Here is a 55,259-nt window from a genome sequence, read left to right as displayed (position 1 = left end):
CGGCCCACGGAGCGTCGTGGCTGCGGATCGCTGTCAGGATCTCGCGGTGCTGCTGCATGCTGATCTGCAACCGGTTGGGGGAGTAGCCCACGAAGGTCCGGACCACGACGGGAACCTGGATCAGGCCCCGGATCATGCCGGGGAGCAGCGAGTTGTCGGACGCCTCGTGGACAAGGGCGTGGAAACGGTCGTTGAGGGCCGCCACGGCCTGGATGTCGGCGCCGTGCGGGGTCGCTGCGGTGTCCATGTCGTCGCAGAGGGCGGCCATGGCGGCACGTTGCTCATCGGTGGCGTGGTGTGCCGCGAGCGCGGCCGCGTGCCCCTCCAGCAGGGCGCGGACCGAGAACAGCTCGTCCAGTTGGGCCCGGGACCACCGCCGCACGTAGGCGCCCCGGTTGGGGAAGACGTCGATCAGCCCCTCGGAGTGCAGCCGGCGGATCGCCTCGCGGACAGGGGTGCGGCTCACCGCGAGACTGGTGGCCAGCTCGACCTCGGCAAGTTGGGCGCCCGGTGCGTAGGTGCCGTCCAGGATGCCCTGGCGCAGTGCGGCGTATGCGTGTTCGACCGCGTTCACTGCTGCGTCGTCGCCTTCGGGGTCGGGAATGGGTCCGTGCGGGCCAGTAGCGCCGGGGTCCGCCTGCCGAGCGTACGTTCGACGAGCGCGGTGGCCCGCAGCAGGGCGGGGATGTCCATGCCGGTGCGGTGGCCGTCGCGGTGCAGCGCCCAGGCCAGGTCCTCGGTGGCGATGTTGCCGGTGGCCCGGGGCGCGAACGGGCAGCCGCCGATGCCGCCGCTGCTCGCGTCGAGCGCGACGGCGCCGGCGGCGAGGGCGGCGTAGGCGTTGGCGTAGCCGCTGTTGCGGGTGTTGTGGAAGTGGCACCGGACGGGCAACGAGGTCACCTCCCGGACCGCGCGGACCAGTGTGGACACGCGTCCGGGCGTGGCCACGCCGATGGTGTCGGCCAGGCACACCTCGTCGGCGTCGACGGCGTGTGCGCGGGCGGCGAGATCGAGCACCCGGCCCGGATCCACCTCGCCCTCGAAGGGGCAGCCGAAGGCGGCGCCGATGGTGAGCGTCACCCGGATGCCGGCGTCCTTGGCCCGGCCGGCGAGGCGGCCCGCGGTAGCCATCGCGCCGGCGGTGCCGGTGCCCTGGTTACGTGCGGAGAACGTGTCGGAGGCGACGACCACCAGGTTGACCTCGTCGACGCCGGCGGCGTGGGCTCGGCGCAGTCCGTGCTCGTTGAGGACCAGGGCGCTGGTCGTGACGTCGGGCAGGTGCAGGCCCGCGAGGACGGCCTCGGCGTCGGCGAGTTGGGGGACCCGGTCGGGACGGACGAAGCTCGTGACCTCGATGCGTCGGGCGCCGGCGGCGGCCAGCAGACGGACGAACTCGATCTTCAGGTCGGTGGACACCACGACCGCCTCGTTCTGCAGTCCGTCGCGCGGGCCGACCTCGACGATCTCGACGACCATCAGATGACCCCGGTCGCCCGGAGCTCGGCGGCCCGGTCGGCGGTGAGGCCGAGCAGCTTGCCGAACACCTCGTCGTTGTGCTCACCCAGGGCCGGACCGGGGTGGCGGACGGCGCCGGGGCTGTGGCTCAGGCGGGGCGCGACGTTCTGCATGGGGACGTCGCCCAGGCCCGGTGCGGCCATGCGGACGATCGCCTCACGCGCCAGGAAGTGCGGGTCGGTGAGCATGTCCTCGGCGGTGTAGATGCGGCCGGCCGGCACACCGTGGGCGCTCAGGCGCTCGAGCAGCTCGTCGGCGGGCAGGGTGACCGACCATTCCGCGATGATGCCGTCGATCAGCGTCATGTTGCGACCGCGCGCGTCGTGGGCGCGGAAGCGTTCGTCGTCGGCCAGCTCGGCGCGTCCCATCACGTCGGTCAACCGGCGGAACACGCTGTCCTGGTTGGCCGCGATCAGCACGCTCTCGCCGTCTCCGGTCGGGTAGACGTTGCTGGGGGAGATGTTGGGGAGCACAGCGCCCGTGCGTTCGCGCCGGTAGCCGGCGATCACCCATTCGGGCAGCAGTGATTCCATCATGGCCAGGACCGCTTCGTAGATCGCGGTGTCGACGACCTGTCCACGGCCGGTACGGCGGCGATCGTGCAGGGCCACGAGGGTGCCCAGCGCCGCGAAGACGGCGGCGAGGGAGTCGCCGAGAGAGATGCCGGAGCGCGCCGGTGGGCGGTCGGGATCGCCGGTGACGTGCCGGATGCCGCCCATCGCCTCGCCGATCGATCCGAAGCCGGCGCGGCCGGCGTAGGGGCCGGTCTGGCCGTACCCGCTGACGCGGGTGATCACGAGGCGGGGGTTGATCTTCCAGAGCGTCTCGGGGGGCAGGCCCCACCGTTCGAGGGTGCCGGGACGGAAGTTCTCCAGCAGCACGTCGGCCTCGGCGAGCAGCCGCCGGACCAGTTCCTGCCCGTCCGGGCTGCGCAGGTTGATGGTGATCGACTTTTTGTTGCGGGCCACGATCGGCCACCACAGGGACATGCCGTGTGGCTTCTCCCGGCCCCACTGGCGCATCGGGTCACCGGCCCTCGGGTCCTCGATCTTGATGACCTCGGCGCCGAAGTCGCCGAGAAGCTGCCCGCAGAACGGCCCGGCCAGCAACTGCCCCATCTCGACCACGCGCAGATCGGCCAGTGGTAGCTCGGTGTTCGTCGCCATGCGACCTCCAACGTCAGACACTGTATGCAATCTAGGCGGATCGAAGAGATCTGACAACGGTTCAGGGGCGCGATCGTCCGGCCACTCATCGTGACCATCTGCATGCAAGCCGCCACCCGCATCACAACTGAATCCCTGATCAGAAGTGATGCTTGACACTTCAATCGCGAGCGTTCTACGTTTCTTTGCGTACAACGACCGCCGCCGCCGAGACTCTGCGACCGACTCGACTCGGGTTCGACGCCCGCGACACCTCCCCGGGAAGCATCGCCGCTCGTCGCAGATTGCATACACGCTTCCGTCCTGTTGGGCCGTCTCGTCTCCTGAGGAGTGGCACCTTGTTCACCTTTCCGAGAGCGCTCCGCCGCTCCGCAGCCGCGGCCCTGGGCGCCGCCCTCCTACTCGCGGCCACCGCCTGCGGCGACGACTCCTCGTCCGCCGACGGCCCTGGCCCGGTCGACGACGCGTACACCGCGAAGGCCGCCGACCTGGTCGCGAAAGGGACCGGTGGCCTGCTGTACTTCGAAGGCGCCGAGGCCGACATCACCCTCGACAAGATCAAGGAGTATCAGGACTGGTCGGGCCCGACGGAGTCCGCCAAGCCCGTCGCCGGCGCGAAGCTCTCCGTCATCGTCTGCAAGATCGGCACCTCCTGCGAGGAGGTCGGGCGCAAGGCTGCCGCCATCGCCCAGCAGATCGGGTGGAGCGCGGAGGTGATCGACGGCCAGGGCACTCCCGAGGGTTTCCAGAAGGCGTTCGCCACCGCCGCCGCCAGGAAGCCCAGCGCCGTCATCACGGTGGCCATTCCCGAGAACCAGGCCGCCGACGGCATCCGGGAACTGCAGCGGTCGAAGATTCCGGTGGTCGGTGTCTCCGCGATCAAGGAGGGCGGAAGCGTCGGCTTCGACGCCAACGTCTCCAGCAGGGAGACGTTCCAGTCGGTCCTCCAGGTCACCCAGGCGATCGCCGAGAGCAAGGGCGCCGCGAAGGCCGTCTTCCTCTGGGACGTCGGCTACCCGCACCTGGTCGAGGCACTCGACACGAGCAGGAGGGTCTTCGCCGCGTGCACCGGCTGTCAGGTGCTGGAGGTGCGCGAGCGGACACTGGCGCAGGCCGGCGACCCGATCGAGATGCAGAACATCACGACGTCGCTGATCCAGAAGTACGGCAACGACCTCCAGTACATCTTCACGCCCTACGGCAACGGGGTGGAGTCGGTCATCGCCGCGCTCCAGGCGGCCGGTCGTACCGACGTGAAGGTCCTGTCAAAGAACGCGGAGCCGGAACGGCTGGGCAGCGTGGCCAAGGGCGACCAGTTCGCCGACTTCGGCGCGGTCCGTGGATGGAACGCTTACGCGGCGATCGACCAGGTGGTACGGCTGCTCGCCGGCCAGCCCGCGCTGCCCGACGCCGAGCAGGGCATCCCCGCCACCATCTTCCGGCAGTCCAACGCCCCCGGCGACGGCAAGGTGGACTGGAACTCCTACGTCGACTTCGCCGAGCGCTACACCCGGATGTGGAGCGCCGCGAAGTGAACGGCACACCTGTCCTCGAAGCCGTCGGGATCACCAAGTCCTACGGTCGGGTGCGCGCGGTCTCGGACGTGTCGTTCGACGTGCGGCCGGGGGAGATCCTGGGCGTGGTCGGCGACAACGGGGCAGGCAAGTCCACCCTGATGAACGTGGTCAGCGGGGCGGTCACGCCCGATCGTGGGCACCTGCTGGTGGCGGGTCGGCAACTCGCGCCGCACACCATCGCCCAGGCCCGGGCCGCCGGCATCGAGATGATCTACCAGGATCTCGGGCTGAGCGACAACCTCAGCCTGGTGGAGAACGTCTTCCTCGGCCGCGAGTGGACCGGTGGCCCGCCCCTGCTGCCGATCCTGCGCAAGAGGGCCATGCGCGCCCGCACCCGGACGCTGCTGGAGAGCCTCGGCATCGACCTGTACGACATGGACGTGCTTGTCGAAGGGCTCTCCGGCGGTCAACGGCAGATGGTCGCCATCGCGCGGGCGCTCGTCGCCGACCGGGAACCACGGGTGATGGTGATGGACGAGCCGACCGCCGCGCTGGGCACCACCGAGTCGCGGGTGGTCAACGATCTCATCGTGCGGTTGCGCGACCGTGGCTACGCGGTCGTCGTCATCAGTCACCGCATACCCGAACTGCTCGAACTGGCTGACCGGCTGCTGGTGATGAAGGGCGGCCGGGCCGTCCATCACGGTCCGACCCGCGACCTCGACGTGGAGCGGTGCGTGCAGCTCATCGTCCGGGGCACGGACGCTCGGGAACGGAGTGCCCGCTGATGCCCGACACCCTCACCACCCCGCCCGTCCTCGTCCGACAGAACGCCGACCGGTCCCGGCCGAGCACCGCCGAGTGGCTCGTCGGCGCGACCGGCAGGTTCGGCCTCGTCGGGCTGCTCGTCCTGGTGATCGCCACGTTCTCCGCGCTGAGCCCGTCGACCTACTTCACGGTCACCAACTTCCGGCTCGTCCTGGTCAACCAGACCGTGACGGTCATCGTCGCCCTCGCGGCGACGCTGCCGCTGCTCGCGCACTACCTCGACGCCTCGGTCGGGCCGATGCTGGGCCTGGCCCAGGGCCTCGCGGTGTGGTTGATCGCGGTTCGGGACGTGCCGATCTGGCTGGCCGTGGTGGCGGTCCTCGCGGCCGCCGTCGCGGTCGGCGTGCTGAACACGCTGCTGGTGCTGCGTTTCGGCATGACCTCCATCATCGCCACGCTGGCCACCGGCAGCGTGCTCATGGGCCTGCTCTACCTGATCACCGGTGGCCGGGTCATCTTCCAGAACGTGCCGGAGAGCTTCACCGGCATCGCCCGAGGCGACCTCGCCGGGATACCACTGCCGCTGCTGTACCTGCTCGCGATCGTCGTCGTGCTGGAGGTGGTGGTGGTGTGGACGCCGTTCGGGCAGCGGATGTACTCGATGGACGGCAACCTGCGCGGCGCCGCGCGTGCCGGCATCGACGTCAACTCCTACACCCTGCGCGCGTTCGTCGGCGCCGCCGTGCTCGCCGCGCTCGCCGGCCTGCTGCTCGCCTCCCGCATCGGCTCCGGGCAACCGGCGGTCGGCCAGCAGTTCCTGCTGCCCGCCTTCGCCGCCGCGTTCCTCGGCGCTGCCGTCCTGCGCCCGGGCCGGGTGAACATGCTGGGGACGCTCATCGCCGCCTACTTCGTGAGCTTCACGATCGCCGGCCTCCAGCACCTCGGCGCGGCGACGTGGATCGAGAGCGTCTTCAACGGTGTCGCCGTCATCGGCGGTGTGTCCGTCGCCGGCCTGGCGGTGCGGCGCCGCCGTCGGTTGGCCGTCCGGCACGTCGAGCGGCTCGAGGCCGAACATCCTGAACCACCGCACCCCGCCAGCGAGAGGGACCGCCCGTGAAGAACGACTTCTTCATCTTCGACAACGCCATCCACATGTACAAGCTCACCGAGGACAACTACGACGAGACGTACGGCGGTGGCCGCAAGTCCACGAACGCGCTTGTCGAGTACGCCAGGAAGTACTCCCGGTCGGGCTTTCCCTACGACGACATCTCCGACCGTGAACTGTCCGTCGAGGACGCCTACCGGCTGATGTTCGAGGAGTCCGACACCGACATCGCGATGGCGCAGACCGTGCCCAGCCACGGTGGCTGGAAGCTCGGCTTCTCCCCGGCGGAGAACAACTACAAGCTCAAGGAGGCGTATCCGGACCGGGTGCTGTTCTGCGGCGGCGTCGACCCGATCACCCACGGCCGCTACGGCGCGGTGACGGAGGCGATCCGTCAGATCGAGGAGTGGGGCGCGGTCAGTTTCAAGTTCTACCAGGCGCACTCCGGCGGGGTGTCCTGGCGCATCGACGACCCCGACGTGGCGTACCCGATCTGGGAGGCGTGCCTGGAGCACGGCGTGACGAACGTGCAGTTCCACAAGGGGTTGGCGTTCAACACGCAGCACATCATCGACCTGGCCCCCTACGACCTCGAACGCGCCGCCCAGGACTTCCCGGAGATGAACTTCATCGTCCACCACCTCGGTGAGCCATTCATCGACGAGACGATCAACATCGCGTCGCGCTACGAGAACATCCACCTGGCGCTGACGGCCTGGATCAACCAGTACCCGGTCGCCCCGCGGGCCGCGTTGCACGCGATCGGCAAGTGTCTGCTGCACGTCGGCCCGGACCGGCTGCTGTGGGGCTCCGAGGCGTTCGTGTGGCCGAAGGTGCAGGCGTACATCGACCTCTTCGCCGAGATGACGATGCCCGAGGACCTCCAGGACGGCTACGGCTATCCCGAGCTGACCGACGAGGTCAAGGCGAAGATCTTCGGCCTGAACTACGCCGCCATGATGGGCATCGACGTCGCGGCGAAGACCGAGGAACTCTACGGCCCGTCCCCGGCCCCGGCCCCCGCGCCGGCCCGCAAGGCGGTGCGCCGTGGCCGACGCTGACCTGAACCGGGCCGCCGACCGGGCGCTGGAGGGCAAGGTCCGGCAGTTGGTCGAGGCGCACGGCGGCGGCATCACCGTGCAGGTCGACGACGCCGGCGACGCCCGGGTCAGCCTCAAGGGCCGGTGCCGTGCCTGCCCGTCCGCGCCGGTCACCATGGGCGCGCTGGTGCGGCCCACGCTGCTGGCGGTCGAGGGTGTCCGCTCCGTCTCGCGCGAGGGCGGGGTCTCACGCTTCGCGGAGGAGCGGATCGCCCGCATGTTCGGCATCACCGGCCAACCCCTGGACGAGGAGCAGTCATGAGAGGTCGCAGCGGCGGGTCGCCGCGCCGTAGTGGATATCGCCGGCGGGACCCGTTCCTGTCGTACCAGGACGAGCCGACGACACCCAGCCCCGTGGTGCACCGGCCGACGATCTCGCGGGCCGCGGCCGCGGCCGCCGTCGAGGCGGCGATCGCGCGGGCCGAGTCGATCGGCATGCCCGTCACGGTGGCGATCTGTGACGAGAGCGGGGTGCTGAAGGTCTACCAACGCATGGACGCCGCGCCGCTGGTCAGCGTGCAACTGGCCCAGGACAAGGCGTACACCGCGGTCGGGTTCGGGTTGAGCAGCGACGGCTGGTACGACTTCATCAAGGACGACGGCCCGCTCGCCCTGGGCGCACCCGCCGGCGTCGATCGCCTGGTGACCTTCGGCGGGGGATTCCCCATCCGGGTCGACGGCGTCGTCGTGGGCGGGATCGGCGTCAGTGGCGGCCACTACACCCAGGACATGGAGGTCGCCCGGGCCGGGCTGGCGGTGCTCGAATGAGCGGCCCGGAGGTCGACCTCCAGGTGCGCGACGGTGTCGCCGTCATCTCGCTGGACGCCCCGGAGCGCCGCAACGCCCTCACCCTCGCGATGGCGACCGAGCTGGCGCGGACGATCGCCCGCGTCGACGCGGACCCGGAGGTGCGGTCCGCGGTGGTCCGCGGCAGCGGCGGTCACTTCTGCGCGGGCGCCCATCGGGAGCTGCTGCACGACGTGGCCGAGGACCCCGCGGATCCGCGTCGCTACGCCGCCCTGGGCGTCGTCTACGACTCGTTCTTCCGCCTGGGTCGCCTCGGCGTCCCGGTCGTCGCGTCGGTCCGCGGCGCCGCCGTCGGCGCGGGGGTCAACCTGCTGCTCGCCGCGGACGTCCGGGTGGTCGGCGCGAGCACCCGGATCGTCGCCGGATTCGGCGCGATCGGGCTGCATCCCGGCGGTGGTCACCTGCTGCTGGCCGCCGCCGCGCTCGGCCGTTCCGGCGCCGCGGCGATGACCCTGCTCAACCAGGAGTTGGACGGTGACGGATCGGTTCGCGCCGGGTTGGCCCGGGAGTGCGTCGCCGACGACGAGGTCGACGTCCGTGCGTTCGCCCTCGCCGCCGCCGCGCCGGACGACCCGGAGCTGAGCCGGCGGGTGACCGCGTCGTTCCGGCGCTCGGTCGGCCCCACCGTGGTGGAGTGGGAACAGGCGATGGAGGCCGAGCGGGCCTCGCAGATGTGGTCGCTGCGGCGGCGGGCCCAGCGGTGAGCGGCCCGCTGCGCGGCGTGCGCGTGCTCGACCTCACCAGCACCTTCTCCGGGCCGTACTGCACGCTCATGCTCGCCGACCTCGGGGCCGATGTGGTGAAGATCGAGGCGCCCGGCGGTGACATCGCCCGGCAGCTCGGTGCCGCCACCGTGCCGGGCATGGCGGCGGTGTTCCTCAACATGAACCGCGGCAAGCGCTCTGTCGTGCTCGACCTGACGACCCAGCGGGGGCGGGCGGACCTGGCCCGGCTGCTGCCGACCGCCGACGTGCTGGTGCACAACATGCGCCCCGGGGCCGCTCGCCGCCTCCAGGTCTCCTACGAGGACTGCGCGCGCCACCACCCCGGCCTGGTCTACTGCGCGATCCCGGGTTTCAGCGGCGACAGTCCGCACGCCGACCGTCCGGCCTACGACGACGTCATCCAGGGCGCGTCGGGTCTGGCGGCGATGCAGAGCGTCAACCAGGACGAGCCCGGCTACGTCGTCACCCCGGTCGCGGACAAGCTCGCCGGGCTCACCGCCGCCGTCGGGGTCCTCGCCGCGCTGCGGCACCGCGACGCCACCGGCGAGGGCCAGCGCGTCGAGGTTCCGATGTTCGACACCACGTTCGCCTTCGGCCTGCTCGAGCAGTTGGACGGCTGGACGTTCGAGCCGCCCGTGGGCCCGCCGGTCTATCCGCGTACCGCGGCGACCAACCGTCGCCCCTACCGCACCCGGGACGGTCACCTCTGCGTCATGATCTACACGGAACGGCAGTGGCGACGGTTCCTCGACCGCGCCGGTCGCGGCTCGGTGCTGGCCGAGCCACGCTTCGACAGCGTCGGCAGGCGGATCGCCAACGCCGACGCGCTGTACGGCATCGTCGGCGAGATCATGCTCACCCGCACCACCGACGAGTGGCTCGTCGTTCTCGACGAGATCGACGTGCCGTGTGCGCCCCTGGCCCGCTACGAGGACCTGCTGCGCGACGACGACCTGCTCGAGCGTGGCGTGGTCTCGCTCGTCGAGCACCCGACTGTCGGCACGCTGCGCAGCATCGCCGCGCCCCTGCGCTTCTCCGCCACCCCCGCCGTGGCGTACCGCCCCGCTCCGACGCTGGGTGAGCACCAGGCGCAGATCCTGGGGACGCCGTGACGTCAGTGGACCGCGCGGAGATCCGCGCCCAACTGGAGCGGTGGCGGCGCGAGGGACGTTTCACGCCGCGCTGCGACTCCTGGCTGGCGGGGTACGACGAGGACTTCACTCGGCTGCTCGGCGCCCGTGGCTGGATCGGTCTGACCTGGGAGCCGCGCCACGGCGGGCAGGGGCGGGGGTTCGCGGACCGGTTCGTGCTGACCGAGGAACTGCTGCGGGCGGGCGCGCCGGTCGCCGGGCACTGGATCGCCGACCGGCAGATCGGGCCGGCCGTGGCCCGGTGGGGCAGCGAGGAGCTCAAGGCGCACGTGCTGCCCCGCATCGCCGCCGGCGAGGCCCGGTTCTGCCTCGGCATGAGCGAGCCCGATGCCGGCTCCGACCTCGCCGCCGTGCGGACCCGCGCCGAACGTGCTTCCGGCGGGTGGACGCTGACCGGGCAGAAGGTCTGGTCCAGCCACGCCCACCGGGCGACGCACGCCTACGTGTTGGCCCGCACCGGCGGCTCGCCCACCGGCCCGGACCGGCACGAGGGTCTGAGCGAGTTCGTCCTCGACCTCGATCAGCCCGGTGTCACCGTGCGTCCGATCCCCGACCTGCACGGGTCCGGCCACTCCTGCGAGGTCTTCCTCGACGGCGCCGTCGTGCCGGACGCCTGGGTGCTCGGCACGGTCGGCAACGGCTGGGCTCAGGTCACCGACCAGCTCGCGTTCGAGCGGGGCGGCCCGGAGCGGGTGCTGAGCACGTACCCCCTGCTGCGTCTCATGGTCGACGGGGCCGGCGGGTGGCGGCTCGGTGAGTTGGTGGCCCGCCTGACCGCGCTGCGCGCGCTGGGCCGGCGCGTCGCGGCCCGGATGGACGCGGGGGAGGCTCCGGTGTCGGCGGCGGCGACGCTGAAGCTGCTGGGCAACCGGTTCGAGGTCGACGTCATCGAGGCCGCGCGCGGGTTGACCCGGGCCGACATGGGCGCCGAGGACTGGTCGCGGTTCACCGCGATGCGCGCGGGGGCCCAGTTGTCCGCGCCCGGTTTCTCGCTTCGCGGGGGCACCACCGAGGTGCTTGGTGTGCTTGTCGCCCGGGCCGCTCTGGAGGAGGCACGATGACGTCGACCACGGATTCCGTCGCGCGGGCCGCGGTGGCGACGGTACGCGCCGCCGGCGACATGGGCGCGGTCTGGCGGGTCGCGGTGGAGCAGCAGTGGCACCTGCTGGCCGTGGCCGAGGCCGACGGCGGGTACGGGGGATCGCTCACCGACCTCGCCGACGTGGTGCGGGCGCTCGCCGGGGCAGGCTTGTCGACGCCGATCCCGGAGCTGTACGCGGGTGCGACGGGCGGGGCGGTGGGGGTGGCGCTGCCGGTCGGCAACGGGGAGACGCTCGTGCCGTGGGGGCGGTGGTGCGCCGACGTGCTCGTGCTCGACGGCGGCGACACGGTGGTGCCGCTCCGGGGAGCCCGGGAGCGGGAGAACCTCGCGCACGAGCCCGTCGACGAGCTGACCGTGCCCGGCGCGGGTGAGGGCGCCGGCCCGGCGTTGGCACGCTGGCGGGTGCTGCACACCGCGCGGCTGGTCGGGGGAGCCCTCGCGGGCGCGCGACGCACCGCCGCGTACGCCGGGACCCGGGTGCAGTTCGGCCGCCCGATCGCCCGGTTCCAGGCGGTGGCCGCGCTCGTCGCCGAGGCGCATGCGCAGTCGGTGCTCGCGGCCGCCGCGCTGGAGCGGGCGCTCGCCGACGTGGACGACGACGCCTCGGTGCTGAGCGGGCACGCGGTGGCGGCCCGGGCGGCGGGCGCCGTCGCGCGGATCGCCCACCAGGTGCACGGCGCGATCGGGGTGACCCAGGAGCTGGGCCTGGAGCAGCTCACCCGCCGGCTGTGGGCGTGGCGGGACCTGTGGCAGACCGAGTTCGAGATCGAGTGTCTGCTGGCCGCCGGCGTGGCCGGTCGGGGCGAGGACTACTTCTGGAGTGCCGATGCGTGACTCGTTGACCGGCCGGGTGGTTGTCGTGACCGGGGCCGGTTCCGGCATCGGTCTGGAGGTGGTGCGACTGTTCGCCGGGGAGGGCTGCCGCCTGGTCGCCGCCGACCTCGACCCGTCCGCGTGTGAGGGGCTTCCCGGCGTCCACGCGGTCACCGTCGACCTCGGCACGGCCGAGGGGGCGCGGCGGGTCGCCGCCGCCGCGCTCGACCACTTCGGCGGCGTCGACATCCTGGTGAACAACGTGGCCGTGGCGCCGTACCGCGACGCGTTCACCGAGGTCGACGATGCGGCCTGGCAGCACACCTGGGAGGTCAACGTCATGTCGTGCGTCCGGCTGTGCCGGGAGCTGATCCCGATGATGGTCGGGCGGGGCGGCGGCAGCGTGGTGAACATCGGTTCCGAGGCTGCCCGGCACCCCAAGCCGTACCTGGTCGACTATGCGGTGAGCAAGGCCGCGCTGCTGGCCCTGGCCAAGGCGCTGTCGATGGAGTACGGGTCGGCGGGTGTGCGGGTCAACACGGTGGCGCCCGGCCCGACCCGGACCTCCACCATGAACCGCTTCCTGGGCTCACTGGCGCGGCGGCTCGGGGTCGATCCGGAAGCGGCCGCCGAGCACTTCGTCCGCGAGATGCGCGGGCTCGCGCTCGGTCGGATGAACGAGCCCGCCGATGTCGCCGCCGTCGTGCGCTTTCTCGCCGGCTCGGCCGCCCGCCAGGTGACCGGCGCCGAGTACGCCGTCAACGGGGGCTCCACCACGTCGATGTAGCTTCCCGACCACGCCGGGCCGAGGGTCCGACGTGCTGCCGCAGGGCGAGCGTCACCGGGCCGGTTCGGCTCCGGGTCGGTCCGGCGTGCGGTGCTTCCGGGTGCGGCGCCGGTCCGTGGTCGGCGCGTGGTCGATTGACGTCGGATCGTGTCATGCTGCACGGACCCGATCGGAGGACGAGATGGCAACCGGTGAAGCCGTGCAGGTGCGTCCCAGGCGCCGGTCGTTGCGACCGCTGATGTCCGGGGCGACGCTCGTCGCGATCCTCCTCCTGCTGTTCGGTCTGCCGTGGTGGACGTTGACGGTGGCGGCGCGCTGGCCGTCGCCGGTGTCGGCCGCGGGCACGGCGGTGTTCGCGGTCGCGTTGTGCGCGTTCCCCGCCCTGATGTATCTCGGGCACGGCCGCCGGCGGTCGGACGCGGCGGCCCGCGCCGGGGACGTCCTCCTCGGTCTGGTCTGGATCCTGTTCGTCTGGGCGTTGCTCGGCAACGTCGCGCGGCTCGTGATGGCCGCGGTGGGCGTCGCCGACCCGGCCCGGTCCCGGGCCGTGGCGGTCGGCGTCGCGGTGGTCTCGGCCGTGCTGGCGACCTGGGGGTACGCCGAGGCGATGCGCGTGCCCCGGGTCCGGCGGGTCGACGTCACCGTCGACCGGCTCGGCGCCGGTCTCGACGGGGCCCGGGTGGTGCTGCTGACCGACACCCACTACGGCCCGATCGACCGGGCCCGCTGGTCGGCGCGCACCATCGAGGTGGTCAACGGCCTGGACGCCGACATCGTCTGCCACACCGGTGACATCGCCGACGGCACCGTCGAGCAGCGACGGGCGCAGGCCGCGCCGCTCGGCGCCGTGCGGGCCGGGCTGCTGCGGGCGTACGTGACGGGCAACCACGAGTACTACGGCGAGGCGCAGGGCTGGGTCGACCACATGCGCACTCTCGGCTGGGAGCCCCTGCACAACCGGCACCTGGTGGTGGAGCGGGACGGCGCGCGGCTCGTCGTCGCCGGGGTGGACGACGTGACCGCCGCCTCGTCCGGCGTCGCCGGTCACCGGGCCGACCACAGCGCGGCGCTCGACGGCGCCGACCCTCGGCTGCCCGTGCTGCTGCTGGCCCACCAGCCGAAGCAGATCGCCGAGGCGGTGGCGGCCGGCGTCGACCTGCAACTGTCCGGGCACACCCACGGCGGCCAGATGTGGCCGTTCCACTACCTCGTCCGACTCGACCAGCCGGTGGTGCAGGGCCTCAGCCGGCACGGCCGCACGCAGCTCTACACGAGTCGGGGCACCGGTTTCTGGGGCCCACCGTTCCGGATCTTCGCGCCGAGCGAGATCACCCTGCTCACCCTGCGGGCGGGACCACACCGGCCGTCCTGAACCATCGCCTCCGCTCGAATACCCGGTCGTGTCCGGTCGCCGGGTCGGGTAGGACGACGTCGTGACGGTTGTGCGTGCGCGACGTGAGGACCTGGTCGAGGGTGGCCGCTGGCGGGCTACCAGCCGGTCCTGCCACCGGTGCGGTCGGCAGACGCACGACGCATCGGCGGGGGCCAGGCGGAGGACCCGATCGTCCGATGGGCGTACCGGGGGCTGCCGACGCGTTGGTCGCCGAGCGGCGGCGGTTCGCCGACGACCTCGTGGCACCGCAGCTCAGACCAAAACCCAGCCGGGCCTGGACGCTTCCCGGTGGCGTGCCGCAGTGGAATCGGATGGCGGCGCTGACCGATCCCGCCTGGGCGGAGGACCATCGGTGAGATCAGCGGTTCACGCCCACTGACGGATCAGGCTCGCGGTCGACCGAAAACCGGGTTCGACCGCCACGGTCGGCGGGGCAGGATGTCGGGGTGATCTGGGGCAGACGCGACGGCCGGACCCGCGCACCTTCGCCGGTGCGGGAGGAAGGACTGCTTCCGGTGGTGCGGGTCGCGGTCGAGGACGCCGGGGCCGGCGGACGGGACGCGCTGGACCGTCTGGTGGACGTGCTGCTCGAGGTCGACGCCGGTGGCGACGAGGCGGTGGCACGATCGGCGTTGGCGCTGGTGGCCGGCGCGCCGGGGCTGGTGGTCCGGCTCGACGAACACGCGCGGTCGGCACCGTGGTACGGCCGGCACCGGGACCCGGTGTGGCAGCGGGTCGTCGGTCCATTGTCCGTGGGGCCGGTGGCGACGGCGCTGGCGAGCTCGCACGCCGACGGGCGGATCCGGGAGCGGGCGGTCGCGGCGATGATCGCCGGAGCGTACCCGGAGGTCATGCCGTTCCTGGTGGTGCGTGCCGCCGACTGGGTGGCCCCGGTGCGGAACCGGGCGCGGGCCGGCCTCGCGCTGGTGCTCGCCGACGACGCCGACGTGCGCCTGCCCGCCGTCCTGCCGACCGCGCTGCGCCTCGAGGTGCGCGCCCGCGCCGGCTTCGCGCTCGCCCAGGCGCGGGTGGCGGTGCTGGCGGCCACGGAGCAGTCGTGGCGCGCCCTGCTCGCCTCGGCGGGTCGCCGGGAGCGGCGATTCGTCCTCGACACCGTGCTGGCGCGCGGTGGGCTGCGTACCCCGGAGCTGGTGACCCTGGCCGAGTCGGACCCGGACGTGCGGGTGCGGGCGTGGGCGGCGGAGGCGGCGTGCCGCGACGCGGTCTGGACCCGCCGGCACGACGTCCTCCGGCGGTTGGCTCGCTCGAGGCGGGCCGAGGTGCGGGTGGTGGCGTTGACCGGCCTGGTGCGGGCCGGTCAGGACGCCGACGTCGCCGGGCACCTGGATGACGACGCGCCGTTGGTGCGGGCCGTGGCGCGAGACGCGGCCCGCCGCGTCGGCGTGGACGCGCGGGAGCACTACCGCGCCGGCGCCGCATCCACCGAGCCGGCCGTCGGGGCGATCGCCGGACTGGCCGAGACCGGTTCGGCGGCGGACGCCCCGCTGCTGCTGCGGCTGCTCGGCCACGCGCGGCCGACGGTCCGGGCCCAGGCGGTACGGGCTCTGCGGCTGCTGGACGCGGTCGTGGCGGGGGAGGTGGTGGCGTCGGTGCGGGACCCGTCACCGGCGGTGGTCCGGGAGGCGGCGCGTGCGCTGCGCCCGGTCGCCGGCGCGCTGCCGCCGGACCTGCCGTGGGAGCTGCTGCGCGACGGCCGGGTGGAGTTGCGGCGGGCCGGCTACAAACTCCTGCGCGGTCGGGGCGCGGGGGTGGAGTTGCGGGCGGCGCTGATCCTGGCCGCCGACGGTGATCCTCGGCTGGCCGAACGGGGCAGGGCCGACGCGACCCGCCTCGCCAGGGACGCGGCGGGAACGACCTGGCGCCGCGCCCCCCGGCCGGAGTTGCGGGTCACCGAGGCGGAGCGGGTGCACCTGCGCGAGTTGGCGGCCCGGCTGGCGGCGACGCTCGGCGACGAGACCAGCCGGCAGCTCGCCGGCTGGATCTCCGGTGGCGATCAGGTCGGGTGACCGCGCGCCCCTGTGTGCACGCTGACAGCCGCCGGCCCTCGTCAGCACCGGTCATCCGGGATCGCCGGAGCCGATCGGGGTGAGTCCCAGGTCGTCGAGGGTGGCGGCGCCGAGCGCGGCGGGGGCGCCGCCGGCGAGCACCAGCGTTCTCGCCGACTGGTAGCGGCAGCCGGCGGCGTCGAACGCGTCCGCCGCGTCGAGCAGCGCCAGGTGATCGCCGTCGAGCAGAGCTCCGGCGCGTCGCACCAGGGCCTCGGCGACGGGATTGCCGGCCACCACGGCCCGGGCCTCGGCCAGGTGCTCGCGGGCGCTCGGGCTTCCGGCGAGCACCGCGGCCTCGGCGCGTAGCGCGACGTACCAGTGCAGCCAGACCCAGGTGACCGACTTCCACACCGTGCCGGGTTCGGGCGCCATCCGGGCCAGGGCTTCAGACGCCTGTCCCCGGTGCAGCAGGAGCATCGAGTCGAAGACGGCGCCGTAGCCGTAGATCTGTTCCGGTGAGGTGCCGAGCTGATCCAGGACCCCGGTCCAGACGTGTCGCGCCTCCCGGTCGTCGCGAAGCCCGTGGATCATCGCGACGCCGGCCGCCGCGGGCCCGAGCACCGACCGGGCGGGGCGCCCGGCCCGCTGCCAGGCGTCGAGGAACCGTACGCCGCCGGCGAGCACCTCGTCGACGTCGCCGGCGAGCGCGTCGGCGACCAGCAGCCAACTCGTGGCGCGGTGACCGACCTCGGCGAGCAGCGGGTGGTCGGCGATCTGCCGTGCCCACCGGCGGGCGGCCGGCAGGTCTCCCGCGCCGAGGCTGGCCTCGGCGGCGTTACCGAGCGCGTCGAGCAGTTCGTGGGTGCTGGCCGGCGTGGCGGGCAGGGGGGAGAGCAGCGCGACCCGTCGCCGGGCCGTGGCGGCGCTGGCGAACGTCTCGCCGGCCCAGCACCGGGCGCCGGTGAGCGCGTCGAGCGCGGCGGACTCGGCGAGCGGGTCGCCGGTGCGGCGCGCGAGGGCTACCGCCCGTTCGGCGCCCGCGATCGTCTCGGGTACGTCGTTCTCGGGTGGGCCCTGCGCGGCGCCGAACGCGTCGGCGAGCACGCCGGCCTCGGCCAGCGCCACCGCGGCGCGGGCGGCCGGGTCGTCGCCGGCCAGCTTCCGCGCCTCGTCGACGAGCGCGATCGCCTCCCGCTGCGCCGGGAGGTGGGCGAACTTGCTCCAGAACCGGTAGGAGCTGGTGGCGGCGGTCGCCAGGTCGGTGGCGGCGCCGGCGTCGTCGTGCGCCCGGCGGGCGGCCTCGGCGGCCGCCCGGTGCAGGCGGTACATGTCGTCGCCGCGCATCCGGCAGCCGGCCACGGCTGCGGCCTGCCGGAGCATCGACGCCTCGACGGCGGGCTCGTCGGCGAGCGCGGCCGCCTGCTCGTAGCGCAGTTGGGACTCGCCGACCAGGGTACGCACGAAGGTCGCCTCCGCCAGGTGGCGGGCGAGGCGGTGGGCGTCCGCGCGTTGCTCCGGCCGGTCGGACGCCCACGACAGGGCGGCGCGCAGGTCGTCGGCCACCGGGTCGAACCGGGTCCGCCAGTCGGCCCGCACCACGCTCAGGTCGGTGGCCCTGGCCAGGCACCAGCGCAGGTGCCGGGACCGCGAGTCGGTCAGTTCGCCGGCCTCGGCGAGCCGTTCCGTCCCGTACTGGCGGATGGTTTCGGGCACCCGGTACTCGGTGCCGCCGGGAAAGGCGTTCACCGTCAGCAGGCTCTGTTCGGCGAGGCGGGCCAGCCCGTCGGCGACGACGCCCTCCGCCAGCCCGGCGACCCGCGCCGCCGCCGATGCGGTGAACGGGGCCACGAAGACCGACACCCGGCGCAGCAGCGCCTGGTCGTCGCGCTCCAGCAGGGCGTGACTCCAGTCCAGCGTCGCTCGCACCGAGCGGTGCCTGTCGTCGGCACGGGCCCCGCCGGTGAGCATCCGCAGCGGGTGGGACAGGGCGGCGGTGATGCCGTCCAGGCCCAGCGTCGGGTAGCGGGCGGCGGCCAGTTCGATCGACAGCGCCATCCCGTCCAGCCGTTCGCAGATCGCGGCGACCTGGTCGTGCAGTGGGGGATCCAGGGGCCAGGCCACCGCCGCCGCGCGCTGCAGGAACAACGCGACCGCGTCGGGTTCGCCGTCGGCGGCGAGCGACAGCGGCGGCACCGGGTACACCCGCTCGAATGGCACCATCAGCCGGGCCCGGCTGGTCACCAGCACCGTCACGTCGGGGCAGGCGGCCAGCAGCCGTTCGAGGAACAGCGTGACCGCGTCGAGGACGTGTTCGCAGTTGTCGAGCACCAGCAACGCGTGCCGGTCGGCCAGGGCGGCGGTGACCGATCCGGTCATGTCCCGCCCGGGCTGCTCGCCCAGGCCGAGCGCCACGGCGACCGCGGTGGCGACCATGGCGGGGTCGGCGACCGGGACCAGGTCGACGAACCACACGCCGTCGGGGTGTTCGCCGGCGGTCTGCGCGGCCACCGCCAGCGCGAGGCGGGTCTTGCCCACCCCTCCCGGGCCGACCGCGCTCACCTGGCGGTGCGCGCGGATCAGCTCGGTCAGCTCGGCGCGCTCGCGCGCCCGGCCGACGAACGGGGTCAGCGGGGCCGGCAGGACCGGGGCCGGGTGGGCGGCGTTCCGGCCGGTCAGCTCCGGCACCCGCCGGGCGAGCGCCCGGCGGTCCGGGACGTCCAGCTTGCGCAGCAGTGAGGAGACATGCGTCTCGACGGTACGCACCGAGATGAACAGCCGCGCGCCGATCTCCGCGTTGCTGAGATGGTCGCCGACCAGCGCGAGCACCTCGGCTTCGCGGGGTGAGACGTCGACCATCACGCCATTCTGTCGCACGCCTCTCCGGGTGGCGGTTCCGTGGTCGCCTCCGTGGTCGGCACGGATCCGCACCGAGGCGCCGGCGGACATGCTGGGCGCACGAACCGATCGGGCCGGCGGCGACCGGCCGAACCGAAGGAGTGATCATGGTGGGTTCTTCCGGGCACGGGATCGGGACCGTGCTGCACCCGGTGTCGGATCTGGCCAGGGCCAAGGCGGTGTACGCGGCCCTGCTCGGCGTGCCGCCGACGGCCGACTCGCCCTATTACGTCGGCTTCGACACGGGGGGCCAGCACATCGGCCTGGTGCCCGGTGGCGGGCCGCAGGGCCTGACCTCGCCGGTGGCCTACTGGCACGTGCCGGACCTCGACGCGAAGCTCGCCGAGCTGAGCGCCGCCGGCGCCACGGTGGCCGAGGCGGCGCACGACGTCGGCGGCGGTCGCCTCGTCGCCACCGTCACCGATCCCGACGGCAACGTGCTGGGGCTGATCCAGGACCGCTGAACTCGCCATCCGTACCGCTCGAAGGGAAACAATCATGTCTGCCATTGATTCCGTCACGCTCCAGGTGCCGGACCCGGCCACCGCCCGGGACTTCTACACCACCGCCTTCGACCTGGGCGACCGCCTGCGCGTGAGCGGGTCACCGCAGCCGACGACCGGATTCCGGGGATACGCGATGTCGCTCGTGGTGTCGCAGCCGGGGACCGTCGACAACCTGTTCGGCGCGGCCCTCGCCGGCGGGGCGACCACCCTGAAGCCGGCCGGGAAGAGCTTCTGGGGTTACGGCGGGGTGCTGCGCGACCCGTACGGCACGATCTGGAAGATCGCGACGTCGTCGAAGAAGGACACCGGGCCGGCCGGCCGGCACGTCGACGAGGTCGTGCTCCTGCTGGGAGTAGACGACGTGGCCGTCACCAGGCGGTTCTACGTCGACCGTGGCCTGACCGTGGCGAAGAGCTTCGGCCGCCGGTACGTCGAGTTCGCCACCTCGACCATCAAGCTGGCGCTGTACGGCCGTCGCGCCGCGGCCAGGGACGTGGGTGTTCCGCCGGACGGCGACGGGTCGCACCGGCTCGTCGTGGGCAGCGGCGCCGGAACCTTCACCGACCCCGACGGCTTCGAGTGGAGGGCCGGCGGCTGAGGACACACCGGCGTGGTGTTCGCCGTCGGCGTGACGGACGGGGTGGCGGCGGGCGGGCACGTCGGGCACGGTGAACCGGTGGATGCCGCGATCGTTCTGGTGCACAGCCCATCGGTGGGCCCGCTGACGTGGGCGCCTGTGGCGGCGAGGCTGACGGCCTCGGGCGCCGTCATGGTGGTGCCCTCGCTTGTCGGCGTGGCGGACGCCGGACCGCCGTTCTGGCGGTCGGTCGCCGAGACCGTCGGCGGGTCCATCGACGAGTTGCCGCTGGACATGCCCGTCGTCGTGGTCGCGCACAGCAACGCCGGCCTCTTCGTCCCGGTCATCGTCGAGGCCGCCCGGCGTCCGGTGGCCGGCTGCCTGTTCGTCGACGCGGCGTTGCCCGCTCGACGCGGGCCGACGGCCGTGGCGCCGCCGGAACTGCTGGACTTTCTGCGGCCCATGGTGACCGGTGGCAGGCTGCCGCAGTGGACGGCGTGGTGGGACGAGTCGGACGTCGCGCCGATGTTCCCGGATCCGGGGACCCGGCGGGACGTCTCGGCCGAGCAGCCGCGCCTGCCGCTGAGCTACTACGAGGCGGAGGTTCCCGTGCCGGACGGCTGGGACGACACGGCCTGTGGTTACCTGCTGTTCGGCCCGCCGTACGAGGACGTCGCTCAGGAGGCGCGGGACCGCGGCTGGGACGTCGACCAGGTTCCCGGTCTTCACCTGCATCAACTGGTGGATCCGGACGCCGTGGCCGCGCGCATCGCCGCCACTGTCGATCGGTGGTGCCCGCCGGCCGGCTGACAGGTCCGATCCGGCAGGGCTACCGGCCGCTTTCCCACCGTGCGGCCGCCCACACCCGCTCGAACTCCTCACGATCGATCTCCCGGTCCGGCAGCCGCGGATCGAAGAGGTCCACCACCGGCGGGTTCATCAGCCAGTCGTCGGCGTCGGACCTGATCCCGGTGCCGTCCTCGGCCACCTCCACCTGCCGGATGCGGCGGCCGTCCGGCCCGACCTCCATCAGGTACGTCACCGGCTCGTCGTCGCCCACCTGTCGCAGGAACAGCACCTGCCTGTCGGCGAGCGCGCCGAAACCGGGCAGCGCGCGCTGCTCGACGCGGGTGGCGCGCAGGTCGTCCAGGCCGGCGGGAAGAGTCGCCGCACCGATGTCCACCTCGTCGAGGCCCCAACCCTCGGCGCGCGCGACAGCGGCGGGGTCGTCGACGACCTCGACCTCGGCGAAGGTTTCCCGCACCTCCCGGACCGAACCGGCGCGGATCCACCACCACAGGCCGCCCATGCCGTAGTCGTGAAGGACGAGATAGCGCTGCGTCGACATCGCCCCAGCATGCCTGGTAGGCGTGCCGCGTCGCCGGCCGGCTCAGCGTTCGCGGTGCGGACGCCGGGCGCGAAGGAACGCCGAGGCCATCGTGCGCCGCGTAGGCGTGCCGGCCGCGACCAGGGCGGTCATGTACGCGTCGAGCCGCTCGCGTTCGTCGACGGTCAGGGCGGCGGCGACCGCTTCGCCGTACGTGGGGACCAGCGGGTTGGGTGCCGCCCGCTTGAGGGTCTCCCAGTCCCCGACGGGGCCGGCGGGCACGTCGATCTGGGCGCGGTAGTCCAGCTCCACCGCCTCGAAGCCGGCGGTCACCGCCCAGTCGAGGAGGTCACGTTCGTCGAAGTCCGTCATCGGTCGGGTGGCCTCCCCGGTGGTGCCGCGGTAGACGTCGCCGACCTTGGCGATCAGGTCGTTCACCGGCGAGTCGCCGGTGCCGAACAGGTCGTCGGGGCGCAGCCGCGCCGCGAAGCCGTTGACGGGCTCGAACAGGGAGATCCGCCCGCCCGGGCGCAGGACCCGGAAGAACTCCGCGAAGGCGTCGGCCTTGCGCTCGGAATAGATGAGCACCGACCGGGTGGTCACGACGTCGACGGAGGCGTCGGCGATTCCGGCGAGATCATCGGCCGGCGCGACCACGAATCGGCACCGCCCGTCGCCGTCGGCGGTGCGCCGGCACACGTCGAGGACGTCGGGTGAGATGTCGCTGAAGACGACCCGACCGTCCGGGCCGAGTCGATCCAGCGCGCCGAACCCGATCAGTCCCGTCCCGCAGCCCACGTCGAGGAGGACGTCGTCGGCCGCCAGGGCAGCTCGGTCGAGGACGCCGTCCCGGAACGCCGCGAGATCCGCGGCGTGGCGGGCGCGCAGGTCCGCGTCGTCGCCGTCCCGGCGGCTCAGGAGCCACTGCGCCCACTTGTCAGGCGTCACCGGGGCATCGTAGCCCCGACACATCCACGGACCTCGGGACACGGACTCGCCGGCACCGGTCAGCCCGTCGCCGAGGCGTTGTCGTAACCGACGTGCGGGGAACCCGAGGCGACCTGGACCCGATAGCCCCAGCGTCGCAGGACCAGCGCGACCTTCTCCGCGCCGCTCGGGTTGGCGGAATGGACGACGACCACACCGATGTCGAGGGGTCGACCGTCGAAGGCGGCCCGTTCCAGGACCTCCACCACCGGCCAGATCGTGTCGTCGCCGCCGAGGTCGTGGTCCAACCACAGCTCGTCCAGCCGACCGTCACGGTGGCGGGCGAGAAGCTCCACGCCGGCGGCGCTCGTCCGGGCCACCTCCGCAGGGCGGCCGTCCACGAACGACCGAAGGTCGTCGATCAGCGCGATCACTCGGTGGACAGCCACCCGGTCATGATGCGCGGACGCCGCCACACCGCGCCATCCGGATTCGCGCCGGGGCGGACCGTGCCCCGGCGGGGCGTTGCCGTGGTCCGAGGGCTGGAACACCGGGCGGCGGTTGCCCGCTGACCGGCGTCGTTTCGTCGGACCTTCGTGCCATGATCCCGCTCAACTCAACGCAAGGAGCACGGTCAGATGGCCTCGGTCACGGTTCGGGACGAGACAGCGACGGGCAGGGCGATCGACCAGTGGCCGTTGACCGGCCTGCCGGAGCGGATCTCCGCCCGGGAGCTGGTCCGGTTGCGGGTGCGCGAGGAGGTGGCCCGGTTCAACGCCGACCAGGCCGACCTCTTCCGGGGCCTGGTACGGCCGACCGACGCGGAGGCGACGTTGAACGGCTATCGGGTCGGTCGGGGCCGGCGACTGGACTGGGAACGCCAGGCGGACGCGGCGTGTGCCGCCTTCGCCCGCAACGGCTTCGTGCTGCTGGTGGGCGACCGCCAGGTCGAGGACCTGGCCGAGGAGATCGACCTGCGCACCGAGCCCGAGGTGGCCTTCGTGCGGCTCGTGCCCCTGGTGGGTGGCTGACGTGGGTGACTGGACGCGCCTGCTTCCCCCGCTCAGCGCCGCGGATCGCCGGCGGATCGAAGCGGGCATCGCCGAAGCCGACGCCCAGGTCCGGCCGCTGCTCCAGCCGACGGGCAGCTTCTTCCGGACGTCGGCGGTGACCCGAACACCGGAGAGGGCCGCCACCACGACATGGCCGGGCGATCTCCGCCGCCGCGCCGCGCTTGCCGTACACCTCGAAGCGACAACCAGTTCGCTGCCGTCCGGGCTCAACGACGTCGTGCGAAGCCTCGCCGACGGCGAACTCGCCTGGACCCGGGCGGATCTCCTGTGGAGTCTCGACGTCGCCGGACGGGGATGGATCTACCACGATGGCGCCCACCTGGAACTGCCGGCGATGATCGCCGCGCGCCTGGCCCCCGCCGACCTGGCGGATCTGGCGCCGGCGCTTTCGGTCCTGTTCGACGAGATCGCCGAGGACTACTTCATGGCGGCCGGGCCACGCCGGCGCGTCGCCATGCTGATCGGGGATGCGCTCGACCGTGCCACCGGTCGCCGCGTGCCGTCCTGGATGCTGCACCACGGCGACGAGTTCGGCCCCCGCGTGCGAGCCGACCTGGGCGACGTCCTCTCCGCGCCGGGTGTGCCCGAGCTGCTGGCGCACTGCGCCTCGCTCGACAAGCCGACGCCAGCGGCGAAGTGGCTGCGCGTCCTAGACGAACGGCTCACGACCGCGACCGACGGTGCGCGCGCGGTGCGCGCGGTCCTGGAGGCGTTCACCGCCCACCGTCGCCGGGTGCACGACGACTCGGACCGCCTTCTACGGGGCCTGGTGTGGGCGCTGTCGCGGGAGTCGGGCGAGGCGGCGACGGACCTGTTGGCCAGGGTCACCGCCGCCGCCTCGGCCGCGCCCCGCCAGGCGTCCGGATTCCCGTACGCCCAGCGCACCGCGATCGCAGCCGTGCACCTGCTCGCCGGGCGCGACGGTGAGACGCCGGTGCGGACCCTGGCCCGGCTCGCGGCGACCGTGAAGAACAAGGCGGTGCGCGCCCGGGTGCAGTCCGCGCTGACACGACTCGGCGCGTCGCGGGGTTGGTCGCTCAGCGAGGTGATGGAACTCGCCGTCGACGACCACGGGCTCGACTCCACCGGAAGCCGGCTGACCGAGGTCGGCCCGTACGAGGCGACGGTGCGGGTCGTGGGCGAGAAGGCGCGTCTGACCTTCACTCGCGGCGGCACCGGGCTCAAGGGCGTGCCGGCCGTGCTCAAGGATACGCACGCCGACGAGCTAAGACAGCTACGGGACCTGGTGAAGGGCGTCAACGCGACGCTGTCCGCCGAGCGGCAGCGGGTGGAGGCGCTGCTGTCCGAGGACCGCGTCTGGGCGTACCCGGACTGGGTGTCCCGCTTCCTGGACCACCCGATCACCGGGACGTACGGGCGGCGGCTGATCTGGGAGACCAGCAGCGAGGGATGCGACTGGTCGGCGGGCCTGCCCCACGCCGACGGCGGCGGGTGGACGATCGTCGGTCTCGACGGTCGACCGGCGCGCGGTGATCGCGTCCGGATGTGGCATCCCATCCACGCGGCGGTGGACGAGACCCTCGCCTGGCGCGAACGGGTGCTCGCCGCTGGCCTGACGCAGCCGTTCAAGCAGGCATTCCGTGAGGTCTACCTGCTCACGCCCGCAGAGGAGCGGACCGGCGCCTACTCCAACCGGTTCGCCGCGCACATCCTTCGCTACCGCCAGGCGAACGCGCTCATGCGTGCCCGCGGCTGGCAGGCCGGCTACCTCGGCACGTGGGACGGCGGCTACGACAGCGAAGCCACCAAGCTCTTCGGCGGCGGCGCCTGGCGGGCATCCTTCCACCACCAACTCGTCGACACCGACGGCCCGCGCGACTACGACGTCGACCACTGCGCCACCGACCAGGTGCGCTTCGCCCGATCCGAGGGCGCGACCTGGCAGCCCGCGCCGGTCACGGACGTCCCGCCGCTGGTGTTCACCGAGGCGATGCGGGACGTGGACCTGTTCGTCGGCGTCACCTCGATCGCGACCGACCCGCAGTGGGCCGACCGCGGCGAGGACCGGTTCCGGGACTACTGGCATCGCACCGCAGTCGGGGCGCTGACCCCGTCGGCGCAGGTACGCCGCGACGCCCTGGCGCGGCTGCTGCCTCGCATGGCCATCGCCGGCCGGGTCGCCCTCGCGGACCGATACCTGCACGTACGCGGGAACCTGCGGAGTTACCGGATCCACCTCGGCTCGGGCAACATCATGATGGAGCCCCACGACGCCTACCTGTGCATCGTTCCCGCCCGTGGGGGCACCGGGCGGCTGCACCTGCCGTTCGAGGACGACCCGATGCTGTCGACGATCCTGTCCAAGGCGATCATGCTCGCCGCCGACGACACGATCACCGACCCCACCGTGCTGCGGCAGTTCGCCGCATGACGGGCTGGGCGCGACTGCACGTCAGCTACTGCCAGTACGAGGTGACCACCGTGCCCGGCACGACCGGCCTCGGCATCCACACCATCGGCGACACCCTCCTTCAGGTGGGCGGGCCGAGCCGGCTCACCGGCTTCTGCGGCATCCACACCGGGCCGATCGAGGCACGCCTGCGGGTGCTACCCGAGCCTCCGACGCGTGTTGATGCCGGTTGGGACGCGGTCAGTGAGGCCACCCTGTTCAGCCCCAGCGGCCGGTTGTCGGTCATCGGCCTGATGGGCGGCGTCGCGGAGGCCCTCGTCGACGTCGCCGTCCCGCGCGGGTTGATCCGGGTACGGGTGCACGCCCGCAACCGCCTGCACGACTCGGCGCGCGCCGACGACGACCCGCCCGAGCAGCACGAGCTGCACGTCTGGGCGGCGCGCGAGGAGACGCCGTGGCGCACTGTGCTGGCCGATGGTGAGGTTCGCGGCTGGGAGCAGAACTCGGCCAAGGCCGCCGAGTGGGCGATGCTGTCCCTGGTGCCGCGCCCGTCCACCCGGCCGGCGCTCCTGCCACCGCTGCCACCGGACCCGTACGAGGACGACACGGGTCTCGCCCGCGTGGCCGTGGCGCGCCGCCGGCGCGCACCTGTCGACCTGCCGGTGGGCGTCCTGCCCGTCGGTGACCTGCAGGTGCGCCTGGAACGGATCGACGCGGACACCCTCCGGTGGGCATGGGAGACCAGCGACGCGCCGATCTTTCCCGACCCGCTGACCGCCCTGCCGGACGACGAGCCCACCACCGTACGGCTGACGACCGGCCCGCACGGCGTGACGCTGCGGCACGAGGGAGTGCGGGGCCGCCACGCCGTCGCCCTCGGCCTGATCTGGGACCACCTGCTCAACGGCACCGGAACGTACCCGTGGATTGAGGCCCTACGGGAGCAGGCCGCCGAGGCGACCGCGCGGGCCGAGGAACGCCGCCGGCTGCGAGCCGAGCAGGAAGCCGAGCGGTGGGGAGGCCCTCCGCCGCCGGATCGCGTCCGCAGACTCCTCGGCCAGGCACAGCCGTTGGCGCGCCTCGACCGCCGTCTGCTCGACCGCGTCGCCGCTTTGCCCGCCGAGCGTCAGCGGGAGGTGGCCTGCTGGGCCGCGCGCCGCGCGATGCGGGTGGCCGGGCTGGAGCGGGTCGGCTGGATCGCCGATGCTCTTGCCACGGTCGAGGGCGGCCGTCCACTGCCCGGTGCGTTCATCGAGCAGGGCGGTGCCACCGCGTTCCGGCGGCTGCTGTCCGACACCGAGGTGCCGCGGACCACCATCCCGCTCCGTCCGAACCCGAGGGCCTTCGGCGCGCAGGGTGTCACCGAGATGCTCCAGCAGGCTGCCGCGTTCCCCGCCCTGACCGCGCTGGCCGACCAGGACCCGCTGGTCGCCGCGATCGACGCCGTCTACAACGCGGCGATCGCACACGGCGAGGACCGCCACCGCTTCCTCGCCGAGGCCCATGCCGCGCTGCCCTGAACTGCTCGTCGCGGCGGCAGCCGTATTGCCGTCCAGCGCAAAAAGTGATCTTCGGCAAGGAGCGTCATGGTGATGATGACTCACCTCAGCGGTGCGAGGGCGCGGCCAGGCTCGACGTGGACACCGTCCTGGCTGGAGGTCATTACCCTGCTGGGTTTGAGCTATGACCCGTACTTCTGGGCGTCCGGTGCCGCGCGGGGGTACGCCGGCCGACGTCCCACAGCGGTCGGACGATGCCCTCGCGCGGGATCGGTGTCTGCCGGCCGCCGTCGACGGGGGACAGGAGGCGCAGCTCGGCGCGGACGATCAGCAGATCCCACCACACCGTCGGCGGCCGCCAGTCGGTGTGGAGGTCCGCCAGGAGGTCGAGCGCGATCTCCCACTCGCCATGGTCGAGATACTCGCGTACGTCGGCAGCGGTCACGCCGGCGTCGTTGACCACGTCGTCCGGAACCATGGCCTCGGCCCGAGCGAGCAGATCGGCGACATCCACGCGGGCATTGTTCATCGTCGTCGGTGGGCGCCGGCGATGCCTCCGGGTGGAATATGCTGCGCCGGCAGTGACGGGGAGGGTGACATGCGACGGTGGCGGCTCCGGGTGGCGGTGGCCGCCTCGGCCGGGGCGGTGACGGCGATGGCGGGCTGTGGGGCGCCGGCGGGGCTGGACGGCGATCTGACCGACGACTGGCGGCCGGCCGCCGCGGCCGTGCAGTTCACCCCGAAGGTGGGCGACTGCCACGTGATCGCCGATCCGTCGAGTTACCTGACCAGCTACCAGCCGGTCGACTGCGCGCGGCAGCATCTGCTGGAGACCTTCTATCTGGGCACGTTCACCGGCGCGGTGGCCGAACGGGACACCCCGCCCACGGTGGGCTCGGCGGTGCTGCGACCGGCGTTCGCGGAGTGCGACGCGAAGGCGACCACGTTCGTCGGCGGCGACTGGCGGGGCGCCCGCCTGACGGTGCAGGTCGCGCCCCCGTCGCCGGGCGGGTGGCAGGGCGGCAGCCGCTGGTTCCGGTGCGACATCTTCGAACTGGACACGGCCGACGGCGGCTCCGCGCAGCGGCATCCGAACGACCACCCGGTGCAGCACGCCGGCAGCCTGCGGGGCGCGTTGACGGGCCCGTCGCCGTTGGCGTTCGGGTGCCTGAACGAGGACCGGTACGGCGCCTTCGCACAGACCGGCTGCGCCCGGCCGCACACGTTCGAGTACGTCGGCTCGTGGACGGCGCCCGGCACCTCGTACGCGGATGCGGGCCGCGACGAGGACGGCGTGCACGCGAAGTGCCGGGTCCTCGTGGCCCGGTACGCGAAGGTCCCGGTCGACGGTGCGCTGCGCTACCGGGCGGGCACGTCGTACCTGGTGCCGTCGGCGGAGGCGTGGGCGCGCGGTGACCGGGGGGTCCGCTGTTTCTACTGGTCCGGGGGGCCGAAGGTGACCCGCTCGATCAAGGGCGGTGGCACAAAGGCGCTGCCGGTCGGCTGAGATCGGTGCGCCGCCGCAGCCGATGACGTGCTGCCGATGCCCGTCGTCGGTCGCGCGCCGGTGCCCGGGTGACCTCGGCGCGCGGTCGCCCGGGCACCGCGGGCTACGCCGTCGGCCTGGCGCGGTGCAGGATCTCGGCCAGCTCGGCCGGTCGGCTGAGCATCGGCCAGTGCCACGTCGGCAGTTCCTCGTACCGCCACGACTCACCGGCCAGGTGCCGGCACAGCGGCACGGCGGCGGCCATCTCGCGGGCCTGCGCGGCGGTGAAGCTCGACAGCACGCCGAGGCGGGGCAGTTTCTCCCACGCCCCGGTGAGCCGCACCGGACTGGTGGCGGTCGCCCAGGGTTGGGCCACGGACCGCTCGGTGAGCAGCGCGACGACCGATTCGTCCACGTCCGCTGCTCCCGCCGCCAGGTCGGCCCACGGCGGGGGCGGCAGCCGCCAGCCGTCGCCGTGCTCGGCGACCGCCGCCGCGTGGTGTTCACGCTGTTGCGGTGGGTTGAAGTCGTCGTTCGCCGCGCCGTCGGGTAGCGGGCCGGTGTCGACGAAGACCAGTTGGGCGATGCGGTCGGTCATGCGGTCGGCGGCGGCGGTCGTCACGACCGCGCCGGCGTAGCTGTGCCCGACGAGGACCACGTCGTGCAGGTCCTCGTAACGAAGCAGGTTGACCACGTCGGTGACGTGGACGTCGAGGTCGGTGTCCGGGCGGGCCAGGTGGGCGCGCTCGCCCATGCCGGTCAGGCTCAGCGGGAACACCTCGTGGCCGTGCTGACGCAGGGCGGCGGTGACCGGGCGCCAGGCCCACGCGCCGAGCCAGAATCCGGGAACAAGTACGAAGGTCGTCATGCCGGACACGCTACGATCAATACCGGACAGATTCCGCCCGGAATGGGAGATCGACTTTTGGCCCGGCCCACCGCACGTGTCCTGGCGTTGCTGGAGATCCTCCAGGCCGGTGGCGCCCGCACCGTCGCCGACCTGGCCGGTCGACTCGACGTCGACGAGCGCACGGTCCGCCGCTACGCCGCGCACCTCGCCGACCTCGGCATCCCGGTCGAGGCACGGCGCGGCCGCTACGGCGGGTACCGGCTCGCGCCCGGCTACAAGCTGCCGCCGCTCATGCTCACCGACGAGGAGGCGGTCGCCGTCATGCTCGGGCTCGTCGCCGCCACCCGGGCAGGGCTGGTCACCGCCGAGGGCGCGGCCGCCGAGAGCGCGACCGCGAAGATCCGCCGGGTCCTGCCGGCCGTCCTCGCCCGGCGCATCGACTCGCTGCTCGACACCGTGGACTTCACCGCACCGGCCCGCAGGCCCGTTCCGCCCGGCATCGAGGTGCTGCTGGTGCTCGCCGAGGCGGCCCGACACCAGCAGCCGGTGAGCATCACCTACACCACCTGGCGCGGCCGGTCCGGCGAGCGGCAGCTCGACCCGTACGGGCTGGTCTTCCACGCCGGCCGCTGGTACGTCACCGGCCACGACCACGACCGCCGGGCCGTACGGACGTTCCGGCTCGACCGCATCGGGACGGCCCGCCGCACCGAGGGCGGGTTCGAGGTCCCGGCCGGCTTCGACCCCACCACGCAGGTACTCGCCAGTCTGGCGGCCGTGCCGTACGCGCACGACATCTCCGTGGTCCTGCACACGAGCCTCGGGGAGGCGCGGCGCCGGATCCCGCCCTCGGTCGGCACGCTCACCGAGGTGCCCGACGGAGTGCGCCTCACCACCCGGGTCGAACGGCTCGACGGGGCGGCGCAGATGCTCGCCGGGCTCGGCTGGCCGTTCACGATCGACCGGCCGGGCGAACTCACGGACGAGGTCCGCGCCCTGGCGGCCCGACTGCTCACTGACGCCGACAGGTAGTTAGGAGTCTGGCCGGCCATGGTCCGGACGCGCACTCTGGTCCAATACCTCGGTGGGTGAAAGTCCTTTGAACGCTCGTGTGCGCGCGGTTGCCGCGGACGACACGATTCCGCACTCCTACTTCGTGTTCGCAGACGGGCGGCTGTCGAGGGTGGGTCCGGGAAGCACCGAGGCCGTGCTGGTCGCCGAGGTGCCGGACACCCGGGAGCGTGGACCGGGCACGGGCGACGGAAGGCTGGCGGACAGGGAGCTGGAACTCGGGATCTATGTGCACGGCCCCTGGGTGTGCGTGACTGAACGATTCGGCGTCAACGCGTCGCTGATCAACACCGTCACCGGAGCAGTTCGTGGGCTGAGCCGCGCCGACTACCACTCGGACGTCTCGAGTTACTCCATCGGCTTCCTCGATCGGGACGGGCGCACCCTGCTGGTCGCGCAGACGCAATGGAACCGACTGGACGTCTTCGACGCCGAGACCGGTGCGAACCTGACCGAGCGTGAAGTGTTCATCCGGGACTCCGGGCGATGCGACGAAGACGGTAGCGGTACGGCGCCGCACGTCGGGCGGACCAACTTCTCGATCTACACGGATCCACCCGGGAGCGAGCGCGGCGGGGCAGTTCAATCGAACCAGTTGAAGAGCAGGTCGCCGAGCCGGCTCGGCTGGTGGTAGGCGACATCCCGGCGCTCTTCCGCGGTGAGACGGCGCAGGTGTCGGTCATCGAGTGGTTGATTCAGCTCTGCCGCGGTCGCGACCCGCAGCCCTGCGCGGCGGTAGACGACCCCGCCGGGGACGTCGACGAACACCGCGTCGAGCATGAGGGAATCCTGCTGTTCAGCCCCCGCGACCAGGAAGGCCGCGGCATTGAAGAGGATCCGCAACGGCATGTCGTCACGGAGTCGCACACCGACCCGGTAGTGATTTCGGCCAACCGTCGGCTCCTCGACCGAGGTCGCGACCACACCCCCGAGTGCCCTGATGCTGTCGTGCACCATCGCCAGCCAGGTGGCACCGGCCGTCCGGTCCAGGTGCGGTCTGGTCACTCCCGCCCGCAGCAGATGGGTGATCTCCACGCGGGGATTATCCGCCGCGAACGGGATCGAGCCGGTTGACTTCGATGTCACGACGAGGGTCGATGCGTCCGCGGAAGCTCGGCTTCGGACGGTTACGGCTGCGCGGCGGAAGGGTGAGGTGTACGCCGACTCGACATCGAGGATGTCGATCCGCAGCACGTGGGACCCGGGCGGCGCCGTGGCGACGGTGCGGGCGGTGTCAGATGGCTGCGCGTTCCCATGGGCGCTCGATCCACGGATTGTCGTCGAGGTAGGCCGTCAGCCTGGGAAAGCGTTGTCTGGTGCGGGACTCGTCGGTCAGATCGGCCGGAGTTCCGAGCGGTGTGTCGGGTCCGGAGGGCCCGTCGATGGCGAAGGGCGCCCCGGTGACGGCGATGTACGCCTCGAGCGGGAGGCCGCAGAACCAGTCGATGCGGGCGTTGTGCCGGTCGGGCGCCAACTCGACCAAGCTGTCAGGGTCGTCCTGGACGCGCCGTATGGTTCGCCGCCCGTGCGACACGATCCAGTTCTGTGCGGCGAGGAAGTCGTCGTCGTCGATGGGGCCGAGGAGCAGCGTCGCCGCGTCCCGGACCGGCCAGCGGTAGAGCTCGTCCTGGGCCTGGAACCAGAGTTCCTCGAACTGCTCGATCTCGTTCGGTGTCAACGCGCGAAGCCGGCGAAGGAGCGCCTGAGCGACGAGTTCGGTGTCACTGCCCGCCTCAGCCCGCGCCTCCTCGACGAGGTGCCAGAAGACCGCCTGTTCCACCGCCGGACCGTACCGGATCGGTCGTACGCGCGTCGGTCCCGGCTCGGCGCGATTCACGATCAGGCATTCGTATCTGCGGGACCCCTGCAACTGCGGCAGGTCTCGGGCGCGTCCGGACCCACTGATCAGAGAAGGCGATCGCTGGCGATGATCGAAGCGTTCGATCGCCGCCCGGCACTGATCCTCGCCCACACCACAACGGGGACGAGTGCCACGGATACGATCACCGAGCTTGCGCGGTGGTTTCTGTCATGGCCTTGCGGACCTCGAGGAACTGGGCGGTGCGGTCGGCCTGCGGGCGGGACGACACGAAGGCGACGATGCCTACTGTCTGGTCGTCGGCCCAGGCGCAGGTGACGAGGAAGCTCTCGTCCTCGGTACGGCCTTGACCGCAGCGCGCGGTGCCACCGAGTTCCCCGGGGTCGACGGGCTCGGGGGTCTTGATGCGGTACGGCTGGAGGACACGTTCGACCATCCCCCGCTGGTCGGTGACGGTGCCGGAGACGCCGGTGATGAAGACCATGTCGGCGTCCGGTCCGTTGTCGCCGTAGGCCCAGCCGACGGCGCTCGTGGCGGGGGCGACCTCTCGCTTGAGGATGTCGAGGTGTTGTTTGGCGACCCCGGTGGAGATGCGGTCCATGCTCTTCGGCAGGCCGAGCAGCGTCTCCGGCATGCGCAGCTTGCGGACGGCCGGCGAGGGTGGTGCGGGAACCGTGGCCGCCGTCGACGGCGGGGCGTCGGTCTCCGGGGTGCACGCGGCGGTGGGCAGCAGGAACGTCAGTAGCGCGGCGGCTGAGAGGAAAGGCTTCCTGGTGCTTGTCGTCATCGCTGTCACGTCCGTCGTCGATCCGGTCTGGTCTGCGATGCAGAGGGTACGGCCCGCGGTCTCCGAGCGAGCAGCGCCGGTAGCTCGGATAGAGTCGTGGCGTGACGACGCCCGCCGGCTCCGGGGCCGGCAGCGTGTGGCAGCAGCAGGGGTACGCTCCGGCGAATCCCCGGTGGCTGCTCCGGGGCGATGTCGGCCTCGACGGCACCTACGGGGACGAGGTGCTGCTGGCCAGGTGTGTGGAGATCGACGGATTGTTCGTCGACCTGCCTCCGCGAGCGCGGGAACGATTCACCCTCGTCGGCTGCGTGCCGGACGGCGCGCTCGCCGACCTGCTCGACCGGGTGCCCGCCGAGGCCCCCGGCACGGACCGGTCCTGGCTCGGCAACGTCGCGATAACGGAGCCTCCGCCATCGCCGGACAGGTCGCCGTCCTGGATGGGCGAGGACCTCGGCGACGTGGTCGTGCTCGGACACCGGCCGAGCCGCACGGTGCCGGAAGCAGTGGACATCGACCTCGACGGGTTCGTCCACGTCTACGACCGGACGGACGCCGTCGTGCGTCCCGGCGACGTTCCCGGATTCGTCCTCCTGGGTGGTGACCAGACGGCGTACGGCACGTGCCGGGACGTCGGCGGCGTGTTCCGTGCACAGGCCCCACCGTTGGTGCCGCGGGTCCGGCTCCTCGGCTGCCGGCCGCAGGCGCCACTGCTGGCGGCGCTCGACGCGGTCGGGCAGGCGACGACGGCCAGCCTGCGTCGACGTCGCATCCGCGCGGAGGCGCACACGATCACGGCCGACGGCTCGGCCCACCGGGTGATCGACGCGGTGGTGTCCGGCACGGTCGGGTCGGCCGAGCCGTCACGGTTCGGAGGCGGGCTGCTCGACGTGACAGTCGACAGCGACCCGCGGGAACCGCTGCCCGTGGGAGTCCTCGACATCCTCACCCACTGGCACCACGGACCACCCGTACAGAAGAACATGTGGTCCGACCACTGCCGAGAGCTACGGCACCAGTGGGTCATGGTGGCGCTCGCCCACCAGTCCGTTGCCCGGGACCGACCGGCCGGCACCACCTACGACCTCGACGGCCGGTACGTCACCGACATCGAGGGGTTCTACTGCGCGCTCGGTGAGGCGATCAACGGCCCGGGTGGATACTTCGGCTGCAACCTCGACGCCTTCGTCGACTGCCTCCGCGGGAGCTTCGGCGCGTCGACGCCGTTCCGGCTGGTGTGGCACGACTCGGCCGTCGCTCGTGATCATCTTGTCGCCGGCTACGACCGGCGGCGTCTCGCACCGGCGGTGACCGTGGAGTGCCTGCTCGGCATCTTCGCGGACCATGACGTCGAGATCGACCTTCGCTGAGCCGGCCCGCCGCCACCACGCGGGGAGCAGTTGGTCATGGCGCCGGTGACCCCGCCCGCCGGGTCGAGGTCGGCGGCCGGTCCAGGAGGGCGCCCCGCTGAGCTGCGGATTCGTCGGTCAGTCGATAGATGCCCTGGAGGCTGACGGAGCGTTTGGCCCGGAACGGGTGTTCCGACCGGGTGAGGGTGTCGCCGTCGCGTCGCTCCCTAGGACGTGAACCGCGGCACCACGTCGGCGAGCGCCCGGTCGAGGATTTCCAGGCCCAGGTCCAGCTCGGTGTGGGTGGAGGTGAGCGCCGGCGCGATGCGGAAGACGCCGCCCATGCCGGGCAGCTGCACCACGTTCATGTGCAGGCCCAGCTCCAGGCACCGCGCGGTCACCGCGGCGCCCAGCGCGTCGGCCGGGCGTCTCGACTCCCGGTCGCTGACCAGCTCGAGCCCGACAAGCAGCCCGCGGCCGCGCACATCACCGACCACCGGGTGCCGTTCGCCGATCTCGAGCAGGCCCTTTCGGAGGTACGCGCCCAGGTGCGCCGCCTGTTCGTCGAGCCGGTCGGCCTCCAGCACGTTCAGGACCGTGTTGCCGACCGCGGCCACCAGCGGGTCCGAGACGTGTGTGGTGAAGAAGAGGAAACCGCGCTCGTGTGCGGTGTGCTCGATCTCCGGGCTGGTCACCACCGCGGCCAGCGGCAGCCCGGCGCCGAGGGTCTTGGACAGGGTCAGGATGTCCGGCACGACGCCGTCACGCTGGAACGCGTACCACTCGCCGGTGCGGCACAGGCCGGTCTGTGCCTCGTCGAGGATCAACAGCCCGCCGCGTTCGTGCACTCTGTCGCGCAGCGTGGCGAGATAACCCGGCGGTAGGTCGATCACGCCGCCGGAGCTGAGGATCGGCTCGACGACGCACGCCGCCAGACTGCCCACCGACTGGGCGTCGAACAGCTCGAACGAGAACTCCAGTTGACGCCGCCAGTCCAGCTCGCCGTCGGGAAGCGTGAAGTCGGGCCGGTACGCGTTCGGCGTGGGGATCGCGAAGTTGCCGGGCGCCGCCGGCCCGTACCCCTTGCGCCCCGAGCTGTAGGTGGCGCTCGCCGCCGCCTGCGTCATCCCGTGCCACGACCGGGCGAACGAGATGATCTCGTGCCGGCCGGTGACCAGCTTCGCCATCCGGATCGCCGCCTCGTTGGACTCCGCGCCGGTGGTGAGCAGCAGGACCTTCTCCAGCGGCGCGGGCAGGGAGTCGGCGAGGCGACGGGCCAGCTCCACCACGGGCCGGCTCAGCATGCCGCTGAACAGGTGGTCGAGGGTGGCGGCCTGGTGCCGGATCGTGGCGACGACGGCGGAGTGGGAGTGACCGAGGATGGCACTCATCTGCCCGGACGTGAAGTCGAGCAGGCGACGGCCGTCTGCGGTGAACAGGAAACTGCCTTCGGCACGCTCGATGATCTCGCGTACGAAGCTGCCCGCGCCGATGTAGCGGACCAGGTGACGATCGGCGTCGGACCAGAACGAGTCAGTCATGAGCCGACGCTAGGCAGTGCCGGGCAGGCACGTCCATGGCACATTTCCGCTGTCGGGTCCGGGAGATCCTCGCGGCGATGGACGCGGCCGAGGCGGAGCTGGAGCCGCACGAGAGCACGCCGGCGCCGCGTGACACTCCTGCTTACGCGGGTAGGCGGATCAGGAGCGGTCGGGGCTGACCTCGTGCATCGTTCCGTCCGGTCCCAGGCGGTACCTCCGCGGGGGTCCCATGTTCCGCAGTGCCTCCGCGTAGGCGGCCTCACGGGCGGCCCGTTCCTCGCCGGACGGGTCGGTCACGCGAAAGCCGTGTAGATGGACAGAGTCGGCGTCGATGTCGTCGGGGGAGGGAAGGCCCTCGATGATGAAGCCGAACAGCGCACGCAACGCTTCCTCGCCGAGGTCGAGGGGATGAAACGGCAGCGGGTAGGGGTCCTGGTTGTGCCAGCCTGGTACGGGCTCGACGGGATGCTCACCGGCCCAGTACGGCAGTTCGAAGTCGTACGGCTCGCCGATGCTCTCCTGGATGCCGCCGTCCGGCGACAGGCTCAGCGATCGGATCAGAACCCCGTCCTCCCACACCGCAAAACCGAGCCAGTCCACGACCGAGTGCATCCCGTGCATGATGATTCGCCGGCCCGCTCCAGCTCGGCGCAGGTGCTCCGGTAGCTGGGATGGGCGATCGAGCACGAGCCGTCGGTCGCACAACAGCTCGGCCCCGGCCAGGACGGTGGCGTACATCAGGTCATCTGGCGGATACGTGCCATCGAGCAACGTGTTGTCATCGGCGGGTTCGACGACGTAGCCGGGGTGGACTCGACGCACCGACGCCTCGGCCTCGGCTCGCTCCGACCTCTTGGCGCCACGCAGCGCCGGACGGATGTCGCCGTCGGTAAACGCCAGCAGCGCTGTCTTCGCGCCCACGTCGCACCTCCCAGTTCTGTGCCAGGCCCCCCGCATGACAACTGGCGGACATGATCGTCTAGCCGAAGGTGTCACAGACGTCCTGAGACCGATCTGCAACCAAGGTCCTGAGACCCGACGCGGCCTGCAGCCGGCCTGCCTCCGTCGGGTGATGCGCGACAGTCGTCCGCCGACTGATCTCCGATGCGGTACGAATGCGGACTTGGATGCCGGTGGGAGGTTCGCGGCGGGGCTCGGCCGTGGGTCATCGTCTGGCTTCGTGGCTGGCTGGATCTTGGGACCGGTTACGAGCCTGTACCACCTGTGCGGCGGGTTCGGCACCTGACGAACGCGCGCAACCCCCATTCTTCGCTGCACCGGCCGCTCGTCACGCGCCGTGACGCCCGGTCGGCCGCAGGTCAGTGCCCGGACAATCGGTCAGCACCCCGTATGCTCCCGATGATGACGCTCGTCGCCACACGAACCGCCCTGATCGTCGTGGATCTCATGCCACGTATCGTGGAACAGGATCTGGGCCCGCACAGCGGCGTCGATGTGGTGACTCGGGCGGCCAGACTGGCCGCTGCTTTCCGGCGGGTCGGTGGCACGGTGGTGTTGGTGCGGGTGGAACGCCCGAACGTCGCCGAACAGCCGCCCGGCAGCGGATTCGTACCGGAGATGGAACCGCAGGAAGGCGACGTCGTGGTGGTGAAACGAACGGTGGGCGCCTTCTATGGCACCGACCTGGCCGATCGGCTGCGTGAACGCGACATCGACACTGTCGTCATGGTCGGGCTGGCCACGACGATGGGCGTCGAGTCGACCGCGCGGGCGGCCAGCGACCACGGGTTCCGGGTGGTGTTCGCCGCCGACGCGATGAGCGGTATGACGGCGAGCGAACATGAACACGCGCTTACCGTGGTGCTGCCCCGGTTCGGGGACGTGAGCAACACCGAACACGTGTTGGCTCAGCTGTGATCGATGCCGGCCGGGTGGCCGTGCCGCATCCTCATCTCTTCAGATCCGTGCGCTCACGCTCCGCCGACCTGCAGCTAGGTCCAAGCCGCCGCCGCGCGTCACCTGGCATCCCATGCGGCAGCGAGGCAGTGGCAGGCCGGCAGTGAGCCGACACCGCCGGAGTTCGGGGGCGACGCCGCGTCAGGCCCGGCTCAGGCCGAGCGCCTCGTCCACCCGGTCCAGCACCGTCACGTCGTCGTGGCCGACGCCGCGCAGCAGGTCGATCGCCGTCGCCCGGATCTGACCGACGATCATCGTGACCGGCAGCGGAGGATCGGTTCGCAGCAGACCCGCGGCGATCCCGACCGCCTCCAGGGCCGCCGCGTCGGCCTGCTGCGCGTGCCGGTCGGCGTCGGCGCCGCTGAGGTCGGAGGCCAGCGCCTCCCCGGCGGAGCGTACGGCGGCGGTCAGCGCGCCGATCGCGGCGGCCAGCTCCGGCGGGGTGGCGGTGTGCCGGCGGGTCAGGGTCACGCCGGCCCGGGCCAGCACCCGGATGTTGCGGGCGGCGTAGTCGAGCTGCCGAAACGTGGCCTCCACCTCGACGAGCTTGCCCAGGTGCCGGCGGCGCAGTCCGAGCCGGAGCGTCTCACCGGTGGCGAGCAGGGCGGCCTGCATCTCGGCGACGCAGTCGTCGACCTGCCGGGCCTGGTCCAGCGCGGCGCGGGCGGCGTCCTCGTCGCAACCCCGCAGCGCCGTGCTCACCTCCTCCAGCAGGTCGGCCAGGTCGCTGTAGCTGCGCCGGGCCTGCGCCACCAGCGGGGCCAGCGGATCGCGGGCGGCCATGAGCTGGGTGGCGGCCAGCGCCACCGCGCCGCCGACGAGCGCGTCGACGAAGCGGAACGGCATCAGCGTCCCGTGCGGCGCGGCGACCACGACGAGGTACATGGCCGAGACGGTGGCCTGCACGACCAGGGCCCGGCGGGCCCCGATGACGACGAGCGTCGTGGTCGTCAGCACCAGCACCAGCAGGACCGTGCCGGTGCCCGGGCCCAGCGCGTACACCAGCAGTTCCGCGACGAGCACGGCGGCGGCCACCGCGAGCAGGATCTCGACGGTCTGCCGCAGCCGTCGACCGCGGGACTCGCCGAGCACGACGAGCGCGGCGGTCGGGGCGTAGAACGGATCCGGGTGGCGGATCACCACCGCCGCCAGGATCCAGGCGACCGCGGCGGCGACGGTCAGCTCGACAACGGTCATCCCGTCGCCGCGTAACCGCGCGACGGCGTCGTGTCCCCAGTTCCGCACCGGTGGTACCCCTCGTGCCGGGGCGGACTGGGCACCGGCCGCCTACTGATCTTCGGGGAGGGCCACTACCCCGCCCGTGACCTGCTCAATCACCCCGGTGGCCGGCGACATCGGCCTGGGTGAGCCCGCCGAGCGGATGGGGCGCCTGGCGCGGTTCCTCAGCCCCCGGCACGCCCCGACGAGTCCTCGCGCACCGCCGGCCGTCGCGCCAGGGTCACGACCATGGCGGTGTCGTGCCGGTCCGGGCGGCGATCAGCGGAGAATGCCTGCGGGCGTGGGCGACCTGCCACCGCAGGTTCGGCGGTTCGTGCCCACCGGGGCCGGCGCGGTCGTGTGCGGCCAGCGCGTCCTTGACGCCGAGGAGCAGCCACGCCCAGTAGGTCGGCTGCACGAGGTGCCACTCGAGCTCCGACAGGGCCCGCACCTCGTCGTACCCGCGCAGCACGTCGTCCTGGTGTCCGCGCCACGGCAGCGCGAAGTCGGCCACCTGGAACGTGTGGTGGGTGGCCTCGAAGTCGAGCAGGCCGGTCAGCCGCCCGCCGGCGAACAGCAGCTTCCACGGCGTGAAGTCACCGTGGATGACGCTGCGCGGCACATCCGGGTCAGGATGCTCGGCGAACCACGTCGCCGCCGCTTCGCGGCAGCGCCGCAGCACGCCCCCTGATCCGGGTTCGCCATCTCGTGGCGCCGCAGCAGGCGTGCCAACTCGGGGTCGGCGACGACCTCGGCGGGCGCGGAGAAGCCGCCGCGCTGATCGTCGATGCCGGTGGCCGCCGCGGTCGCGTGGAACTCCGCCAGCAACCGCCCACGGGCGCGCCGCTCGGCGGACCGGTCCGGCCCGGCGGGCAGAGCGGATCGTCCGGGTAGCCGGCGGAACAGCACCCACGCGCCGTGCGCGTCGATCAGCGGCTCCTCGACCGGTTCCGGGGTGGGCCAGCCCGACTCCCGCACCGCGGCCATGACTCGCAGCAGGTAGCGCCAGTCGGGACAGGTCGCGTCGTCGAAGTACTTCACGATCGTCGCGGCGCCGTCCCGGGTGGCTTCCCAGGTGCCGCTCGACCGGTCCGCGAGCACCGGCCCGGGCGTCAGCCGCCACCGCGCGCACACCTCGGGATCGATCCCCGAAGCCGTACGCGGTCGCGCCCCACCGGTCACCCTGCCCCGGTCCGCCTCGGACACCCGCCCGCCTCCGATCGGTGCAGTCGTCGTCACCGCCGACAGCTCTGCCGAACAATGGTGTACCCGAGCCGCCGGCGGTCACTCCGCAGGACGGGCGAGCTCGTCGTGCGGCAGCGGGACACCGACGTGGGCCGATTGCCGATAGTGTTCTCGTCCACACCGTCCGCGTGTCCCGAAGGGTGCTGTCATGAGCGTTCGTCGTCGGCTGTCGCGAACTGTCGCCGCCGCGCTGGTCCTCGTCGCCGGCGTGGCCGTTCCCGCCGTTCCCGCCGCGGCGGCGAAGCGGGGCCCGGACCTCACGGTCGACGCCTCCGGAACGACGATCCCGCTGGGCGTCGAGCGGAAGGTCGTCCAGCTCAAGGTCAGCAACCGGGGGGACGCGACCCCGCGCGAGGTCGTCGTCCGGGTCCGTCAGCCGGCGGAGGGCCCCGACCCCCTGCCGGTCGCCCTGATCTGGCATGCCGGCGGCGGTGTGGGGGAGTGCGACGGCGACTTCGGGGGGTTCTACTGCCAACTGGTGCCGGAGCTGATCCCCGGGCCGGGCGAGACCGCCGACGTTCCCATCGACGCGGCCGTCTTCGGGGCCGCCGGGCCCTACCAGGGCACATTCGAGGTGTCGGTCACCCTCGGGTCGGACAAGGACGCGAATCCGGCCGACAACACCAGATCCTTCCCGCTGACGCTTGTCGACAACCGCGGCGCCGACCTCTCGGTGGTCGCCCGCGACGTGAAGCAGTCCGTGCGCGTCGGCGCCGGCGGCAGGCCCGAGCCCACCGGGACGCTGAACCCCGGTGAGACGGGCGCGGTGTGGCACACCGTCGCCAACCAGGGCCGCACGGCGGTCAGCGGGGTGCGGGTCACGCTGCGCCTGCCCCGGGGCGTGGCCTTCACCAGCCCGCCGAGCCAGTGTGTGCTCGGCGACGCCGGGCGCTCGGCGGTCTGCTCCTATCCGGACCTCACCCTCGTGCCGGCCGTCGAGGACACCGACCCGAACGACACGGTCTACTCGGCGGTCGAGCTGTTCAACCTGGTGACGACCCCGGCGTCGGCCACCGCGCCGGCGACGGTGGGCGGCGGGACCGTGCGGGTGGAGGGCCTCGCCGAGCGGCCGACGAACGAGCGCTCCACGCCCGTGCGCACCCGGCTGCCCGCGAACGCGGTGGCCGCACCGGCGCCCGACGTGGACCCCGGCGACAACCGGGACGGCTTCGCCGTGGTGCTGGCCGCGAAGGCCGGCGGCGGCGACGGCGATAGCGGCGATGGTGGCCATGGCGGCGACAGCGGTACCGGCAACGGCGGCGCCGGTGGCGGTGACGGCGGGTTGCCGGTCACCGGTCCGCAGGCCGGGCTGATCGGCGGAATCGGGGTCACGGCGCTGGCGGCCGGTGCGGTCCTGTTCCTCGCCGCCCGACGTCGCCGGATGGTCCTGGTGACCCCCGAGGACGAGAGGCCGACCGCCTGACCCGCTCCGGCGGCCCGGTCACCGACGAGACCGCCGTCACCCACCCGGCCCGCCACCCGCGCCCCGAGCACTGACTACGATGGCCGCAGCGCTGGTTCACCCGGTCGGCGACGGCCGGGTGTCGTAAGAGGGAACCCGGTGGAAGTCCGGGACTGCCCCGCAGCGGTGAGTGGGAACGACCGCCGTCATCAGCACTGGGCCCGTAACGGTCTGGGAAGCGACGGCCAGTAGGCGACCGAACCCGGTCCGGCCCGCGAGTCCGAAGACCTGCCCGCGTCGCGCGCACCACCGGTGCGCGCTGCCGTCGACCTCGCGGGTGGGTCCGGGCGGGTGACACGTCGTACGCGATCCGTCGGCGTGCCCTCGACGCGTGCCCTCCGGTCGGCGGTCCGCCGCATCGAGGACGGACCCGCACAGTGCCCGACACCATCACGCTCGCCGGCCGACCACCGTCGGCGTCGCGCCTGACCCTGTCGCAGATCATGGACCAGCACCACACCAACCTGATGGGTACGGTGCACGGCGGCCGGATCCTCAACCTGATCGACTCGGTCGCCGGGGTGGTCGCCGCGCGCCACTCCGACGGCCCGGCGGTCACCGCCGCCATCGACGAGACCGCGTTCCTGCGTGCGGTCCGGGTGGGCGACGCGGTCCACGTCGACGCCCGGATCACCTGGGCCGGCCGCAGCTCCATGGAGGTGGCGGTGAAGGTCCGCGCGGACCGCTGGGACCGGGCGGTGCCGCCGGTCGACGTGGCGACGGCGCATCTGGTGATGGTGGCCGTGGACGATCGCGGCGATCCCCGCCCGGTACCGCCGCTGCTGCCGGAGACCGACGGGGACCGGCGGCGCTACCGGGAGGCGCGGATCCGGCGGGAGCACCGGCTGTCGCTGCGGCGGGCGCTGCTCGACGGCGCCGGGGAGGGCTGAGCGATGCTCGGACTGTCCGTGGCGACCCTCGCCGGCTATCTCGCCGCGATCGTCGTCCTCATGGTCACCCCCGGTCCGGACATGATGTTCGTGCTGGCCAACGCCACCCGCTACGGCACCCGGTCCGGCGTCGTCGCCGCGCTGGGCGTCGCCGCGGGGGAGGCCGTGCACGTGGCGGCGGTGGTCGGGGGACTGGCCACCGTGATCAGCGCGTCGCCGACGTTGTTCACCGCGATCCGGTGGGCCGGGGCCGCGTACCTGATCGGGTTGGGGGTCCGGGCCGCGCGCCACCGCGATCCGGTCGCCGTCACCGGTCCGGACCGTGGCGCGTCGCCCGGCCGGGCCTTCCTGCGCGGTCTGGTGACGAACCTGCTCAACCCCAAGATGATCCTGTTCAGCGTGGCGTTCCTGCCGCAGTTCGTCGATCCGGGGGCCGGCGACGCGACGGCGCAGCTCGTCCTGCTCGGCGCCCTGTTCGTCGCCGTGCAGCTCGCCGTGGACATCACTCTCGGCGTGGGCGCCGGCCGGCTCGCCGGCAGGCTGGCGGACCGGCGGTGGTCGCGGCGGATCAACCGGCTCTGCGCGGTCGCGTTCGTGGCCCTCGGCATCCGCCTCGCCCTGGGCTAGCCGCGGGCGGGTGGTGTCCACGGCGGCGGGGCGGTCCAGGTCGGACCGCCGGCCCGCTCTTCGGCTCGGAATCGTCCTCGTGCCACGGTTACCCTGACAGACATCGGATGTTCCAGGGGTGGTGAACGAGCGGTCGCGACCTGAGGAGCGCCAGTGGAGATCACCCGGTTGGGCGGCTCGACGGTCCGGGTCACGTCGGTCGGCTTCGGCGCGTCCGGCATCGGCAACCTCAACGGCGGCGTCACCGACGAGGAGGCCCGCGGCGCGGTCGACGCCGCGTGGCGTGCTGGCATCCGCTACTTCGACACCGCCCCGCACTACGGCCTCGGGCTCTCCGAGCGCCGCCTCGGGGCGGCGCTGGCCGGGCGGCCCCGGGCCGCGTTCACCGTCTCCACCAAGGTCGGCCGCCTCCTGGTCCCGTCCCCGGCCACCGCCGGCCGGCGCGACGACGCGGGCGGGTTCGACGTGCCCGCCGACCACGTGCGCCGCTGGGACTTCAGCGCCGACGGGGTACGCCGGTCGTTGGAGTCCAGCCTGACCCGCCTGCGCCTGGACCGGGTGGACGTGGCGCTGATCCACGACCCCGACGAGCACTGGCGGGAGGCCGTCGAGCAGGCGTACCCGGCGTTGCACGAGCTGCGGGCACAGGGCGTGGTCGGGGCGATCGGGGTGGGCATGAACCAGTGGCGGATGCTGGAGCGGTTCGTCGCCGACACCGACGTGGACACCGTCATGCTGGCCGGGCGGTACACGCTGCTCGACCAGTCCGCCGGCCGGACGATGCTGCCCCGCTGCCTCGAACGGGGGGTGGGGGTGCTCGCCGCCGGGGTGTTCAACAGCGGCGTGCTCGCCACCGACCCGCCCGGGCGGACCTACGACTACGGGCCGATCCCACCGGCCCTGCACGCGCGGGCGCTGCGCGTCGCCGAGGTGTGCCGCGCGCACGGCGTGACCCTGCCGCAGGCCGCGATGGCGTTCGTCGCGCGGCATCCCGCCGTCGCGACTGTGGTGCTCGGCGCGAAGAGCCCGGCGCAGGTGCGGCGGAACGCGGCCTGCGCCGCCGCCCCGGTGCCGGAGTCGCTCTGGACGGACCTCGTCGCGCAGGGACTGGTCGAGTCGTGACCCCGGCGCCGGTCAGTCCGACCGGCCGTCGCCGTCGGTGGCGGCCAGGATCGTGCGGAGCCAGGACTCGGAGGTGTTGACGTGCAGCAGCGCTGTCGCCTGGGCGAGTGTCTGGTCACGGGCGCGCAGCGCGCGGTAGATCGCCTGGTGCTCGCCGAGCGTGACGTGTGCCGCGTTGCCCTCGATGAGGCCACGCCAGACCCGGGCTCGCACGGTGCGGCCGGAGAGCCCGTCGAGCAGTGAGGTGAGCGTCTCGTTGCCGGTGGCCGCGATGACCGTGCGGTGGAAGGCGGTGTCGTACCGGATCAGCTTCTCGGCGTCCTCGGCGGCGGTCCGCATGTCCTCCAGGAGTTGCGCCAGCTCGTCGAGGTGAGCGTCGGTGAGGCGGGCGGCGGCCAGGCCGGTGGCGGCCGGTTCCAGCAGCCGGCGCACTTCCATGACCTCCAGCAGGGTGTCGTCGCGCAGGAGTTCGACGGCGAGGCCGACGCCTTCCAGCAGCAGTCGGGGCGCGAGGCTGGTGACGTAGGTGCCGTCGCCGCGTCGGACGTCGAGCACGCGCGCCGACTCCAACGCCTTGACCGCTTCCCGTACGCCGCTGCGGGAGAGTCCGATCTGGACCGCGAGCTGGGGTTCCGGGGGCAGTCGGGCGCCCGGGGGCAGCTCGCCGGACTGGATCATCTGCCTGATCTTCGCGATGGCCTCGTCGGTCAGTGCCACGCGCCCTCCCTCGCCCCGGCGCCCTGCCCCGACAGACATCATATCTCCGCACGTCCATGCGTCAGGGGTCGGCGCCGCCGGGGGCGCGAGTGGGCCGGGTGCGTAACCTGATCGAAGTCTGTCTCTAGACATCGACGAGGGATTCGTCTATAAAGACATCAGATCTCTGGTCGTGGCGGGTGTCCCTGCTCAGCCTGAGCGTGCGGGGGCGGGGCGCCGGAGCGGACGCCGACCCATGCGGTAGCCGGGCGGACCGGGCCATACGTCGACCACCTGCACGAGCACTTCGTCCCGGCCGCGACCGCCTGAGCGAACCGGCCCGACACGTGCAGGGAGAGGCCTTGATCGTCGACGCGCACCACCACCTGTGGCGACCCGAGCGCGGCTACACCTGGCTCGACGCCCCCGACCTGGCCGTCATCCGCCGCCCGTTCACCCCGCCGGACCTGTGCGCCGCGGTCGACGCCGCGGGCGTACGCCACACGGTGCTGGTGGAGGGCGGACGCTGCCACCGCGACGAAGCCTCCGAGTTCCTCGCCTACGCGGCCGACACCGAGCCGATCGCCGGCGTCGTGGCCTGGGCGGACGTCACCGACCCCGACCTGCCGGACACCCTCGCCGACTACCGGCGGATGCGCGGCGGCGAGCTGCTGGTGGGCATCCGCTCGCAGGTGCAGGGCGAACCCGACCCGGACTACCTGGACCGCCCGGACGTCCGCCGGGGGCTGGCCGCGGTGGCCGACGCCGGACTGGTCTTCGACCTGGTGATCCGGGCCGACCAGCTCCCCGCCGCGGCCCGCGTGGCCCGGGACCTGCCGCAGGTGCCGCTCGTCCTGGACCACCTGGGCAAGCCACGCATCCGGGCCGGCGCCGCCGGGCTCGCCGGCTGGTCGGCCGACCTGGCGGCGCTCGCCGCCGGCCCCAACGTGACCGCCAAGCTGTCCGGCCTGGTGACCGAGGCCGGGCCGGGCTGGACGGTCACCGCGCTGCGGCCCTTCGTGGCCGTGGCCGTGGAGACCTTCGGGGCGTCGCGGCTCATGTTCGGCTCCGACTGGCCGGTCTGCCTGCTCGTCGCCGACTACCGGGTGGTTCGCGACGCGCTGGGCGCGGCGCTGCCGCCGCTGTCCGCGGCCGAACGCGACGAGATCTTCGCCGGCACCGCGGTACGCGTGTACCGGCTCGCGATCTGAACAGGCGGAGACGCGGAAAGTCAGGCCCCGAGCGGAGGCGGAACGACATGACCCAGGCCGCGCTGTATGTCGGCAACCGTACCTTCACCGTCGAGGACCGACCGGCGGTGCCACCCGGGCCCGGCGAGGTCCGGGTCGTCGTCGCCTACACCGGCATCTGCGGCACCGACCTGCACGTGCGGCACGGCGCGATGGACCACCGGGTGTCCGTCCCGGCCGTCATCGGGCACGAGATGTCCGGCCGGATCGCCGAGTCGGGCGCCGGCGTCACCGGCTGGCGGGTCGGCGACGCGGTGACCGTGATGCCGCTTGTCTGGTGCGGCGACTGCCCGGCGTGCCGCGCCGGGCACCAGCACGTCTGCCACCGGCTCACCTTCCTCGGCATCGACTCGCCGGGCGCCATGCAGGGGTCCTGGACGGTTCCCGCCGAGACTCTCGTGTCGCTGCCCGAAGGGCTCTCCCTGCGACACGCGGCGCTGATCGAACCGATCGCGGTGGCGGTGCACGACGTACGCCGGTCCCGGCTGGCGGCCGGCGAACACGCGGTGGTGATCGGCGCCGGCCCGGTCGGCCTGCTGATCGCCTGCGTCGCCCGAACCCGCGGGGCGCGGGTGGTCCTGGTCGAACTCGATCCGCACCGGCGGGCCGTCGCGGCCGGGCTCGGCTTCACCGTGGTCGACCCGGCCGAGACCGAGCCGGTGGACGTCGTCGACGACCAGTCCGGCGGGGCCGGCGCGGCAGTGGTGTTCGAGGTCTCCGGGTCGGCGGGCGGTGTGCGCACCGCCACCGGCCTGCTCGCGGTGCGCGGACGCCTCGTGGTGGTCGGCATCCACCCGACACCCCGCGAGGTGGACCTGCACCGGGTCTTCTGGCGCGAGCTGGAGATCGTCGGCGCCCGCGTCTACCGGCGCGGCGACTTCACCGAGGCGGTCCGCCTGCTCGCGGCCGGCGAGGTTCCGGCGGAGGACCTCATCTCCGAGGTCGTGCCGCTGCGGGACGTCGCCGGGGCGTTCGACGCGCTGGAGCGCGGCGGCGTGGTCAAGATCCTGATCGACTGCGGTGGCGACCGATGAGCATGTTCGACCTGACCGGCAGGCTGGCCGTGGTGACCGGATGCCGGCGCGGCATCGGGCTGGCGATGGCCGAGGCGCTCGCCGGCGCCGGGGCGGACGTCATCGGCGTCAGCGCCACCCTGGAACGCGAGGGCAGCGAGGTGGCCCGGCGGGTCGAGGCCCGGGGGCGCACGTTCACGCCGTACCGGGTGGACCTGGCCGACCGCCCGGCGGTGGCCGAGCTGGCCGCGGCGCTGTCCGGCGGCCCGCGCCCGGTGGACATCCTGGTCAACAACGCCGGCACCATCCGGCGGTCGCCGGCCGCCGAGCACCCCGACGCCGACTGGGACGAGGTGGTGCAGGTCGACCTGACCGCGCCGTTCGTGCTCGCCCGGGAGGTCGGTCGGCGGATGGTCGCCCGGGGCAGCGGGAAGATCATCTTCACCGCCTCCATGCTGAGCTTCCAGGGCGGGATCAACGTCGTCGGGTACGCCGCGGCGAAGTCGGCGATCGCCGGGGTGACCCGGGCGCTGGCCAACGAGTGGGCCGGCCGGGGCGTCAACGTCAACGCCGTCGCGCCCGGTTACATCGCCACCGACAACACCCGGGCCCTGCGGGAGCAGGCGGACCGCAACCGGGCGATCCTGGAGCGCATCCCGGCGGGCCGGTGGGGGCGACCCGAGGACCTGGCCGGGGCCACGGTCTTCCTGGCCTCCGACGCCGCCGCCTACGTCCACGGCACCGTCCTCGTCGTCGATGGTGGGTGGCTGGGCCGCTGAGCCGACTCGCGTCCCCACGGAATATCCGTTGCCGTCCGCGGCCGCCGCCCTCTACCGTTTACTCACCAGGCCAGATGGAACGAACCGAGGAGCTTCCCGTGTCGCAGCACACCCGCACCGAAACCACGCGGCTCATGCCGCGCGGCGGTGTCGCGCTGCGCCTGCTCGGGCGAGCCGGCGGCCGGTGCGCGACCGAGCAGAACTGGAAGCCGGGGTGGCGGCGCGAATAGCGCCAGCGGAAGCTGACGAGCCGCCCACCCCGACCGGGACCGGGCGGCTCTTTCGTTGTCCCACCCACCTCAGAGGGGCGTAGCTCAACCGGAAGAGCACCGGCCTCCAAAGCCGACGGTTGCAGGTTCGAACCCTGCCACCCCTGCGTTCCGGCCCGGCCGTGGCCGGAGGTGTCGTCGATTCTCAACTCCACAGCGGATGGCATGGAAGACCGCCGGCCGGCTCTCACCCGGCCGGCCTCCCGGGCCGTTGGAGCAACGGGCAGCTCATCCGGTTCTCAGCCGGAAGGTTGCGGGTTCGAATCCCGTACGGCCTACGCAGGAAACGCCACGCGGTCGTGGTGACCACCCTTTCCGGGTCGTCCATTCGGTAGGACGCCGCATTCTGGATGCGGAGAGCTGGGTTCGAATCCTGGCCCGGAAGCACCGATGCCCTCGTAGCCCAACGGCAGAGGCACGACGTTGAGGACGTCGCCAGTGCGCGTTCGACCCGCGCCGAGGGCACCAACTCGCCGACGTAGCTCAGATGGTCGGAGCGCTCCGCTCATGACGGAGAGGGAGAGGACCCCGGTTCGAGACCGGGCGTCGGCACGCAGGACATGCCCGGGTAGCCCAACGGCAGGAGGCACCCCGTTCAGGGCGGGGACAGTGCGCGTTCGAATCGCGCTCCGGGTACGCATGGGGTCGTAGCTCAGGTGGGAGAGCGCTTCGCTCGCATCGAAGAGGCCGGCGGTTCGACTCCGCCCGACTCCACCATGCCCCCGTGGCTCAGCGGACAGAGCACTGGACTACGAATCCAGGGGTCGCGCGTTCGAATCGCGCCGGGGGCACGACACCTGCCGCTCGGGGCGGCACACAGACGCGCGTCCGGTCATGGGCAGGCCCCCAGACCTTCGTTCCGGCGTCGCCCGATCGGTGGGGCTACCGGACCCGGTCCGCGCGGCGGGTCAGCCGCCGTCCGAGGTAGGCCAGCGTGAGGACGACCGCGGCGGCGATCAGATACCACGCGAACCGGTGCAGGTCCACCAGGAGCGTGCGCAGGTGGTCACCGGCCAGGTATCCGCCGGCGGTCCAGAGGCCGACCCAGGCGGCGGCGCCGAGCGCGTTGTACGTCACGAAACGCCGCCACGGCATGCCTGTGGTGCCGGCGACGACGCCGTTGAACTGCCGCAGGCCGTCGACGAAACGGGCGGCGGCGACCAGCTTCGGGCCCTGCCGGCTCATCACCCCCTCCAGGCGGGCGAAGCGCTCCGGGCCGAGGCCCAGGCGGCGACCGTGGCGCAGGACGAGCCGGCGACCCCCGTAGCGGCCGATCAGGTAGCCGATGCTGTCGCCGAGCACGGCGGCCAGGAACGCGGTGGCCGCCACGCCGACGACGCTCAGCCTGCCGTGGGCGGCGTATCCGGCGGCGAGGACGATCGCGGACTGCCCGGGAGCGGGCACGCCGAAGCCTTCCACGCCGACGAGCAGGGCGACGCCCGGATAGCCGTAGGTGCCCACCAGGTCGGTGAGGACGCGGAACGGGCTCACCGGTCCACCACGGCTGTCCCGGTCGTCGCCGCCCGGTCGGGGTGGGGGCGAGGCGCGTGCACCGGCGACACGATGAGATGGTTTCCCGCCACGGTGAGCAGCATGCCCGGTGCCGGCCACGAAAGTGGCCGTCGCTCCCGTGCCGCGCCGGCGGGCGGATCGCCGAGCAGGGAGGGGTGCGGCGGTGGGCGTGGTGGAGACCGTCGCGGTGGCGTCGGTGGCGGCGTTCGCGACGGCGTGGCTGTCCGCGGTGGCCGGCTTCGGTGGGGGCGTGCTGTTGCTGCCGGTGTTCACCGCGTTGTTCGGACTGCGGACGGCCGTGCCGGTGCTGACCCTGACCCAGGTGTGGAGCAACGGCTCACGGGTCTGGCTCAACCGGCGGGAGGTGGACTGGCCGCTGGTGCGCTGGTTCGCGCTCGGCGCGCTGCCCACCGCCGTGTTGGGCGGGCTGGCGCTGGCGCAGGCCCCGGCGGGACCGCTCAAGCGGCTGCTGGGGGTGCTGCTGATCGTGGTGGTCGTCCGGCGGCGACGCCGGACGCGCCCTCGGCGGCCGACCGAACGGACGTTCGGCGTCGTCGGCGCGGCCTCCGGGCTGGGCTCGGCGTTGCTCGGGTCGGTGGGCCCGCTTACCGCGCCGTTCTTCCTGGCGTACGGGTTGGCGCGCGCCGCCTACATCGGCACCGAGGCGGCGAGCGCGCTGACGATGCACGGCGCGAAGATCGCCGCGTACGGCGCCGGCGCGTTGCTCGACCGCCGCGTGCTGCTGTTCGGGCTGGCGTTGACCCCCGCGACGTTGCTGGGCGCGTGGGCCGGCCGCCGGACGGTGGGCCGGATCAGCGACCGGGTGTTCGTCGCGCTCGTGGAGGGCGGCCTGGTCGTCGCCGGCCTGCTGTTCCTGGTCGGGTTCTGAGCCGGCCGCCCGGCCTCGGGCGCAGCCCCGGTGCCGCAACGCGGCGTGCGTCGGGTACGCCCGTCCACGACGAGACGTTCGCTGCTAGGTGAATCGCCAACAACGGCTCCGCCACGCTCGCCGGCTGGACGGTACGACTGACGCTGGCCGGTGGGCAGTCCCTCGCCAACGTCTGGACCGGGGTCAGCCCCGGCACCAGCGCGGCGGTGAGCGTGCGCTACGCGGATTACAACGGCACGCTCGGCGTGAACGCCTCGACCACCTTCGGCTTCCTGGTCAACGGCGGCAGCGACGCCCCGCCCGGCGGCCCCTCCTGCACCAGTCCCTGACCCCGTCCACGTCCAATAGCAGGCCGGGCCCGGAGCCACCGTTTCCGGGCCCGGCCGGCCGCATCCGATATGCAATGATGTTCATCAATGTCAGAGGTGGTCGCGACCGGGCCCGGTCGGCTCGGGTCGCCGCGGCCGCCCGGAGGGTTTCCGCCGGCCCGATCCGCGTGACGGGGGCCGGCCGTCGTGGAGGACGACCATGCGTACTTTGCTCGCGGTGTGCACCGCCGCACTGCTCCTCGGCGCCGCGACCGGCAGCGTCCCGGCCGGCGCGTCGGACGCCGCGCCGCGCTCGTGCCGGCCCGGCCTGCTCTTCTGCGAGGACTTCGAGCGCCTGCCCGCCGGCGGGCCGAGCTCCCTGAACTGGGGAGTCGACACCCGCCACGGCACGCTCACCGTCGAGCGGGGGCGCCACGGCAACCGGGTGCTGCACGTCCACACCGTCGACAACGGACGCGCCTTCCTGCGGGTCGACGACCTCGCCGCGCCGGGCAGCCGCCTCTACGGACGGATGCGGCTGCGCGTGGACGCCTTCCCCACCGCCCCGGACTGGGCGCACTTCACGCTTGTGGAGGCGACCGGCGCCGGCAGCGCGGAGGTTGTGCGCCCGGTCGGCGGCCAGTACGCGCCCACCGTCCCCGGCACCTTCTGGGGCATCGGCGCCGACGGCGGCCCGACCGGCGACTGGACCGACTGGCGGGAGTCCGCCCCGGTCACCGAGGACACCTGGCAGTGCGTCGAGTGGACGCTCGACGCGCGGGACAACCGCGTCGCGGTGTGGATCGACGGCGTGGCCAACCCGGAGCTGACCGCCTCCACCACCGAGCACGGCGGCAACGACGTACCCTTCGTGCTGCCGACCGTCGACACCGTGAAGATCGGCTGGCAGCTCTACCAGGGTGGCACGACGCCCGGCCGGTTCGACCTCTGGATCGACGACATCGCCCTGTCGACCAGGCGGCTCGGCTGCTGACCCCGAGTGCGTCGGTGTGCCGCCTCAGGGCTGCGAGCGCAGCACGGCCACCTCGGGAAAGTCGTCCGGCGAGCCGTAGCCGTGCTCGGCCAGCCAGCGGACGTTCGTCAGGCATCGCAGCGACCACCAGGCACGGACCAGGTCACGGTCGACGTCGGCGCCGTAACCGGCGATGACGTCGCCGAGGTGCTCCGGGTGCCCGAGCGTGAGGATGGCGAGGTCGAAGTGCGCGTCGCCGCGGGACGCCTCGGACCAGTCGAGGATGCCGGTGACCTCGTCGCCGGCGACGAAGACGTGGTCGACCTGGAGGTCGCCGTGGATGAACACCGGCGTCCACGGGCGCAGCGCCGTCTCGGCGAGCCGGCGGTTGCGGGTGACCACCTCGGCGGGAAGGACGTCGTGGGCGACGAGCCATTCGCACTCGTCGGCCAGGCCCGACGCCAACTCGTCGCGGTCGCGTCCGGGCCACGGCGGCAGCGGCGCGTCGTGCAGCGTCCGGACGGCCGCGCCCGCCGCCGCCCACGCGGCAGGTGAGGCGGTGGAGGGCTTGCTGAGGCGGCCGAGCGCGGTCCCCGGGAGCGCGGCGAGCGCCAGCGCGGGCGGATTGTGCCACCGGACCTGGGGAGTGGGCACCGGCGCCCTGGCCATCGCCTCCACCTCGACCTCCAGGCGGGCCCGGTCCGCGTCGACCTTCACGAACACGTCGCCGACGCGCAGGGTCGCGCGCTCGCTGTGGGCGACCACCACCTCGACCCCGTCGGCGTCCATGCCGGCCATCATCGCGGAAACGGCTGCCGACGTCGCCGCAATTGTCGCGGGCGGCAGGGCTAGGCGCGGCGACGCCGCGCCGTCAGGTCGACGGCCGCGTCCCGCCACCGCGGACGGCGGAACGTGAATCCGGCGTCGGTGAGCCGGCCGGGGACGACGCGTCGACTCTTCAGCAGCAGCTCGGTGTCGGACCGGATGGCGAACGCCCCGACCTCCGCCATCCACCGGGTCGCCGGCAGGCCGACCGGCACCCGCCAGGCGGACCGTAGCTCACGCATGAACTCCCGCTGCGGCAGCGGGTTCGGCGCCGCCAGGTTGACGGCGCCGGCGAGGTCGTCGCGGTCGATCAGGAACCGGACGGCGCGGACGAAGTCGTGGTCGTGGATCCAGGAGACGTACTGCCGGCCCCCGGCCACCGGCCCGCCGAGCCCGAGTCGCGCGAGCCGGCTCAGCACGTCGAACACGCCGCCACGGTCGGGGCTCATCACCATGGCCGATCGCAGCGCGAGCCTGCGGGTGTGCGGCGTCGTCGCCCGCTCCTGCGCGGCCTCCCAGTTGCGGGCGATCTCGACGCTGTAGGCCCAGTAGCCGGGGACGCCCCGCTCGTCGCCGCCGATCAGGCCGTCGTGCTCGTCGTTGGCGGCATCGAAGCGGTGCGCGTAGATCGTCGCGGTGCTCATCTGCATCCACACCCGGGGCGGTCGGGCGGCCCGGGCGACGGCCTCGCCGACGACCCGTGCCGAGTCCACCCTCGAGCGCATCATGGCCTCGAGGTTCTGCGGGGTGTAGCGGCAGCTCACGCTGCGCCCGGCGAGGCTGACGACCACGTCGCTGCCGTCGATCCGCCCGGCCCAGTCGCCGAGCGTGCGACCGTCCCAGTGGACCTGGCGCTCGCCCCTCGGCGTGCGGGTCAGCACCACCACGTCGTGGCCCTCGGCGGTCAGCGCCCGGTCCAGGATCGTGCCGACCTGCCCGGTGCCACCGGGAATGACGATCTTCATGGTCCTCCGCACCGCACCGGTATTTGAACACGTTCAACTTCACCGTATGGCGCGGCGCGGGCCTGGTCAAGCGGAGTGCTCAGTCGCCGACCTGCAGCACCGCGTCGGCGAACTGCCGGGGCGCCTCCTGCGGCAGGTTGTGACCGACGCCGCCGCCGACCGTCCGGTGCTGGTAGCGGCCGGTGAAGCGGGTCGCGTACGACGAGGGGTCGAGGTGCGGCGCGCCGTTGGCGTCGCCCTCCAACGTGATGGTGGGCACGCCGATGTCCGGACCGTCGGCGAGCCTTGCCTCCCACTCGTCGTAGCGCGGCTCGCCGGTGGCGAGGCCGAGCCGCCACCGGTAGTTGTGGATCACGACGTCCACGTGGTCCGGGTTGTCCAGGGCCGCGGCGCTGCGCGCGAACGTCGCCTCGTCGAACGCCCAACGCGGCGACGCGGTACGCCAGATCAGCCGGGCGAAGTCGCGGCGGTGACCCGCGTAGCCGTCGCGGCCCCGGTCGGTGGCGAAGTAGAACTGGTACCACCAGGAGAGCTCCGCCGCCGGGGCCAACGGCACGCGGCCGGACGCCTGGCTCGCGATCAAGTAGCCGCTGACCGACACCAGCCCGGTGCAGCGCTCGGGGAGCAGGGCGGCGACGACGTCGGCCGTGCGGGCGCCCCAGTCGAACCCGGCAAGGGTCGCCGTGTCCACGCCGAGGGCGTCCAGGAACGCCACCGTGTCGTGGGCCAGCGCGGCGGGTTGACCGTTGCGCACGGTGTCGGCGGAGCGGAACCGGGTCGCGCCGTGACCGCGCAGAAACGGCACGAGCACCCGCCGGCCGGCCGCGGTCAGCAGCGGCACGACCTCGGCGAAGCTGTGGATGTCGTACGGCCAGCCGTGCAGCAGCACCACCACCGGGCCGCGCGGGGGACCGGCGTCGACGTACCCGATGTCGAGCGCCCCCGCGTCGACGCGGCGCAGGCCGGCGGCGAAAGTCGCCGGGTCGGTGGCCTGGTTCATCCCCGCTGCTCCTCGTGCTCGTCCCGCGCTGCCTGCACGCTAGGGCGGCACGCGGAGCCCCGTCGGCGGTTCGGTCGAGGTGCGGCTCCGGCCCGGCGCGGCGGCTAGGATGCCGAGCCCGGACCGGCCCGCCGAGGGACCGGGCGGGAAAGGGAGCGGACCGTCGCGGGGATGCTCCTATGGATGTCAAGCGGCGAGTTTAAGATCGTTTGAGGTGATGATCTGGTAGAGCTCGCGGGCGACGTAGCGTTTGAGGCATCGGA

The 55,259-nt window shown here is 72.9% G+C and carries 57 protein-coding genes, 8 tRNA genes and 1 riboswitch (1 of these 66 running past the window's edge); of the genes, 44 read left to right on the top strand and 21 right to left on the bottom strand.

Annotation, left to right across the window (positions count from 1 at the left end):
• The 3 genes in view from ACIA5A_RS19605 to ACIA5A_RS19595 are tightly spaced (each overlapping or abutting the next) and all read right to left on the bottom strand, a layout consistent with a single transcriptional unit that may run on beyond the window.
• A protein-coding gene (locus ACIA5A_RS19605; RefSeq protein ID WP_396763978.1) for a GntR family transcriptional regulator crosses the window boundary here: on the bottom strand, positions 1–574 show its 5' portion. 59 nt of this gene lie to the left of the window's left edge; only the first 574 of its 633 coding nucleotides appear in the window; the start codon lies at positions 572–574; its stop codon lies beyond the left edge, outside the window.
• Positions 571–1,476 (bottom strand): hydroxymethylglutaryl-CoA lyase, encoded by a 906-nt coding sequence (locus ACIA5A_RS19600; RefSeq protein ID WP_396763975.1) that lies wholly within the window; start codon positions 1,474–1,476, stop codon positions 571–573. The genes ACIA5A_RS19605 and ACIA5A_RS19600 overlap by 4 nt, the downstream gene beginning before the upstream one ends.
• Positions 1,476–2,681 carry a CaiB/BaiF CoA transferase family protein gene (locus ACIA5A_RS19595; protein WP_396763972.1) on the bottom strand — a complete coding sequence of 402 codons (1,206 nt, stop codon included), beginning with the start codon at positions 2,679–2,681 and terminating at the stop codon, positions 1,476–1,478. Before ACIA5A_RS19595 ends, ACIA5A_RS19600 begins: the two co-directional genes overlap by 1 nt.
• Before the next feature lie 338 nt (positions 2,682–3,019).
• Between ACIA5A_RS19595 and ACIA5A_RS19590 the strand changes: the two genes are divergently transcribed.
• The 14 genes from ACIA5A_RS19590 to ACIA5A_RS19525 all read left to right on the top strand — a co-directional run bounded on the left by ACIA5A_RS19590 (position 3,020) and on the right by ACIA5A_RS19525 (position 15,979).
• Positions 3,020–4,216 (top strand): substrate-binding domain-containing protein, encoded by a 1,197-nt coding sequence (locus ACIA5A_RS19590; RefSeq protein ID WP_396763969.1) that lies wholly within the window; start codon positions 3,020–3,022, stop codon positions 4,214–4,216.
• Positions 4,213–4,986 carry an ATP-binding cassette domain-containing protein gene (locus tag ACIA5A_RS19585; RefSeq protein ID WP_396763967.1) on the top strand — a complete coding sequence of 258 codons (774 nt, stop codon included), beginning with the start codon at positions 4,213–4,215 and terminating at the stop codon, positions 4,984–4,986. Before ACIA5A_RS19590 ends, ACIA5A_RS19585 begins: the two co-directional genes overlap by 4 nt.
• Positions 4,986–6,083 carry an ABC transporter permease gene (locus ACIA5A_RS19580; RefSeq protein WP_396763964.1) on the top strand — a complete coding sequence of 366 codons (1,098 nt, stop codon included), beginning with the start codon at positions 4,986–4,988 and terminating at the stop codon, positions 6,081–6,083. Before ACIA5A_RS19585 ends, ACIA5A_RS19580 begins: the two co-directional genes overlap by 1 nt.
• Positions 6,080–7,135 (top strand): amidohydrolase family protein, encoded by a 1,056-nt coding sequence (locus ACIA5A_RS19575; RefSeq protein ID WP_396763961.1) that lies wholly within the window; start codon positions 6,080–6,082, stop codon positions 7,133–7,135. Before ACIA5A_RS19580 ends, ACIA5A_RS19575 begins: the two co-directional genes overlap by 4 nt.
• A complete protein-coding gene (locus ACIA5A_RS19570; RefSeq protein WP_181569093.1) occupies positions 7,122–7,436 on the top strand; it encodes a NifU family protein in 315 nt (104 codons plus the stop codon). The genes ACIA5A_RS19575 and ACIA5A_RS19570 overlap by 14 nt, the downstream gene beginning before the upstream one ends.
• Positions 7,433–7,942, top strand: a complete 510-nt coding sequence (locus ACIA5A_RS19565; protein WP_396763958.1) for a heme-binding protein — start codon at positions 7,433–7,435, stop codon at positions 7,940–7,942. The genes ACIA5A_RS19570 and ACIA5A_RS19565 overlap by 4 nt, the downstream gene beginning before the upstream one ends.
• Positions 7,939–8,685 carry an enoyl-CoA hydratase-related protein gene (locus ACIA5A_RS19560; RefSeq protein ID WP_396763956.1) on the top strand — a complete coding sequence of 249 codons (747 nt, stop codon included), beginning with the start codon at positions 7,939–7,941 and terminating at the stop codon, positions 8,683–8,685. The genes ACIA5A_RS19565 and ACIA5A_RS19560 overlap by 4 nt, the downstream gene beginning before the upstream one ends.
• On the top strand, positions 8,682–9,818 hold the full coding sequence (locus ACIA5A_RS19555; protein WP_396763953.1) for a CaiB/BaiF CoA transferase family protein: 1,137 nt from the start codon (positions 8,682–8,684) through the stop codon (positions 9,816–9,818). Before ACIA5A_RS19560 ends, ACIA5A_RS19555 begins: the two co-directional genes overlap by 4 nt.
• Positions 9,815–10,918, top strand: coding sequence for an acyl-CoA dehydrogenase family protein (locus ACIA5A_RS19550; protein ID WP_396763950.1), 1,104 nt, complete (start codon positions 9,815–9,817; stop codon positions 10,916–10,918). The genes ACIA5A_RS19555 and ACIA5A_RS19550 overlap by 4 nt, the downstream gene beginning before the upstream one ends.
• Positions 10,915–11,793 carry an acyl-CoA dehydrogenase family protein gene (locus ACIA5A_RS19545; RefSeq protein ID WP_396763947.1) on the top strand — a complete coding sequence of 293 codons (879 nt, stop codon included), beginning with the start codon at positions 10,915–10,917 and terminating at the stop codon, positions 11,791–11,793. Before ACIA5A_RS19550 ends, ACIA5A_RS19545 begins: the two co-directional genes overlap by 4 nt.
• Entirely contained in the window at positions 11,786–12,559 is a 774-nt protein-coding gene (locus ACIA5A_RS19540; protein ID WP_396763944.1) for an SDR family NAD(P)-dependent oxidoreductase, read from the top strand. Before ACIA5A_RS19545 ends, ACIA5A_RS19540 begins: the two co-directional genes overlap by 8 nt.
• Positions 12,560–12,740: 181 nt before the next feature.
• Positions 12,741–13,931 carry a metallophosphoesterase gene (locus ACIA5A_RS19535; protein WP_396763941.1) on the top strand — a complete coding sequence of 397 codons (1,191 nt, stop codon included), beginning with the start codon at positions 12,741–12,743 and terminating at the stop codon, positions 13,929–13,931.
• A gap of 197 nt (positions 13,932–14,128) precedes the next feature.
• On the top strand, positions 14,129–14,308 hold the full coding sequence (locus tag ACIA5A_RS19530; RefSeq protein WP_396763939.1) for a hypothetical protein: 180 nt from the start codon (positions 14,129–14,131) through the stop codon (positions 14,306–14,308).
• Positions 14,309–14,398: 90 nt separating this feature from the next.
• A complete protein-coding gene (locus tag ACIA5A_RS19525; RefSeq protein ID WP_396763936.1) occupies positions 14,399–15,979 on the top strand; it encodes a hypothetical protein in 1,581 nt (526 codons plus the stop codon).
• A gap of 51 nt (positions 15,980–16,030) precedes the next feature.
• On the opposite strand, the gene ACIA5A_RS19520 is transcribed toward ACIA5A_RS19525, so the two are convergent.
• Positions 16,031–18,817, bottom strand: coding sequence for an ATP-binding protein (locus ACIA5A_RS19520; RefSeq protein ID WP_396763933.1), 2,787 nt, complete (start codon positions 18,815–18,817; stop codon positions 16,031–16,033).
• A gap of 146 nt (positions 18,818–18,963) precedes the next feature.
• On the opposite strand from ACIA5A_RS19520, the gene ACIA5A_RS19515 reads away from it, so the two are divergent.
• The 3 genes from ACIA5A_RS19515 to ACIA5A_RS19505 are packed head-to-tail and all read left to right on the top strand — an operon-like array spanning position 18,964 to position 20,749.
• The gene (locus ACIA5A_RS19515; protein WP_396763930.1) at positions 18,964–19,320 is read left to right on the top strand and encodes a VOC family protein; all 357 of its coding nucleotides are present in this window, start codon (positions 18,964–18,966) and stop codon (positions 19,318–19,320) included.
• A gap of 34 nt (positions 19,321–19,354) precedes the next feature.
• The gene (locus ACIA5A_RS19510; protein ID WP_396763927.1) at positions 19,355–19,960 is read left to right on the top strand and encodes a glyoxalase; all 606 of its coding nucleotides are present in this window, start codon (positions 19,355–19,357) and stop codon (positions 19,958–19,960) included.
• A gap of 12 nt (positions 19,961–19,972) precedes the next feature.
• Positions 19,973–20,749 (top strand): alpha/beta hydrolase, encoded by a 777-nt coding sequence (locus ACIA5A_RS19505; protein WP_396763925.1) that lies wholly within the window; start codon positions 19,973–19,975, stop codon positions 20,747–20,749.
• A gap of 19 nt (positions 20,750–20,768) precedes the next feature.
• Here the strand turns inward: ACIA5A_RS19505 and ACIA5A_RS19500 are convergent, their stop codons facing one another.
• From ACIA5A_RS19500 to ACIA5A_RS19490, 3 genes are read right to left on the bottom strand one after another with little or no spacing between them, the layout of a single operon-like run.
• Positions 20,769–21,287 (bottom strand): hypothetical protein, encoded by a 519-nt coding sequence (locus ACIA5A_RS19500; protein WP_396763922.1) that lies wholly within the window; start codon positions 21,285–21,287, stop codon positions 20,769–20,771.
• 42 nt (positions 21,288–21,329) lie between these two features.
• The gene (locus ACIA5A_RS19495) at positions 21,330–22,214 is read right to left on the bottom strand and encodes a class I SAM-dependent methyltransferase (RefSeq protein WP_396763919.1); all 885 of its coding nucleotides are present in this window, start codon (positions 22,212–22,214) and stop codon (positions 21,330–21,332) included.
• A 59-nt stretch (positions 22,215–22,273) separates the two neighbouring features.
• Complete coding sequence (locus ACIA5A_RS19490) at positions 22,274–22,642, bottom strand: cyclic-phosphate processing receiver domain-containing protein (protein ID WP_396763918.1); 369 nt, start codon at positions 22,640–22,642, stop codon at positions 22,274–22,276.
• Positions 22,643–22,831: 189 nt separating this feature from the next.
• Here ACIA5A_RS19490 and ACIA5A_RS19485 point away from each other — a divergent pair, with 189 nt between their 5' ends.
• Genes ACIA5A_RS19485 through ACIA5A_RS19475 form a run of 3 tightly spaced genes read left to right on the top strand, consistent with a single transcriptional unit; the run spans position 22,832 to position 27,157 of the window.
• Entirely contained in the window at positions 22,832–23,224 is a 393-nt protein-coding gene (locus tag ACIA5A_RS19485; RefSeq protein WP_396763915.1) for a hypothetical protein, read from the top strand.
• 1 nt (position 23,225) lies between these two features.
• The gene (locus tag ACIA5A_RS19480) at positions 23,226–25,658 is read left to right on the top strand and encodes a DUF4132 domain-containing protein (protein WP_396763912.1); all 2,433 of its coding nucleotides are present in this window, start codon (positions 23,226–23,228) and stop codon (positions 25,656–25,658) included.
• On the top strand, positions 25,655–27,157 hold the full coding sequence (locus ACIA5A_RS19475) for a hypothetical protein (RefSeq protein ID WP_396763909.1): 1,503 nt from the start codon (positions 25,655–25,657) through the stop codon (positions 27,155–27,157). Before ACIA5A_RS19480 ends, ACIA5A_RS19475 begins: the two co-directional genes overlap by 4 nt.
• Before the next feature lie 142 nt (positions 27,158–27,299).
• Here ACIA5A_RS19475 and ACIA5A_RS19470 read toward each other — a convergent pair whose 3' ends face one another.
• Positions 27,300–27,650 carry a hypothetical protein gene (locus ACIA5A_RS19470; RefSeq protein ID WP_396763906.1) on the bottom strand — a complete coding sequence of 117 codons (351 nt, stop codon included), beginning with the start codon at positions 27,648–27,650 and terminating at the stop codon, positions 27,300–27,302.
• A gap of 84 nt (positions 27,651–27,734) precedes the next feature.
• On the opposite strand from ACIA5A_RS19470, the gene ACIA5A_RS19465 reads away from it, so the two are divergent.
• Entirely contained in the window at positions 27,735–28,643 is a 909-nt protein-coding gene (locus ACIA5A_RS19465; RefSeq protein ID WP_396763904.1) for a septum formation family protein, read from the top strand.
• 103 nt (positions 28,644–28,746) lie between these two features.
• Here ACIA5A_RS19465 and ACIA5A_RS19460 read toward each other — a convergent pair whose 3' ends face one another.
• Positions 28,747–29,490 carry an alpha/beta fold hydrolase gene (locus tag ACIA5A_RS19460; RefSeq protein ID WP_396763902.1) on the bottom strand — a complete coding sequence of 248 codons (744 nt, stop codon included), beginning with the start codon at positions 29,488–29,490 and terminating at the stop codon, positions 28,747–28,749.
• A 57-nt stretch (positions 29,491–29,547) separates the two neighbouring features.
• Here ACIA5A_RS19460 and ACIA5A_RS19455 point away from each other — a divergent pair, with 57 nt between their 5' ends.
• On the top strand, positions 29,548–30,504 hold the full coding sequence (locus tag ACIA5A_RS19455; protein ID WP_396764219.1) for a helix-turn-helix transcriptional regulator: 957 nt from the start codon (positions 29,548–29,550) through the stop codon (positions 30,502–30,504).
• Positions 30,505–30,556: 52 nt separating this feature from the next.
• Positions 30,557–31,177, top strand: a complete 621-nt coding sequence (locus ACIA5A_RS19450; RefSeq protein ID WP_396763899.1) for a hypothetical protein — start codon at positions 30,557–30,559, stop codon at positions 31,175–31,177.
• Here ACIA5A_RS19450 and ACIA5A_RS19445 read toward each other — a convergent pair.
• From ACIA5A_RS19445 to ACIA5A_RS19435, 3 genes are all read right to left on the bottom strand, one after another.
• Positions 31,126–31,737, bottom strand: coding sequence for a hypothetical protein (locus tag ACIA5A_RS19445; RefSeq protein WP_396763896.1), 612 nt, complete (start codon positions 31,735–31,737; stop codon positions 31,126–31,128). The genes ACIA5A_RS19450 and ACIA5A_RS19445 overlap by 52 nt on opposite strands.
• A gap of 40 nt (positions 31,738–31,777) precedes the next feature.
• A complete protein-coding gene (locus tag ACIA5A_RS19440; RefSeq protein WP_396763893.1) occupies positions 31,778–32,323 on the bottom strand; it encodes a DUF4240 domain-containing protein in 546 nt (181 codons plus the stop codon).
• A 223-nt stretch (positions 32,324–32,546) separates the two neighbouring features.
• Positions 32,547–33,149, bottom strand: coding sequence for a hypothetical protein (locus tag ACIA5A_RS19435; RefSeq protein WP_396763890.1), 603 nt, complete (start codon positions 33,147–33,149; stop codon positions 32,547–32,549).
• A gap of 101 nt (positions 33,150–33,250) precedes the next feature.
• On the opposite strand from ACIA5A_RS19435, the gene ACIA5A_RS19430 reads away from it, so the two are divergent.
• Positions 33,251–34,516 (top strand): barstar family protein, encoded by a 1,266-nt coding sequence (locus tag ACIA5A_RS19430; protein WP_396763887.1) that lies wholly within the window; start codon positions 33,251–33,253, stop codon positions 34,514–34,516.
• A 206-nt stretch (positions 34,517–34,722) separates the two neighbouring features.
• Here ACIA5A_RS19430 and ACIA5A_RS19425 read toward each other — a convergent pair whose 3' ends face one another.
• Both ACIA5A_RS19425 and ACIA5A_RS19420 read right to left on the bottom strand, forming a co-directional pair.
• On the bottom strand, positions 34,723–36,036 hold the full coding sequence (locus ACIA5A_RS19425) for an aspartate aminotransferase family protein (RefSeq protein WP_396763884.1): 1,314 nt from the start codon (positions 36,034–36,036) through the stop codon (positions 34,723–34,725).
• Between the two features lie 159 nt (positions 36,037–36,195).
• Positions 36,196–36,957 carry a DUF6928 family protein gene (locus ACIA5A_RS19420; protein ID WP_396763881.1) on the bottom strand — a complete coding sequence of 254 codons (762 nt, stop codon included), beginning with the start codon at positions 36,955–36,957 and terminating at the stop codon, positions 36,196–36,198.
• A gap of 441 nt (positions 36,958–37,398) precedes the next feature.
• On the opposite strand from ACIA5A_RS19420, the gene ACIA5A_RS19415 reads away from it, so the two are divergent.
• Positions 37,399–37,914, top strand: a complete 516-nt coding sequence (locus ACIA5A_RS19415; protein WP_396763878.1) for an isochorismatase family protein — start codon at positions 37,399–37,401, stop codon at positions 37,912–37,914.
• 180 nt (positions 37,915–38,094) lie between these two features.
• Here ACIA5A_RS19415 and ACIA5A_RS19410 read toward each other — a convergent pair whose 3' ends face one another.
• Both ACIA5A_RS19410 and ACIA5A_RS19405 read right to left on the bottom strand, forming a co-directional pair.
• Positions 38,095–39,198, bottom strand: coding sequence for an FUSC family protein (locus ACIA5A_RS19410; protein ID WP_396763875.1), 1,104 nt, complete (start codon positions 39,196–39,198; stop codon positions 38,095–38,097).
• A 214-nt stretch (positions 39,199–39,412) separates the two neighbouring features.
• On the bottom strand, positions 39,413–40,084 hold the full coding sequence (locus tag ACIA5A_RS19405; RefSeq protein ID WP_396764216.1) for a phosphotransferase: 672 nt from the start codon (positions 40,082–40,084) through the stop codon (positions 39,413–39,415).
• A gap of 480 nt (positions 40,085–40,564) precedes the next feature.
• On the opposite strand from ACIA5A_RS19405, the gene ACIA5A_RS19400 reads away from it, so the two are divergent.
• The 4 genes from ACIA5A_RS19400 (at position 40,565) to ACIA5A_RS19385 (ending at position 44,517) form a co-directional block, all read left to right on the top strand.
• Positions 40,565–41,839 (top strand): hypothetical protein, encoded by a 1,275-nt coding sequence (locus ACIA5A_RS19400; RefSeq protein ID WP_396763872.1) that lies wholly within the window; start codon positions 40,565–40,567, stop codon positions 41,837–41,839.
• Positions 41,840–41,914: 75 nt separating this feature from the next.
• Positions 41,915–42,129, top strand: a riboswitch (cobalamin riboswitch).
• A gap of 126 nt (positions 42,130–42,255) precedes the next feature.
• Positions 42,256–42,768 (top strand): acyl-CoA thioesterase, encoded by a 513-nt coding sequence (locus ACIA5A_RS19395; protein WP_396763869.1) that lies wholly within the window; start codon positions 42,256–42,258, stop codon positions 42,766–42,768.
• Between the two features lie 3 nt (positions 42,769–42,771).
• Positions 42,772–43,395, top strand: coding sequence for a LysE family translocator (locus tag ACIA5A_RS19390; RefSeq protein ID WP_396763866.1), 624 nt, complete (start codon positions 42,772–42,774; stop codon positions 43,393–43,395).
• Positions 43,396–43,548: 153 nt separating this feature from the next.
• Positions 43,549–44,517, top strand: coding sequence for an aldo/keto reductase (locus ACIA5A_RS19385; protein ID WP_396763863.1), 969 nt, complete (start codon positions 43,549–43,551; stop codon positions 44,515–44,517).
• Positions 44,518–44,529: 12 nt separating this feature from the next.
• On the opposite strand, the gene ACIA5A_RS19380 is transcribed toward ACIA5A_RS19385, so the two are convergent.
• Complete coding sequence (locus ACIA5A_RS19380; protein ID WP_396763860.1) at positions 44,530–45,234, bottom strand: FadR/GntR family transcriptional regulator; 705 nt, start codon at positions 45,232–45,234, stop codon at positions 44,530–44,532.
• Positions 45,235–45,575: 341 nt separating this feature from the next.
• Between ACIA5A_RS19380 and ACIA5A_RS19375 the strand changes: the two genes are divergently transcribed.
• The 12 genes from ACIA5A_RS19375 (at position 45,576) to ACIA5A_RS19320 (ending at position 49,315) form a co-directional block, all read left to right on the top strand.
• The gene (locus ACIA5A_RS19375; RefSeq protein ID WP_396763857.1) at positions 45,576–46,424 is read left to right on the top strand and encodes an amidohydrolase family protein; all 849 of its coding nucleotides are present in this window, start codon (positions 45,576–45,578) and stop codon (positions 46,422–46,424) included.
• Between the two features lie 47 nt (positions 46,425–46,471).
• Entirely contained in the window at positions 46,472–47,497 is a 1,026-nt protein-coding gene (locus tag ACIA5A_RS19370) for a zinc-binding dehydrogenase (RefSeq protein ID WP_396763854.1), read from the top strand.
• Positions 47,494–48,255 carry an SDR family oxidoreductase gene (locus ACIA5A_RS19365; protein WP_396763851.1) on the top strand — a complete coding sequence of 254 codons (762 nt, stop codon included), beginning with the start codon at positions 47,494–47,496 and terminating at the stop codon, positions 48,253–48,255. The genes ACIA5A_RS19370 and ACIA5A_RS19365 overlap by 4 nt, the downstream gene beginning before the upstream one ends.
• Before the next feature lie 98 nt (positions 48,256–48,353).
• On the top strand, positions 48,354–48,485 hold the full coding sequence (locus ACIA5A_RS19360; RefSeq protein WP_396763849.1) for a hypothetical protein: 132 nt from the start codon (positions 48,354–48,356) through the stop codon (positions 48,483–48,485).
• A gap of 73 nt (positions 48,486–48,558) precedes the next feature.
• A tRNA-Trp gene (locus ACIA5A_RS19355) sits at positions 48,559–48,631 on the top strand.
• Positions 48,632–48,729: 98 nt separating this feature from the next.
• Positions 48,730–48,802: transfer RNA gene (locus tag ACIA5A_RS19350), tRNA-Glu, on the top strand.
• Between the two features lie 35 nt (positions 48,803–48,837).
• A tRNA-Gln gene (locus ACIA5A_RS19345) sits at positions 48,838–48,909 on the top strand.
• Positions 48,910–48,916: 7 nt separating this feature from the next.
• Positions 48,917–48,992: transfer RNA gene (locus ACIA5A_RS19340), tRNA-Leu, on the top strand.
• Between the two features lie 4 nt (positions 48,993–48,996).
• Positions 48,997–49,076: transfer RNA gene (locus tag ACIA5A_RS19335), tRNA-Met, on the top strand.
• Between the two features lie 10 nt (positions 49,077–49,086).
• Positions 49,087–49,160, top strand: a tRNA-Leu gene (locus tag ACIA5A_RS19330).
• Positions 49,161–49,165: 5 nt separating this feature from the next.
• Positions 49,166–49,241 (top strand) — tRNA-Ala (locus ACIA5A_RS19325).
• A 1-nt stretch (position 49,242) separates the two neighbouring features.
• Positions 49,243–49,315, top strand: a tRNA-Arg gene (locus tag ACIA5A_RS19320).
• A gap of 91 nt (positions 49,316–49,406) precedes the next feature.
• On the opposite strand, the gene ACIA5A_RS19315 is transcribed toward ACIA5A_RS19320, so the two are convergent.
• Positions 49,407–50,015: a DedA family protein gene (locus ACIA5A_RS19315; protein ID WP_396763846.1), complete on the bottom strand. Its 609-nt coding sequence runs from the start codon at positions 50,013–50,015 to the stop codon at positions 49,407–49,409.
• 184 nt (positions 50,016–50,199) lie between these two features.
• On the opposite strand from ACIA5A_RS19315, the gene ACIA5A_RS19310 reads away from it, so the two are divergent.
• From ACIA5A_RS19310 to ACIA5A_RS19300, 3 genes are all read left to right on the top strand, one after another.
• Positions 50,200–50,925 (top strand): sulfite exporter TauE/SafE family protein, encoded by a 726-nt coding sequence (locus ACIA5A_RS19310; RefSeq protein ID WP_396763843.1) that lies wholly within the window; start codon positions 50,200–50,202, stop codon positions 50,923–50,925.
• A 92-nt stretch (positions 50,926–51,017) separates the two neighbouring features.
• A complete protein-coding gene (locus tag ACIA5A_RS19305; RefSeq protein WP_396764213.1) occupies positions 51,018–51,254 on the top strand; it encodes a cellulose binding domain-containing protein in 237 nt (78 codons plus the stop codon).
• Between the two features lie 199 nt (positions 51,255–51,453).
• The gene (locus ACIA5A_RS19300; RefSeq protein ID WP_396763840.1) at positions 51,454–52,227 is read left to right on the top strand and encodes a hypothetical protein; all 774 of its coding nucleotides are present in this window, start codon (positions 51,454–51,456) and stop codon (positions 52,225–52,227) included.
• 24 nt (positions 52,228–52,251) lie between these two features.
• Here the strand turns inward: ACIA5A_RS19300 and ACIA5A_RS19295 are convergent, their stop codons facing one another.
• The 3 genes from ACIA5A_RS19295 to ACIA5A_RS19285 form a co-directional block, all read right to left on the bottom strand.
• Positions 52,252–52,995: a phosphotransferase gene (locus ACIA5A_RS19295; RefSeq protein WP_396763837.1), complete on the bottom strand. Its 744-nt coding sequence runs from the start codon at positions 52,993–52,995 to the stop codon at positions 52,252–52,254.
• 59 nt (positions 52,996–53,054) lie between these two features.
• Positions 53,055–53,996, bottom strand: a complete 942-nt coding sequence (locus ACIA5A_RS19290; protein WP_396763834.1) for an epimerase — start codon at positions 53,994–53,996, stop codon at positions 53,055–53,057.
• 79 nt (positions 53,997–54,075) lie between these two features.
• Entirely contained in the window at positions 54,076–54,996 is a 921-nt protein-coding gene (locus ACIA5A_RS19285; protein WP_396763831.1) for an alpha/beta fold hydrolase, read from the bottom strand.
• Positions 54,997–55,259: the final 263 nt, after the last annotated feature.

Origin of the sequence: Micromonospora sp. NPDC051300, from assembly GCF_044455315.1 — a bacterium.
GTDB classification, from domain to species: domain Bacteria; phylum Actinomycetota; class Actinomycetes; order Mycobacteriales; family Micromonosporaceae; genus Micromonospora; species Micromonospora robiginosa.
Note: the sequence above shows the minus strand (reverse complement) of the source record. Positions and strands in the feature narration are given on the sequence as shown.

Bases quoted from the DNA above. Each gene is read 5' to 3' on its own strand.
- ACIA5A_RS19600 (WP_396763975.1), bottom strand. From the start codon at position 1,476: ATGGTCGTCGAGATCGTCGAGGTCGGCCCGCGCGACGGACTGCAGAAC.
- ACIA5A_RS19595 (WP_396763972.1), bottom strand. From the start codon at position 2,681: ATGGCGACGAACACCGAGCTACCACTGGCCGATCTGCGCGTGGTCGAG.
- ACIA5A_RS19580 (WP_396763964.1), top strand. From the start codon at position 4,986: ATGCCCGACACCCTCACCACCCCGCCCGTCCTCGTCCGACAGAACGCC.
- ACIA5A_RS19565 (WP_396763958.1), top strand. From the start codon at position 7,433: ATGAGAGGTCGCAGCGGCGGGTCGCCGCGCCGTAGTGGATATCGCCGG.
- ACIA5A_RS19560 (WP_396763956.1), top strand. From the start codon at position 7,939: ATGAGCGGCCCGGAGGTCGACCTCCAGGTGCGCGACGGTGTCGCCGTC.
- ACIA5A_RS19545 (WP_396763947.1), top strand. From the start codon at position 10,915: ATGACGTCGACCACGGATTCCGTCGCGCGGGCCGCGGTGGCGACGGTA.
- ACIA5A_RS19540 (WP_396763944.1), top strand. From the start codon at position 11,786: ATGCGTGACTCGTTGACCGGCCGGGTGGTTGTCGTGACCGGGGCCGGT.
- ACIA5A_RS19535 (WP_396763941.1), top strand. From the start codon at position 12,741: ATGGCAACCGGTGAAGCCGTGCAGGTGCGTCCCAGGCGCCGGTCGTTG.
- ACIA5A_RS19530 (WP_396763939.1), top strand. From the start codon at position 14,129: ATGGGCGTACCGGGGGCTGCCGACGCGTTGGTCGCCGAGCGGCGGCGG.
- ACIA5A_RS19520 (WP_396763933.1), bottom strand. From the start codon at position 18,817: ATGGTCGACGTCTCACCCCGCGAAGCCGAGGTGCTCGCGCTGGTCGGC.
- ACIA5A_RS19515 (WP_396763930.1), top strand. From the start codon at position 18,964: ATGGTGGGTTCTTCCGGGCACGGGATCGGGACCGTGCTGCACCCGGTG.
- ACIA5A_RS19510 (WP_396763927.1), top strand. From the start codon at position 19,355: ATGTCTGCCATTGATTCCGTCACGCTCCAGGTGCCGGACCCGGCCACC.
- ACIA5A_RS19500 (WP_396763922.1), bottom strand. From the start codon at position 21,287: ATGTCGACGCAGCGCTATCTCGTCCTTCACGACTACGGCATGGGCGGC.
- ACIA5A_RS19485 (WP_396763915.1), top strand. From the start codon at position 22,832: ATGGCCTCGGTCACGGTTCGGGACGAGACAGCGACGGGCAGGGCGATC.
- ACIA5A_RS19475 (WP_396763909.1), top strand. From the start codon at position 25,655: ATGACGGGCTGGGCGCGACTGCACGTCAGCTACTGCCAGTACGAGGTG.
- ACIA5A_RS19465 (WP_396763904.1), top strand. From the start codon at position 27,735: ATGCGACGGTGGCGGCTCCGGGTGGCGGTGGCCGCCTCGGCCGGGGCG.
- ACIA5A_RS19460 (WP_396763902.1), bottom strand. From the start codon at position 29,490: ATGACGACCTTCGTACTTGTTCCCGGATTCTGGCTCGGCGCGTGGGCC.
- ACIA5A_RS19435 (WP_396763890.1), bottom strand. From the start codon at position 33,149: ATGACGACAAGCACCAGGAAGCCTTTCCTCTCAGCCGCCGCGCTACTG.
- ACIA5A_RS19425 (WP_396763884.1), bottom strand. From the start codon at position 36,036: ATGACTGACTCGTTCTGGTCCGACGCCGATCGTCACCTGGTCCGCTAC.
- ACIA5A_RS19415 (WP_396763878.1), top strand. From the start codon at position 37,399: ATGACGCTCGTCGCCACACGAACCGCCCTGATCGTCGTGGATCTCATG.
- ACIA5A_RS19400 (WP_396763872.1), top strand. From the start codon at position 40,565: ATGAGCGTTCGTCGTCGGCTGTCGCGAACTGTCGCCGCCGCGCTGGTC.
- ACIA5A_RS19390 (WP_396763866.1), top strand. From the start codon at position 42,772: ATGCTCGGACTGTCCGTGGCGACCCTCGCCGGCTATCTCGCCGCGATC.
- ACIA5A_RS19370 (WP_396763854.1), top strand. From the start codon at position 46,472: ATGACCCAGGCCGCGCTGTATGTCGGCAACCGTACCTTCACCGTCGAG.
- ACIA5A_RS19365 (WP_396763851.1), top strand. From the start codon at position 47,494: ATGAGCATGTTCGACCTGACCGGCAGGCTGGCCGTGGTGACCGGATGC.
- ACIA5A_RS19300 (WP_396763840.1), top strand. From the start codon at position 51,454: ATGCGTACTTTGCTCGCGGTGTGCACCGCCGCACTGCTCCTCGGCGCC.
- ACIA5A_RS19295 (WP_396763837.1), bottom strand. From the start codon at position 52,995: ATGGACGCCGACGGGGTCGAGGTGGTGGTCGCCCACAGCGAGCGCGCG.
- ACIA5A_RS19290 (WP_396763834.1), bottom strand. From the start codon at position 53,996: ATGAAGATCGTCATTCCCGGTGGCACCGGGCAGGTCGGCACGATCCTG.
- ACIA5A_RS19285 (WP_396763831.1), bottom strand. From the start codon at position 54,996: ATGAACCAGGCCACCGACCCGGCGACTTTCGCCGCCGGCCTGCGCCGC.